Below are 57,671 nucleotides of genomic sequence, written 5' to 3' on the forward strand. Positions count from 1 at the left end.
TGTGTATTTCGGAAATACTATCCATCCCTGTACGTTCCAAACTGTTCAGTAGGCACTATGGATTTGTAGTCTGATGCTTACCGCACAGATCCTCTCAGAGAATACCAGATTCTTGTTGCCCCTCTATAGCCACCTTCATCAGTAATCCTGAAAGAAGGCTCCTTTTGCTTCGCAAAAGCCATTACGAGCTACCAAAAGTACCCAATTGATATCGGTCTTAAAATAGATAAGCTGTCCAAGTTTGATTTCCTTTTAAAGCGGTATTTACTCAACCAAGAATCGATTTCGCTCATTAAACAACACCTTGTTCCAGAACACATTTGGATAGTCTTAAATCTGCTTAAAATCAGCCGATTGAACACTTTTCGGCGAAAATCAGTGCCAGTTTGCGACGTTAGATGTGGCCAGTTTTGGAATAATCTACACCTTTCCTGACATTTTTCTTTGTCTTCAACGACTTAGCTATATTCGTAATTTGAGGCCCGCTGACGTGAGATTTTACTTGAATCTTTGAGCCAATTATCGGCTCAATTAATTCCAAAAACATGAGGAGGTGTTCAAAGTAACTCCCCTTCTCGCTAATTTTATTAGTATCAAAACGTTTAAAAGGCTGTAAATTTAAGATTTACGGCCTTTTTTGCTTTATGGGCACGATAAAAAGTTCACAAATTCTCCTAAAATCAGTGAGTCACCCCCTACCAAAAGCTGACTCACTGAAAAGGGGTTAAATAACTTATTTACAGAAAGTCCAATATTTGGACATTTTGATTAATCTTTCGATTTTAGACAAGTTTAAGAAACCCTAAAGCATGTAAAACATGGTGACTACGCATCAACCCAGAACAACAAATCCAATGCTTAAAACCCTTTAAAATTAGCCAAATGGTCACTTTTAAGCGAAATCAGGTGGCTACTTTAGAGCGTAATATGTAGCCACGCTGGAGAAAAAAGGCAACCACTTTTGGAATATCCTCCACCAAAAACTAAAGGATAGATCCGTCTATCCCAATGTTAACATAGGTAGCTGATAATTTATTTCGAATTTAGATTTAGGATAAAAACTTATGAAGCAACTCCATAAATAAAGGTGAGTTTCTCAACGTCCAACGGTCAATCAAACGCTAAGGAGAGCCTTAAAGAAGGACGGAGGAAATAGGGTTTCCTATTTCCCCGACCAAACCAAGCAAACAACCTATGTTTGATATTGATGTCCGATCGCCTTAAACAGTTCCGCTGTTCAGGCGGTTATGCCGCCTCCCGCGTACATAGCTTTCTTTAATTATCAATTGTAAATGAGAGCGTCATTTAAACAAATAATCTTGAGTTCGTCCATTCATTGCCTGATTTGAATATGCAATTATGATTGTATGGTATCCATAATTTTACACGAAACCCTTTAAATATTATACGATCCCTTTGAAATCTGCAACATTTTACCTTTATTTCATCCTTATTCTAAAATATATTCAGGTAATAATTAGGGCTATAGGGGTTGTGATATTTTTTATAGCTTAGGGAACACCTAATGAAAGCGTGCAAGATTATGGAGATTTGGAGTATAATCATAGATGATGAGCCACATGCTGTTTCGGAACTAGCGGATATCTTGGCCCGCGTACCGGGGATCTCTGTTAGCGGAGAATTTGGAAATGTTTCGGATGCACTTGCCTTCCTAAAGGAAATCGGACACATCGATGTGATTTTCTGCGATATCCAGATGCCAAGGCTTAACGGCATTGCAGCAGCTGAGTTACTTAAGACGTATTGCGATCACCTGATCTACGTGACGGCCTATCGCGAACACGCACTAGATGCCTTTAACGTACATGCCGCTGGCTACCTGCTCAAACCAGTTAGTACCGAAGCAGTTATCAAGATCATCACGAACGTAGTACAAAAGCAAAAAAGGCATATTGGGCAGCGCTCTGACGAAAGTGTGTTCATCAAGGGTGGCAACAAAAACCTGTTCACCAAAATAAATCTGAAGGAGGTTTATGCCATTGAGGCCATGGCCAACTACGTCACGATCCGTAGTATAGATAGGGAACTGGTGACCTACATGAGCCTTAAATCGGTTGCCGAGCAACTGCGCAAATACGAAAATTTTTACCGGATCAGCAAATCAGTATTAGTGAACATGGATCAAGTGAAAACGGTAGACGGCTATGTGATCCGGATGCGGAATGAACAAATTTATTCGGTAGGGGAAACACATAGAGCTGCGTTTTTGGACTTTGTCCGCAAACGCAGCCTGAGATCTTAGTGACCTAACTTTCTTCCGCCGACCAAGCTGGTTAACATATCGGTAATCGTCGTTATCGCAGTAGTCGTCACCGAAGTTGAAGAAGAAGTTGTAGGATCCGTGCTGAAACTGTCGTTGGTAATTGTTTTCCTAAATGCGAACCTAGTTCTCATTTTGATTTTTTTGTGAGTTAAATTCATGGCGTTGAGTTTTTACGCCAAGAATATTTTGAATAGTGAGTGTAAACATTTTTATTATAGCAACCCTTTTAGATATTATATGAACCCTCAAAATCGTTCTGATGGAACTTTAAAAGTACATTTAGTTTGCTGGGCGATCTTCATTGCCTACGAAATATTGGTGGCGGGAATGATTAGTGGGCAATATGCCCATCCTGTTTACTACGTGGCGTTTTATGCCCTGAATATTGTTCTTTTCTATGTTCATGCGCATTTTTTGATGCCAAGCGCCTTCGACCAAGGGAAAAAGACCATTTGGCGCCTGCCATTTTTATTGGCTGTGGAACTATCCCTGTATCTTGCCATAACAATTGCCCTCAGCTATGCGCTGGAGCTGCTGAATTTGCGCAATACACCACTGCAGCTTAACAGCAGATTTTTCCTCACCACAGTTTGGCGTAGTGCGCTGTTTATGATGTTCTCTTCAGGTTATTATTTCCTTCGTACCTACCTTAGGCGTGCTAAGGACGAGATGGCAAGGGCTGTGGCCATGGCAGAACTGAATAGCAAGCTCATACGTGCAGAACGAGATTTCCTGAAAGCCCAGATCAACCCACATTTACTTTTCAATACACTCAACTTTGTACGTTATGCCAGCAAGCGCAAACCAGAACAGGTGGACGAAGCGATTGTACGTTTATCGGAGCTAATGCATTTCGCAATGGAAAAAACCGCCGACGGGCTAATCCCCGTTCAACAGGAATTGGCTCAAATTGATAATATCATCCAACTGAACCAAATGCGTTTCGACGGTAAGCTAAATTTGATCTGCAACGTTGAGCTCGAGGACAAGGCCCTGCAATTGATACCCACCGTACTTTTAACTTTGGTAGAAAACATATTCAAGCATGGCGATCTTCTGGATCCTGCGGCACCCGCTGAAATCACCTTCCATGGAAACAGCGGGGAAATGCTTTTTTGTACACGAAACCGGAGCGAAAACAGTATGGATACCTACCCCAGCACCAAGCTCGGAATTGCCAACATCAAGACCAGACTAAACGACTACTATGGCTCTAATGCCATACTCGAACATGGCAACAATGATGGTTGGTTTTGGACAAAACTTACCGTAAAGTTCAGGCCCTAAGCAAAATTTCTTTTAAAGCAACACATCGCTCGTATCCTCTTAACACAAGGATATTCGTTGAAAGTGGAACCAATTGAATAGAATAAGGCCCATCATGTCATCAGCCTCTTCACAAGTCTTTTCCTCTCCCATTTTGATACGCTGACCGATGCAACAGCTACAATTGCCCGCAAAAACAGATCGTATTTTGTGCCGCTGTAACTTTTAAGACCCCTAAAAATGAGGGCTCATTTTTCATTCAATGGCAACTTGCGGCTGGAAACGGAACAACCAAAGGATATTTGAGATATTTAAACATGACCATCATGGGAAACGTTTTAATCATGAATTAAACCCGCTAATCAATGAAACCAATCCAAAAAACTAAACTTAGCCTTGCCCCCAAGGCCATTTGCAGAAGCCCGTTGTTTGGCGTTGATACCAGTTTCGAGCAGGCTTGGCCAACCTTAAAAAGATTGATCAGGGAAACTTCTGCTGATTTCTATCCTCACATTGAACACCTTACCGCCCAAGAATTGCTCAAACAGCCTGAAAAGATAAGGTTCACGATCTGGAAATATTTCAACCGCAGCCGATACCGTGCCACCCCCTTTGGAGAATTTGCGGCACTATCTGTGCTACCTTTACATACCTCAGGCAAAACTATCGTGATTTCCCAGGAAATGGATATCCTTTCCAGAGTAGATTGGAAAGAAGTACAGCCGCTCAACTATCAAAAGGAATCTCTGGAAGGGGCCGTTTTCAGGTCCAATCCACTAGGCTATGCCTATGGGGAAGAATACCATTACCTGTACCGTAGCGAAAAGGAGTTCAGGCTAAATGCCGTGCCACAGCGTCAGGATATCAGTTTGATCTTGGACTTTTGTAAAGAGCGACGTGCATTTCACGACATTGCCGAGGTAATGTTCAAAGAACTGGGGATGAAAAAGAAAAGTCTTTTGGCTTTGATCAGGCAGCTCTTGGAGCTACAGCTGATGGAGTGCGACTTACAGGCAAATGTTACCGGCGAAGATTATTTCCAACGCAGGAAACTTGACAAGGTGCGGGAGAAATTGCTTTATAAAATCGCTAGCCGAACCACGGTATCTGGTGGCCTAAGCAACGGTACGGCAATGGAAGTGGAAGACTACGCCAATTTCATCAGCAGGTGCTTACCCATTTACCAGAACCCCCAATTGGAACAGTTCAGGAAAACCTTTTTGCAACTTTGGGAACAGGGTAGTGTGGCATTAAGTTTGGCCCTGGATCCAATTTTGGGTATAGGTTACGGCAATGCTACCGAATTGCCACAGGATGGTTTGGTGGGCGAACTACAGCGGCGCCCCCCGTCCCGTACCGGCCAAATGATCACCTTCGATAGATTTGAGCAGTTTATCCTTTCCAGCATGATCAGCGGAGGAAATATTCAGCTCACTGATTTTGAACCAGAACAAACAGTTGCGATGTTGCCCAACACCAGCAGCATCCTCTTCCATCTCTACGAAGATCATCCCGTGGTTCAGCATGCGGGCGGCGCTACGGCGACAGCTCTGTTGGGGCGGTTTACCCCAATTGATCAGATTGGTGAAATTGCCCGACAGCTCAGCGGTATTGAACAGCGGGCAAATCCGCAAGCTATATTTTTCGATCTCGCCTATCAGTTCGAGGGCAGGACGGACAATGTCAATCGGAGGGAGCGGCTTTATGCCACTGAGTTGCCTATTGGCAGCTGGTCCACCTTGGATGCACCACTGCGTTTGGAGGACATCACGCTCAGTGTTATGGAAGGAAAACTGGTTTTACACCATGTGACTGGCCCCAGGCTCATACCACGCCTGGCCTCAGCTTACAATCACGGCCGCTCAGACCTGGATCTTTTCCGTTTTCTTTGTGATCTCCAGTACGAAGGCATCCAACCCAGATTGACTTTAGATCTTCAGACAATGTTCCCTAACTTGGACCATTATCCCAGGGTATATTACAAAAAAGTTATTGCCTGCCTTGCCAAGTGGAAATTACCTAAACATACTAATTTTGAACAACTTATAAAATGGTTTGCCGAGCGACCTCAGATACAGCTATGTAGCGTTGGGCAGGGAGACCAAACCTTGGTTATCAATCCCAAGGTGAGCCAAGACCTAAACTATCTGCAGTTGTACCAAAAGCAATATGAAGGCGATCTGTATTTGACCGAATTTTTGATTGATCAAGCAGCTGCCGTAACCAATGAACACGGCATGCGGTTCCATGCGCAGTTCCTCTCAGCGCTCACGCATACGGAGGAAATCTATCCTGGGCTTTTGCGCAATACTTGCAAAAGGTTAACCAGAGATCTGCGCCTGCCCGGCAGCGAGTGGTTTTACGTTGAGTTGTACATGCGGCCTGAGGTGATGGATGAATTTTTAAGGAACGAGATCAACACACTGATCATCCAACAAAAGGCACTGATCACCCAATGGTTTTTCATCCGCTATAACCAGCCCGAGCCCCATATCAGGCTACGGCTAAAAATGGTTGATCCAAAACAAATACCAACTATTTTAACGGCTATAAAGCAGCTGATGGACATTAGTACGCAATATAGTCATCTCAAACGAATGGAAATCAAGGGCTATGAACGGGAGATTATGCGTTATGGAAAAAACCAGCTAGACCAAGTGGAACATTTCTTCTACCTGGATAGTATTTGGGCGCTGACGCAACTGCATCTCTCGACTAAGGATCGCTATGCCCAGATCATCACTTTTGCCGAAAAACTTGCCGACCTGGTGTTTGATGACCCGGCTCAAAACGTTTCGTTTTTCCGTAGCCTAGCGGAAAGTTTTGCTATAGAAATGAGCTTTGGGCAGCCAGATTTCAAGAAAATCAACCGAGCGTACCAAATTCAGCACGTTTCCGAAAAGACGAATATGCGACTGGTTAAGCGCTTTCGAAACTTGTTAGCTGAATACGGAATAGAAAGAAGGGCAACCTTATTGGCAGATCTCATCCACATGCATATCAACCGTAGGTTTAGCGGTGCACCAAGGATGCACGAGGCTGTCATCTATCAATTCCTTCACAAAAGAAGCCTCCAAAAGAAGCACAGCAAATAAATGCAGCCAGCAATTTTTGCGATTTAAATCGTCAGGAAGAAAATCGACTACAGCATGCGATTTTCCTTTTCTATTTGTCGATATCATTTAATAGCAAGAAGCAGCCACAAAGATCTGGCTGCTTCCTACCGATAACACATTAAGGCTTGAGTACTTTTTTAATGGTGGATTTTCCCTTGCCTGTCAATTTCATAAGATATACACCGCTGGGATAATTGCTTATATCCACAATTTTTTCACTATCGGCAGCTGATATTTTTTGGCTTTGCAGTATTTGCCCACTAAGATTTAACAATTCCAATTTTTGGTAGGATTGGCCTGTTAAACTTACCGATACTTTGCCTGACACCGCTGGGTTTGGATAAATTTGGGCATCGCTTTGCGGTGCCACAGAAACGTTGACCACAATGGGCTCAAAAGAGACTAGGGTCCCGTCTTGGTCTACCTGGCTCAATTTATAATAATTTACGCCAGGTTTCGCACTTGCGTCTAAATAAGTATAGGAAGCGGCCGTATTACCTTTTGATAACTGTTTGCTGAGCAATACATAATCTAGTCCATTGCTACTTCGTTCCAAAAGGAAATAATCATTATGCTCTTCCATTGCTGTTTGCCAGCTTAGCTGAACGCCCTGTGTGCCCACTTTAGCGGAAAAGTTGGACAATTTAATTGGCAAGGTGCTAAAATTTTCATAGGCACCCATGTCCACAGCACCATTATTCACCCGGGCCTGCCCTGCCAAATCAAGTGTTAAATTAGCCAGTGCGTTATTGCCCTTATCTATTGTAAAACTACCTACAAGCGGTTTCAGGCGTAAAAACTGGGCATGGTTAGGGTCAACACTTAAAAATTGTGGGTCTGCACCCACCACTACGCCGTCTGTACCATGAGTACCAAATTGCTGTGTAAGCGAGTGCTTTAAAGTTACGCTGGCCAATGTGCCTTTCTCCACATCGGCACCGCTATTTGCCGAGGTATTTCCGTATAAAATAGTGTTATAGATATTGACCATGGAATTGGCTGAACTGCTCACGTTAATGCCCCCGCCCACGGCTGCAGCAGTAGCCTTGTTGGCATAAATAGTACTCCCAATAATATCAACCTGGGCGGCCGAAATGGAAATGGCACCTCCGCCCAAAACTGTTTTAGCTTCATTATTGTAAAACACGGCGTTTTCGATGACTCTACGGCCGCCTGTACTTTCGGTCGTAAATATGGCCCCTCCAGCACTGTTCGACACATTGTCCTGCGCATAAATATGGTTTAAGGTGGCTTCGGTTAAGGTATTGATATTGATAGCGCCACCATTACCTGTAGCGGTGTTGCCTTTAAAAGTACCGCCGTTGATGGTTAACTTGCTGAGGCTCGCACCTGTACCCGCAATGTACAAAGCACCACCGCTACCATTTAAAGCGGCATTGGCTTCGAAATTGACATTGCTCAGTATGGCTTCGGTATAAATGTTAAAATGCACTGCCCCGCCATTAACCGCCGAACCTGCGTTGATGGTATTTTGTGTAAAATTACATCCGGTAAACGATAAGCTGTTAACATTACCGGCTGCACCAATGGAAAAAACGGCGCCGCCATGCCCACCTGCAGTATTGGCTTCGAACAATAGGTTAGTTGCGGTTACATCAGTATAGTTAGAGGCGTAAACTGCCCCGCCCCTGTAGCCCACAGCTTCATTGCTTTTAAAGCTACCGCCACTTAAGGTTAGCAGACTTTGTCCGGCAGTATTTCCCAAACTGTAAATGGCACCGCCCGCATAATTAGCTTTGTTGCCCTCAAAAATAACGTTGGTAAAAGAAGGGCTTGCATAGCTGGCCATATAAATGCCCCCGCCATTGCCCGTAGTGGCACTTGTACCCGTAACCTCATTATTTTTAAAACTGCCTCCTATAAAAGAACTGGTATTTTTATTGGCGGCACTGGCACCCAAAATATATACTGCGCCTGCAGACGTTTGTGCGGTGTTTTGCTCAAAGTCTACATTTTCAAAGCTAGGGCTAAAGCCCGAAGCAATATATACCGCACCCGCTATCGATTTGGCACTATTGCCCTGAATTTTGGTGCTTTTAAGTGTTGTTGCTGCACCGCAATACAGGCCTCCGGCATAACCTGCGCCAGCTCCTGTATTAAAGCATTTGTTGTTAACGATTTCGCAGTTTTCGAGCGAAACGCTTTTGCTTCCAGCAATGAAAATGCCGCCCGCATAGGCTGCCGAAGAAGCGGTACTGGCATTCACGATATTGTTTTTTACCCACATGTTTTTAAAAGTCCCGCCAGCATCTCTCAAAAAAATACCTGCGCCATAAAAGCTGTAGTAATTAGTGGTGCCCAATTGGGTAAGATACCCGGCATTGGCATAACCATTTTGCACGGTAAATCCATCCATCACGAAGGTATCGGTAGCATGTCCAATGATGGTGACCACATGCAGTACGTTGTCTACTTTTTTACTAAGGTCGTCACCCTGATCATCTCCCGTTAAATCGCCGTCTAAAATACTGGGATTGAGCGTAAAATTACGGGTATTCACATCATCGCTGCCGTCACCTTTAAAACTGCCGTATAGTGCCACGCCTTCTGGAACCAAAAAGGTTTGATCCCTGGCGCCATTGTCGATGCTTAAACCGGCTGGCCTTGCAGATGGTTTATAGGTACCTGCAGCCACATATATTTTATCAGTGGCTATGGCATTGTCTATGGCTTCCTGTAAACTTACATAAGCGGTAGCCCAAGAGATCCCATCTTTAACGGGGGCCGCGGTATTACCAGCATTTACATAAATGGTTTTGTTTTGCGCTAAAGCACTGAGACTTAACACGCTTACCAAAACACCTGTTAATCGTAAAATTTTCTTCATATTGTTTAGTTTTAGTGGTTCGCAACAATAGGTTATCATGGTTTATTTGGCAGGATAATATCCCGCCTTACTGAGGGCGCCAACATCCTTAAAAGGGTGGTTTGGCTTTAGGTAGCTGGCCAAAAACTGGTACACTTTTAGCCTTGCTTCTTTAGATGCGTAGTTATCTATCCTATCAAAATGATGGCCGCCCGCAGCATTTTCATATATTTTATATTCAAATTTCTTTTGGTTGGCTTTAAGGGCGCTAATAAGGTGCTCTACTTCTTCGATCAGTACATCATCATCGTTGGTATTGGCGTGGATAAGCAGTGGGGTTTTCAATTTCTCTACATTCCAAACTGGCGATCGCTTTCTGTATTCCTTCACATTTTGGAATACCTCCTTGCCAATGTGGTAATCGGCAGAAAAAAGCTTCCGATATTCATCGTTCATATAACCAAGGCGCATGATCAGATCGCTCACGGGAACACCGGCATACCCCACGGCATAACTGTCGGGGAACTGGAACAAATTCATGAGTGTGTGCATCCCGCCATGGCTCCACCCCATTACCCCTACTCTGTTTTTATCTACAAAATCGTAGTTCTGCAGCATATAATCACGGGTATATTTGGTGTCGTCAATCTCACGGCCGCCGTAATCAATTTCCCGCTGAAATTTTTTGCCGTAACCCGTACTTCCACGATATTCGGGTGCGGCAACCACATAGCCTTGGGCCAATAATTCCCTCACAATATGAGCGTTTGACAATCCGAAATTTCCGTGCACACCGCCATGTACCAACACGATTAAAGGGTATTTTTTATTTAAATCGATGCCCTTTGGTACAAATACATAGGCGTAAATGGTAAGTGGATTGTTATAGCCTTTTCCAGTTTTACTGCGTACCTGCGCTGATGCCAAGCTCGAAAAACGAACCTTGTCTACAAAAGCGATATCGGCCATTTTATGTTCCCAGGAAACATCTTCGATGCCTTTGGAAAGCTCGTCGAAACTGAAGCTGAGGTTGTCTATTTGCTGTTTAAGCGCATTTATTTTAGTGTCGATATTTTCAGCTTGCTGTGCTTTAACTACAATAGCCGAAAGAGTTAACAGGAGGAATATTTTTAATTTCATGTGTGTGCGGGTGCTAATAGTTTTCAATGATGTTAACGAGGTATTTTTCAACGGCTCTGCGGATAGACACTTGATTTTGATGGTGGTTATTCACCAAGAACGAGAAGAAATATCGCTTGCCTTTTTTGGTTAGGAGGTAACCGCTCAAAGTGGTACTGTTACCACCCAGGGTACCGGTTTTGCTCCAAATATTATTTTCGTAGCCTTTATAATAATCAGTGGCGGTAGCTTGATCCTTTTGCAGGATTTGGCGAACGGTTTCCCAGCCGAAGCTTTGCCTCATTTTGTATAATAATGCGGTGAGTACCTGCGGCGAAAAATTATTGTTTCTGCTTAGTCCGCTGCCATCAACCCAAACAAATGATTGCGGGAAACTGGAGAAATCACTTTGCTGTAATGCGGCTATCGCTTGCCTATCGGCCAGTTTTCCTACCAATTTGCTACCGGCCATAAGCAAAAGTTGTTCGGCCATAAAGTTATCGCTTTGGTGCATCATCGGCGTAAGCACTTCACTTGTTTTATACGTATAATAGGGTTTCCAAAAGCCCTCGTTTCGGATTTGGCTTTCCGCAAAATGGATTTGTTTATGAAGCTTAGCTAAGGTATCGGCCAACAGGCGATAATTCAGGTCAGCATCTTCCTTTTGGGTAAAAGGCCTAATGCTTGCGCCCACAGCCGCAGGGTTGGCGGTAAAATCATTGCTATCCATTGCCCTGCTTACACTCATCTTTTTATCTTGTGGAATATTGTTCACTTTCAGCTTATTTTGGAAATAGCTGGGCGTAACTTTAACACCACCGCTTATCTGCTCAAATTTTACCACATTACCATAAATGGGCATTCCAGACCGCTCAGGCATATACCATTCCTGATAACTGTTCCACGACCAACCAAAGCCCAATCTGGTAAACGAAGCGGTTGATGTCTTTTCAATCACGACTACCTTTTTACTGTTAAGAATTTGCTGAAATACCTGTTGTTTCGAAAAAGCGGGATGCAGAAAAGTTGGATCACCATTGGGTTTAAGGTACAGGGTGTCTGTCCCATGATGGACAAACCATCCCGGCAGGCTATCAGGCCAAGTTCTTAGTACCGCATAAGTGGTAAACAACTTGGTGTTACTTGCGGGAATAAACAACTTGGAGGCATTATGCGCCACCAATGTTTTTCCGGCATCGTCTTGCAAAATGAACCCGATATGGGCGCTGTTAAACAGTGAATCGTTGTTGAGCTTTTGAATGTTTTTGCTTAACGTTCTATTGCTTGAACAACTTGCCAGCAAAATTGCCACAGTGCAAAGCAACAAGCTATAAATAGATTTCATTTTCATGATGTTTATGGCTTCATTAAATGTTTCATTAAAAATGTAGCGGTAGCTAGCTTTACCTGTAATAGGTTTTCAAATACCATCCAATGGTGGGTTTCATCGGGAATCACCAGATACTCCGCCTGCACATTTCTGGCCTTTAATCTATTCACCAAATCCAAGCTTTGCGTAAAGTTTACATTTTGGTCATCATCACCGTGGATAATGAGCACTGGGGAGGTCCATTTGTCGACATAGTTGGATGGCGACGAAACGGAGGCGAGTTTGGCGGCCAGGTCTGCATCTGGGGCCGTTGGTCCTTCTGCTGATTTTCGCTCACGGTTGTGCACGCCATGAATATCTACACCTGCTTTAAAAATATCCGAGTTTTTACCTAGGGCAAAGGCTGTTAAATAACCTCCGTACGAGCCCCCATAAACGCCTATCTTATTGGCGTCAATGTTTTTTTGGCTTGCGAGCCACTTTCCAGCAGCCAAAATATCCAAATATTCAGCAGCGCCCAGGTTTCCCGCATTGTCTGGGTTTTGGAAATGATAACCATAACCAGTGCCCATGCGATAGTTAACCGCCAGAACGGTAAAACCTTGACTTGCCAAATACTGATTGAAAGCATAGTCGTAAAAATAGTAGTCCATAAAATGCCAGCCCAAAAACATTTGCCTGCGTGGCCCGCCATGGATATATACCAGGGCGGGGCTTTTTCCACTGCTTTTTTGGGGTTTGAACAACTGGCCATAAACCAGCAAACCATCTTCAGCTTTGAAACTTACTTGTTCAGGTACGATCAATGCTTGTGCATCAAAATCTTGGAAAATGGTTTGGGCTAAACGTTTTGGAGCAGTGTTATTGGAGAGATTAATGATGGCGGGGCTTGGTGGCAATGTTGAACTGGCATGAATAATGGCCAATTGTTGATCTTGATTGATAAAGGCTGGTGCAGCAGCTATGGCATCGCCACTGGTGAGCATCCGAAATGAACTGCCATCTACGTTAACTACACCAATGTGTTTCCTGTCGAGGTCTTGTTTTTCTTTGCCATTATTGGCTGCAAAAGCGATTTTTTTACCATCGCTACTGAAACTAATTTGATCTACCGAGAAATTACCCTCCGTAATTTGTTTAAAACCAGTACCCGAAGGCGCAATGCTATAAAGGTGTGGCCAGCCATCGTGGTAGCTTAAAAAAACCAATTGCTGTGGCGTAGGCCAGTTGAGGTTAATGCCGCCTTGCCATGCAGGCACCGAGCCTTGCAAAGTTTTTGGGGCTTCCCAAACTTGCTGGGTTTGGCCGGTATTCAGGTTAGTTACCATAATGGCCCAGGGGCGATGCTTTTTAGCCGTGATCGAATCTGTTTCTCCGCCCGTAGCTGGCTGCCTTACAAAAGCCAAGCTCGTACCATCAGGTGACCAATTGGGAAAATCATCCTTAAAAAAAGATGGTGCTACCCAATGGATATTTTTTTTCCCTGGTTCAAATATGCCAATAAACGAATGTGTTGTTCTACGGGAAGCAAAGGCCAGTTTTTTCCCATCTGGCGACCACTGCAAGCCCCTAGTACTTCCTCTGGCATAAAACAATAATTTAGCAGGTGCGCTACCGTCAACGGCAACGCCCATGATTTGGTCTCGGCTGATAAAAGCAAGGGTTTTGGAATCAGGGTTAAGTGCTGGAAAATCGCCTTCGGCCAACAGCTTTACTTGGCCTGTTGGCAAAAAGATGCTATAGATTACTATTTTTGGTGCTACAATTCCCGATTTTGGATCTATAGGTTTGGCCATGCTATTGGCGCCATGATCGCCGCCACGCACAAAAACCGCCCATTGTCCATCCTTACTGATGTTAAGGTTTGATATTTCCTGTCCATCATCGTCATTAAACTGGGTAAGCTGTTGCAATTGCTCACTGGGAGTGGCCTTAAACACATTTCTACGTCCTTCTTTATTCAATACAAATAATATATCTGTGCTTTGTGGCGACACTGCCAAATTGGACACATACGGCGTTTTAAGGAGTTGTGAAAGGCTTAAGCTTTGTGCGCTGGCCACAGACACGGATAGGCCAATGAACGCAAAAACAATTAAACGGAGATTAAAATAAGGCATGGCGGTTGGTTGAAAATGAAAAAAATCTCCCAAGAAAAGCGAGAAGCACGATGGACAACTCGCTTAACGGGGCAACGGATTGGATTATTTATACTTACACACTATCATCAATCAGTTTTAGTCTACAAATACACCCGCTGGTGTACTTACCGTAACGGTCATGTAGTACTTGCTGTCTTTTCTGCTCACTATCCGGATGCGCTGTAGTGCTCCAGCCCTTCCAAAAGGCACAATGGTTACGCCTTCTGGTGGAAAAATGTAGGATAGAAACTGCGTAACCGCAGGCAAAAATGGTATTGCAACAGTATTGGTTGCCCCCGTTGGGGTAATGATCACATGGCTCTCGTCCATTTTTTGCAGGTTATAGTAATACACCATCCAACCTGAAGCGGTACCATCATGTGCGGTGGTTCCTGTTGGCATAATGTACCTGAACTGTAAGGAATTAGTAAGATTTGGCGCCGTACCATTTCTGTTGTACAACTGCGCATTAAAAGTTTCGGCACCTGTTAGCGCTTTGATCTTTAAAAACTCCGTTTCCAGGGCTGAGCTATAATAGTCGGCCGTAGTTGCCAGGGTATAGGCGTAAAATCTAACCGTACCGTTCTGTTGAATAAAGTAATCCGCGGTACCTCTGTACGGAAATGCCGGCACATGGTCTACAGCAATTTTACCAGCACCAGCTGTACCTGCTTCTGTTACCTGTAGTTCATTGGCTGATGCCTGACCAAATTTAATGCGCTCCACCGTGAAAGATGCCGGTTTCCAAGCTTTGTTAAGGGCAATGCCATTGGCGATATTGGTGTACACAAACTGCTCAGAGACAGGGTTTCCGTTGCCATCCAACCAGGTTAGTTTGATGGTTCTGGCTTGCGGATTTAACTCCCAAAAAGCTGATATACCACCCAATATTAAGTTTTTGAAATAACCCGAGGCATTTTTGGTAAAATTCTCTAAAAGCACTACGGTATTTGCTCTTCCAACCAAATCAGCCTTATCCGCAGCGCTGGCTTTTTTCAGGATTTGCTTAGTATTTTCGTTAATGCGCTTTAAACTGGCTGAGCCATCGCTGTTAAAGGCCAGTACAAACTCGAAAGCTCCGCCCATGTTTTCGGCAATGGCATGCCATGCACTATAGGTTTCGAAAATTAGTTCGGGAGCGTTTACACCGCCAATTCTATACCTTACATTGGCCTGCTCAGTGGTGTAACCATTGTAGTCAGAGAGGATGTTGGCGGTGCCATCGGCATTAAACTTTACCCAAATAGCTACCTTTCCCTGTCCGCTAGCGGGCTGATAATCGATGATCCAGCCATCGGCGGCGGCCACCAACTGTTGTTTATATTTTTCCTGTAATTGCGAGAGAGAGGCAATGTCCTCTGGAATGGTAGTTTTAGTTTCTTTTTTACAGGCAACTAAGATACCCGCTAAAAACAATATCGTTAAAAAATGCTTCATCTTGATCTTAATTAAAATAAATGCCTGTTGGTGTGCTCACCAATAATTCAACCCAAATGCGGCTATCCTTACGGCTTACCAATCTCAATAGCTGGTTAGATCCGCTTTTTCTTACCGGTACAACCGTTAAGCCTTCGGGCGGAAAAATTACCGCCATAAGTTCCTGGGCCGCATTCAAAAAGGGTGCGCTGGCCGTACTTGTACCTCCGTTGAAAGTAATGATTACGTGGTTGGCATCTTTCTTTTGTATATCGTAATAATAAGGCAGAAAAACAGAGCCATTGGAGGCATTACGGGTAAGTATCTGCAAAGAATTTAAACGATTAGCGGCCGTACTGCCTGCATCGCTATGGTTATAAAACTGAAAACGGAAAACCGAACCGGTAACATAAGTACCCGACATGGCTTGGCGTAATTGCTCACGATGAGCCTGTAAAGCTGGGCTGTAGTAGGCGTTTAAATCATCTAAGGTATAGCCAAAAAACCGGGGCAATTCTCCTCTGATAAACAGATCGGCGGTGGTATAGCCTGCTGGTGCTCCTGCTATGGCCGTTTGGTACGGGTAGGCTGGCACGTGTTTGTAGCCCCAGCTACCTGCGCCGGCGTTGCCGGCCGAGGCGATGGCAAGTTGGTGATCGCTATAGTCATCAAACTTGATGGTGTCAATCATTACCGTTCCAGATTGTAGCTTAGGGTTTAGGGCAATGCCATTAGGCACCAAGGTGTAGCTAAAAACCCCTTCTTTTTCGGTTACGCCTTCCTTCCATTTCAACGTAAACTTTTTGGCTACCGTGTCCAGCTCAGACCAATATGCACTAAAATCATCAACCGTTAGGTTTTGAAAATAAAAGCCAACATTATCTGCACCCAAGGTGGCCAGTTTACCCGCAGCTACCAACCGCAGTCGTTGCTGTTCGCGTTCGTAAGCTATTTTGCCCAGGATAACATCTATTTGCTGCTGCAATACCTGGAGATCCGGGGCGGTAGCTTTTTTAAGGATGAAAAATTTGTCGTCAAACCCGTCGGCACGCCTTAATTTAAAGGTACCATCGTTTTCTCGGGTAATTTTAAACTTATGGGAACCGTTCAAATCCTTCTCTAAAGTGGCCCACAAAGTATTTTTAGAAAACAGGATTTCTGTACTCACCTGTCCGCCGAAACCATAGGATCCAATATGCTGTTCTTCATGAAATTCGGAATACCCCGCTTTGAGGATCAGGGAATCATTTTCCAAAAACTTCATCCAAATGGCAATTTCTTCGCTTTGCGCCGTAGGTTGGTACGAAATAAACCACCCGTTGGTTTCGGCAACCAATGCCTTTTTATAACTGGCCTGTATTTCGTTTAAAGGGGTTGGCTTTTCCTTTTGGGGCAGTATGGTTTGCTCCTTTTTACAGGCCATGATGCTTACCAAGGCCATCAGCAATAATGTTCTGAGATATGTACTGTTAATTTTCATGGTTATTGCAGTATGGTTTGTAAGTACTCTTGTAATAAATGTAGGTCGATGCCTTTGCTGAGATAGAAATTGTAAACAAGGGTGTATTTTCTTTTCAGCAGATCATTTGCGGCAACAATGGTAAGCACTTCATCTTTGGGCGTGGTCACAATCCCGTTTACCCAAGTAGCAAAGTCTTCGGACTCATTGGTCATGCCGTAGTTTTTCCAAAAGCCCCTGGAACGGGCTTCGGCCTGTGTAAATACGGCAAAACTGGTTGAGCCTGCGTAAAGTCCCTTGGAAACGTCGTCGAACCCCATTGGCCGGCTATAAATTTTATCGAGCACGTGCGCAAACTCATGATGCAGGGTGGCATATTGGCCCCTCAACCATGATTTGTTGTTCAAATCGTAGGCATTAATTCCGGTGATAAGAATCCTGCTGAAAGATTGTGCCATGCCGCTGGCGCTGAAATTCCGCTCATCGCCCGCATCGTAGTTGATGCTACTGCCAATAAAAATCATTTCAATAGGCATGTGCTTTACCATGAAATCACTTTTTTGGCGGTCGTAGGCCGCAATGAACAATTTTCTTAAAATATTATCGATGTAAGGCTTGATCAGTTCAAACTGCGGTGGCGTTGCCGAGGCGTCGGCGCTGATATACCTCCTGTCCCACTTATATACAATTTTGGTTTGGTAGGTTTTTAAAATATCCTGTATGGCCAAATCAGTGGGATTGTTGGCCACTTCTTTCTCCACATGGGGTTCAAAAGGAATGGCTTTTTCCTTGGTACAACCTGCAAAACCAGCAAGTATGGCCAAGAGCAAAATCCTAAGGGTGTTTGTTTTGTTGAGCATCTTCATGTTGTTTGGTTTATCTTGGGTTGGGCTCCATTAGTGGGTTGGCAGTTAACTCGGGTACCGGAATTTGGAACACCCGCCTTAAATCATTTGCTGGCAGATGAATAGTTCCGTTCTCGGTCCAGTGGCTAACCGGAATGTTAAATCTCTTGATATCAAACCATCGATAGCCTTCGTAGCACAATTCCCGGTTTCTTTCATCGATAATTTTATCCAATAAAGCTTGTGTAGTGGGAAAATCAGAAAGTTGCAGGGCAGTGTACGGACGTAACCGTTTTACCAGGATGGCATTCAGCTTATCAATGGCGTACTGCATATTGGGACTGGTTTTTCTGATGGCGGCCTCGGCAGCGTTATACATCACCTCCTCTACCACAAAAAGGGCTATATCAGAGTATTGTTGGCCATCTGAAGGGCGCAATGAACGAAACTTGCGCACATTGTAGTTGGGTGTTTGGTTGCTATTGAAGGTGAATAGGCGCCCACGCAGGTCAGCACTGGCGAAAGTGGACCTATACTCATTGGCATATAAACCACTTCTAAAGAAAGAATTCCACTCCAATGTACGGTTCATCAACAGAATGTTACTTTGGTCTACAGAAACATATCGGTCTGCAAATTCATTGTACAAACCGGTAGCCATGTACGCATCGTAATCTTTAAACAAATCCCTGATGGCGGCATTTTGCGCCAAAACCTGTTCACTGTGCATCAAGCTTTTTTCAAAATCGCCTTTAAAAAGATAAAACCTACTTAAAAAGGCATGCGCCGATGCTTTAGAGAAATGGAACTTGGGCACGGCAATCAAGGCATCGTTAATTAGATTCAATCCTTCCAGGGCATCTTTTTCTGCGAGGTCATAAACCGTTTTCACGGCGTCTCGTTTATACTGCTTGTTATTTTCCTTTTCGGTTTCCAACGCGTATGGAATGCCCAAATCAGTAGCAGCGGTTGCCTCGTTATAGTGCTTGGCAAAAATATTAACCAACATAAAGTGGCAATAGGCCCGCACCAATAGAGCTTCTCCCCGCAACGATGCCTTATGGGCTTCATCGCCAGTGGCTTCTGGCAAACCTTCTAAAACCACATTGGCTACATAAATGGAATTATAATATTTACGCCAGCCCGCCTCGGGGGTAATGGCGTTGTTGGAGATATACTCATCAGACCATAGATAAATGGGCTTTAACCACGATTGGATGTTGGCGTTGTTATAGTCGGGATAATCGTAAAAACGGTAATTATCGGTGTACAGCTCTGTAAAAAGGTGAAAAGCCTGGGGCAGGCCACCATTCATGATTGCCTGATAATCTTCCACGGAAGTAGGCCTGATCCTGTTATCGGGATTAATTTCCAAAAACTTTTTGCAGCCGCCCAATGCTACTAATAAAAGACAGGCCAATATTAATTTAAGGATATTTTGTTTGATTGTTTTCATGTGTGCTCAGCTTAAAAATTAACACTTAAACCCAAGGTGTAGGTAGTAGCGGCAGGAATAGAAACACCAGACACCAGCGCTTCTGGATCCTGGCCATTCAGTTTCGGATCAGCCCAAAGAATCAGGTTTTGGGCCTGCCCGTTAATCTGCAGACTCTTCAGTCCAATTCTTTTACTCAAGCTATTGGGCACGTTGTAGCTGAGCATCACATTTTTTAAACGAACGAATGAACCGTTGGCCACCCTGATATTGCTACGGTTATAAAAGGTAAAGGGATCTGCATTTTCCTGTAGCAACCTGCTCCTGGTTTCGGCTTCGATAATTCGGGGCACATTGGTATAGGCTTCCTGTCCGGGTGCGGTCCAACGCTGGGCCAACGATGCATCAAGAGCTTCTACATCGCTATAGTAGCGTTGGAAAAATGGATTTAGCCTGATTTTGTTCCCGTATGCGTAGGTAAACAAAAACGAAAGGCTCAAATTTTTATACCTGAAACTGTTGGTTAAACCGCCCGAGCCCAAAGGATCTCTGCTACCTTCATAGTCCAAAATGCTCAGCGTGCGGTAATATTTGGTGATCCGATAGGTGGCTTCGTTCCTGACATTGTAAAATTGGGGAAGCCCTTCCTGATCTAATCCCGCAAAGCGGAAAGAATACAAACCATTTACCGGATATCCAACCGCTGGGCTGCCCTTATCAACGGTAGCCTGTAGCACGGTGGTATTGGAATTGGACATACGGGTTACCGTGTTTTTGTTATAGCCAAAGGTGAAGATGGTATTCCAGTCGAAATTCTTTTGCTTAATGTTATGGGTATTTAGCGTAACTTCAAAACCTTGGTTCTTCATGTCGGCCCAGTTCATCGTTTTACGTTGGAAACCGCTCACTCTTGATACTTCGAGGTTGCCAATTAAATCGTAGTTTTTGCGGAAATAGTATTCCAAAGTGGCGCTGAAACGTTCAAACACGCCCAGTTCCACGGCCACATTGCCCATTTTTTCCTTTTCCCATTGCATGGTTGGGTTATCTGGCGCAGATATAACAATAGAGTTTTCTACCGTGTTTGGATCAAAACGTACAGTGGTACCATAATAGGCCAACAGCTCAGGGCTGCCCAGGCCGCTGATGTTACCACGCATGCCATAAGAAGCTCTTAGCTTTAGGTTGTTCAGCCATTTAATGTCTTTCAAAAAATTCTCGTCCACGGCATTCCAACTGGCGCCAGCCACCCATATAGGCAAAAACCTGAACCGCTCCGAGGCACCCAAACGGTTGGAACCGTCGGCCCTGAGAGACAGGGTGAGGTTATACTTGTGGTTGTAGGTATAGGCCAGGTTGGCAAAAAAAGAAGCTTCGTGCGATACGCTTTGCCCCTTTCCATAATATGGTGAGCCTCCGGTGGATAATAGATCTCTCTGGATAGCACGATAATCGGGGCTTGCAGTCATGCCTCGGTTATAATCAAAACCATAGCCCTTATAATAATCTGTGTAGTATTTGCGGTGTCTTAGCTCGGTACCGCCCAAGAGGTCAAAACTATGTTTTTGGGCAATGATTGGTTTCCAGTTTAACGAGTTCCTCACGGTATAAAAATCCGCCAGTGTATTATCGGTAATTACGATACCTCCTCGGGGCAAAACCGAGATCGGATATTGGCTATCGTCATAGGGATCATTATAAAGCCAAGGATTAAGGGAGCGGATGGACAGGCTGCCCATGGCCCTGTAGCTTTCGGCAACGTTAGATTTTTCGGTGGCAATATGCTCACTGTAGGCCGAGGTCATCCGCCCGGAAACAATTCCCAAATAGGTCAGCCTTTTGGCAATATCCCACTTACCATCCAACTGAAATTTGATTTCCCTTGCCTTGATATCGATAAAGTTGTTTTCCAGCTCGTGGATAATGTTAAAGGGAGCGAAGTTGGTTTGATAAAATTCCAGCGAACCATCTTCAGCATAGGGACGCATGGCCCTGCTGGTGGTACGGGCATAAGTGTAGGGATTGATATCAAAATCGCGTTCCACAATACCGGCCACACTTTCGGTAGAGTTGTAGGCGCCAAACATGCGCTGGTTTCGGGCGGAGGCATAAAGTGAAGCCGTTAAGGTAAATTTGTCCGACAAGTTGTAATTGGCCCTAAGGTTGGCGGTATATCTATCGGTATATTGCCCCTTGGTTTGCCCGCCATCTCTAAAGTAGCTGGCCGAGGTATAATATTGTGCTTTTTCGGTTCCAGAGCTTATCCCCAAGCTGTGTTCCTGCGTAAGTGAGTTGCGAAACAGCACATCAAACCAATCGGTATTATAGGTTTTTGCCCTTTGGATGCCATCGTAAAAGCCGCTCCAATCAATTTCCTTTTTTGAAAGCTGGTTCAGCAATTTTCCGTAAGCGCCATAGGTTTGGTTCATGTTGGTGAAATCAATCAGGTTTTTGGCATACATTTCCTCGGAAAACTCCATACGCTCTTTGGAGTTCATCACATTGAACTGTGTAATGCTGGGCTTAATCCCTATCGAAAAAGTGTTCTTGTAGCTCACCACGGGGCTGCCTATTTTGCCCCTTTTGGTGGTAACTACAATTACGCCGTTAACTGCCTGCGTACCATACATTGCCGTAGCTGAGGCATCTTTAAGGATTTGTATGTCTTCAATATCATCAGGGTTGATGCCACTAATGGCCGAGCTTAACATGGTGGCGGCATCGCCAGAATAAAGTTGATTGGGATTAACGTTAACGGGATCGTCAAGCACAATCCCATCTACCACCCACAGCGGTTCTTGGTTACCACTGATGGAGGAGTTCCCTCTGATCCTGATCTTGGATTTGGTTCCAAAAGTACCGCTGGAGTTTTCAACCGCAACGCCTGCTACCGCTCCCTGTAGTGCCTTTCCAACATCTGAAGTGGCGGCGGTGGCTAAAAGTTTGGTATCCACCTTCCCTACCGAGCCCGTAAAGGTGCGTTTATCTACCACTTGGTAACCGGTAATAACCACTTCCTTCATTTCTTCCACTTTACTGGAAAGCAGCACCATCTGTAATTCTTCTTTTTGAAAGGGCTGTTTTACGGGCAGCATACCAATAAAGTTAAAACGTACCGAATCGCCTTCTTTTCCCTTGATCCTAAACATTCCCACGCCATCACTGACAACGGTAATATTTCTATGGATGTTGGTCACCGAAACTCCTGCAATCCCCATCATGGTGGCGTTGTTCATGACCTTTCCAGTGAGGGTGGCCAAGGTATCCTGTGCGGCAGGGTTTTGTGGCTTTACCACACCCGCTTTTTGGTTTGGTGCTGTAATCGGTTTCTTTTTAATCAGGATATAGTCATCTGAAAACTGGTAAATCAACGGTTTGTTCTTGAGCAGCTCGGTCATCACGCTGCCCAAGGAGGCGTTCTTGAAATCAACGGTTACTTTTTCCTTGTCGTTTAAAAGTTCGTTACTGTAAAAAACGATGGTTCCAGTTTGTTTTTTTATCTCCTCAAAAACATTAAGCAAAGACACCTCTTTACCAGAAAAAGTAAGTGTTTTACTTTGAAAAGCCATCACTTTTGAACTGAAAAGCAAAAAGAGCAAGCTCAGGACACAAAAGTGCCCGATATCCACATTAAAGGCACGGGTTTTCCCGCCCCTTAACGTGTCAAATTCAGAATTGCACATATTTAGGTTGTTGGTTGTTTACATAGAGACGAAACAAACCCAAAACAGGGTGACATTTTTTTTATTTTTCTAAAAAACACCCCTAAAACACAAAAAAACAATAGAAAAAATGAAAATCAGCGCAAAAAAGTATGCTTTTTAAACACTTAGTATAGTTCTATTTTACCATCCTTGATTTGATATTGGACCACAGAGGAGGATGATTTGATATTTTCCAGCAATACCTTAATTGGTTTGCCGGTTTGCAGTGCTCCAGAAAATCGATAATTGGCAATTTTAGAATCCGTGATGTACAGATCTTCGCCCGTTGCCCTATTGGTAATATTAACGATGTCACGCAAGGTCATGTTGTTAAAGTAGTACGTTCCGTGCAGCCATGACAATATTTGGTCGGCCGAAAAGGCCTCTACCCTAATGATATTTGAGCTACCTTTAATGGCCGCCTGTCCTGGCTTTATGAGCAGTTCTTTGGTGGTGTGGTCACTTACCGCCACGCTACCCTCCACCAAAGATGCTTGTGCATCATTGCCTGGGTAAGTGTTTACGTTAAATTTGGTTCCCAGCACTTTCACGTCCATTTCATGGGTTTTTACCACAAAAGGCTGATGATTTCGTTTGGTTACCTCAAAATAGGCTTCGCCATCCAATTGAACTTCTCTGCTATGGCCTTCAAAAAACATGGGGAATTTGAAGGTTGAGGCACTGTTGATTTTAACGGAGGTGCCATCATCCAACACCAAGGCATAGGTTTTCCCCTCAGGAATCGCTAAAGTGATGATCTGGTTCTTTCGTTGGGTGCCGTTTTGGCCCGTACGCTGTGCCGATTGTGCGCCAAACTTGAGCTCTCCGGCAGTAACATCTTTATTTCCATCCAGGATATAGGTGGTACCATCAGCCAAAATAACTTTAATGCGCTCAGCATTTTTGGCATGCCGCTCGTTAAATTTTACGTTACTGCGCAACAGGCCAAACCATAACGCAGTAAGCAGCAGCGGAATCAGTATAGCCGCCGCTGCGAACCATTTATAGTTTGATGGTTTAAGTTTCTTGACAGGGGTTTCTTCGTTCAACGGCATTTTTGCCCTAAGCTTATCCCAGGCCCGCTGCTCGTTGATATGTTCCGCTTTTTTTGATGCACGATAAAGGGAAAGCAGTGCTACCGATGCCTCCCATTGCTGCCGAACAGATTCGTCTGTACGAATCAACTGCGCTAGCAATTCATCGTTCTCAGGTGCTATCTGACCACTGAGTTTATCAGCTATCAGCTCTTCGATCTGTTCGTTTAACGGTTCCAATAATTTTTCTTTTAATCAGTAAGACGTTAGGGTTTGCTTTTCGGGTGACAAGTTATCGATATTTTTCCATCACGTGCCTCATTTTAGCCAGGGCACGTTTTAATTGGGTTTTAACGGTATTTATACTTACGCCAAGTTCATCAGCAACTTCTTGATATTTTTTCCCTTCGAGGTAAACACGTTCAAAAATTTCCCGGCATTGTGCGGGCAAGCCTTGTGAAGCAAATTGCAGCTGTTGGTTGAGTTCTTTCAGCCTCACCGAGTGGAAAGGATCTGCAGCATCGTCGCTAATTTCCAGCTCAACAATATCATCGGTAAACTTCAACTTTCTCAGCTCGTCAAGGCAGGCATTTTTTACCGAAGTGTACAGATAACCGGAAATATTGGTAATATTCCCTAGTTCTTCTCTTTTGGCCCACACTTTCAAAAAAACATCCTGCACCACATCTTCTGCCCGTTCCTGATCTTTTAGTAATACTAGCGCACCAATACATAATGATTTATACTGAGCCCTAAAAAGTGTATTAAAGGCCTCTACATCTCCTTTACACACTTTTTGCCATAAATCAACTTCATGATGCATTGTTGTCATCTACTCGCCACTGGGGAATTTGCTAATATTGTTTGATGGATTGCGCTACTCTAGAAGTTGAATTTAGAAAAAAAATCAGAAAGCGATCCTGGTTTTTGTAAAAACACTGTCTATCAAGGCAAAAATAGTGCTCCAAAATCTCTACAAAACCCCGTCGATACTCCGCAAATACCTACCTTTGTAACCCTGGCGATCTAATCAAGGCAACATGTATCTACACTTGTATCCCATTCATGCAAACCTGCAGCCCTATGTAAAGCTTATTTGCACAATGGACTGCAACGAGGCAACCGATACCCGCCAGGTGCACGTACTGCCCGATGCTTGCGTAGAACTATTTATCAGCTATACAGAAGTACCCGTTGCCATTATTGACCAACAGCTGCACCAAAAAAGCATGGTCAGTTCACGTATGAGCACACCCACAGCCGTACAAATGCGCAAGGGTTCGGGCTGCATTGCTGTTTGCTTTAAAGCCGGGCTAGCCTATCCATTTTTTAAGCATTCCATGGATATACTGAGCAACGCTTCTTTAGCTTTAGATGAAGTTTGGGGCTACCCTATTGCGGAGTTAGAGGAGCAACTGGCCAAATTAAACGACAACTTCGCTCGGGTAGCCATTGTCCAACAATATCTGCTCCAACAGTTGCACCACTGCAGACAAGATTTGGCTTTAACACGTTGCCTCGAAATTATAGCGCAAAGTCCTACCGAAATCAGCCTGGCCAAACTTTACCAAATAACGGGTTATGGCCAGCGGCATCTGGCCAGAAAATTTAACCAATATATTGGCCTATCTCCAAAGGAGTATTTAAAAGTTAACCGATTTATCGCCTCGTTAAAACAGTTAATAAACTATCCACAAATACCCTTAACGCAAATTGCCTACAAAAGCGGCTATTTCGATCAGGCCCATTTTATACGAGATTATCAAACATACGCAGGCTATACACCCCGAGAAATTGTCCGTTCCCAGCATATTTTATATTGATGTCCGTTTTGTACAATGGATTATTCCTAAACCTGTCCATTTTTGTGCCTTAAATTTTAAGATATGCGAAAACTAATTTTGGGCCTGGCCATTACCTTAGATGGCTACATTGAAGGCCCCAACGGCGAATATGATTGGTGTTTTACCGATCAAGATTATGGTTTAAATACGTTTTTTGAACGAATAGACGCCATGTTCATTGGACGTAAAAGCTATGAGATAGCCGAACAATACGCCCAACAAAACCAGGGCGAAACCATTCCCGGCATGCCAATGTTAACGGAATATGTATTCTCTTCGACGCTCAAAGCAGTTAAAGAAAATGCGGTACTCCTCTCCACAAACACCCTTGAACAGGCCCGCAAGCTAAAAGAGTTACCAGGCAAGGATATTTGGCTTTATGGGGGCGCGGCCCTTACCCAATCTTTCATGAAAGCAGGATTGGTGGACGAGCTATGGCTATCTGTACATCCCATTTTACTGGGCGGTGGCAAATTACTTTTTCAGGAGCAAGAGCACCGCACTCAACTCACCTTGCTGGAAAGCAAAACCTATGAAACCGGGCTGGTATCGCTTCGCTATGCGATAAAAAACAACCCCTTTTAGCTTTGTTACCTGCCCTTGCGCATGGCCCAATCTTGTTTGAAAGGACGTTTTTAGCGGCTTGCTTTTTGCTAAAGGCCTTACACCTCATTTGGTTTAGCAGTTTTCATCTTTTTTAAGGCCTGTAGTGGTTTTGAGAAAGTAGGTTTCTCGGCTTTTGAAGTATTTTGGTGGATATTTGGACTTAAAGCAACCAAATATAATCGTGAATCCTTCTGGGATATTTTCGTGCATTTTTTAGGCTTGCATATCATCAACACACCAATTAAAACCACTCATCCACGTAGGAATTAGAAATGAAAAAAAGACTCCTTACCATTCCATTGCTTGCGCTGTCGCTATTTTCGGCAGCCCAAAAACAAACCGATGCAACCATTGACCAAAAAGTAAAAACCCTTCTGTCCAAAATGACCTTGGAGGAAAAAGTAGGTCAAATGGCGCAAATTACCATGGACGTTATTACCAATGGCAAGGACAGGTACAGCAGTTTTGAGCCTGTTACGCTCAATGAGCAACAGCTGGAACATGCCCTGGTAAAATACAAAGTTGGCTCGGTACTGAACACGGCCAACAATAGAGCCCGTACCCGCGAAGTTTGGCATCAAATCATCAATAAAATACAGGAAACGGGCAAAGGCCGCCTAAACATTCCGGTATTATACGGTATCGATGCGGTACATGGCACTACCTACACGGCCGATGCGACCATGTTTCCGCAACAGATTGGCCAGGCTGCCACCCGTAACCGGGCGCTGGTTTACAAAGGTGCGGAAATTACCGCCTACGAAACCAGGGCAAGTGCCATTCCATGGAACTTCTCGCCGGTTTTAGATTTGGCACCAGACCCACGCTTTCCCCGCCAATGGGAAACTTTTGGGGAAGACCCCTATCTCATTACCGAACTTGGGCTGCAAATGGTGAAAGGTTTTGAAGGCAGCAATGTTGCCGATCCGTACCGAGTGGCCTCATGCTTAAAACATTTTGTAGGGTATCAGGTATCCGTATCGGGGAAAGATAGAACCCCTGCCTACATTCCTGACCATGTGCTGAGAGATTACCACCTACCGCCCTTTAAAGCAGCTATCGAAGCTGGAGCACATAGCATTATGATCAATTCGGGCATCATTAATGGCGTGCCTGTCCATGCCAATTACCAGCTTTTAACCAAACTTTTAAGGGAAGAACTGGGCTTTAAAGGCTTAATTGTTACGGATTGGGGAGATATCGAAAACCTACATACCAGAGATCGTGTAGCTAAAGACCATAAGGAAGCCATTATGCTGGCCATCAACGCAGGCATCGACATGTCGATGATTGCCTACGACTATGAGAGGTTTTGCGACAACCTTGTTGCGCTTGTTAAGGAGGGTAAAGTAAAAGAAACCAGGATTAACGACGCCGTTACCCATATCCTCACCTTGAAATACAAACTGGGTTTGTTTGAAAAAGCTGTTTACGACCTAAAGCAATACCCCAAATTTGGAAGCAAGGAATTTGAGCAAGCCGCCTACCAAACAGCTGCCGAATCTATTACACTATTAAAAAACACCAACGCATTACTACCGCTTAAAAAAGGCACCAAGTTATTGGTTGCCGGCCCCAATGCCAATTCAATGCGCACGTTAAATGGCGGCTGGACTTACTCTTGGCAGGGTGAAAAAGTAGCAGAGTTTGCAGGCAAGTATCATACTATTTTGGAGGCACTTACCCAAAAAGCGGGTTCAGCGCAGGTGTCCTTTGTAGAAGGCGTAACTTACAAAATGGATGGCAAATATTATGAAGAGTTTGAAAACGGCATCGAAAAGGCGGTAAAAGCTGCGCAAGATGCCGATGCCATAGTGCTTTGCCTGGGCGAAAACTCCTACACCGAAAGTCCTGGAAACTTGAGCGATCTATACATTTCGGAGCTACAAACGGAATTGGCCCTGAAATTAGGCGCCACGGGCAAACCGGTTATTTTGGTACTTAACGAGGGCAGGCCAAGGTTAATCAGCAAATTTGAACCGCAAATGGCCGCTATTTTACAAACCTATTTGCCCGGCAACTTTGGCGGCGATGCCTTAGCTGATATCCTATTTGGCGACGTTAACCCTTCAGGAAAATTGCCCTACAATTATCCCAAATATCCAAATTCATTGGTAGGCTATAACCATAAGCCCGCCGAAAACCGGACAGTGATGGAAGGCGTTTACAACTACGATGCCGAGTATAACCCACAATACGAATTTGGTTTTGGCCTGAGCTATACCACGTTCAAATTTGAGAACCTAAAATTGAGCGCCGAAAAAATTAGGGCCAACCAAGAGTTAACCATATCGGTAGAGGTAAGCAATACAGGCAACAGAGAAGGAAAAGAAGTGGTAGAACTTTACTTAAGCGATTTATATGCTACGCTAACGCCCGATTCGAAAAGGCTGAGAGGTTTTGAGAAAATTAGCCTCAAACCCGGGGAGAAAAAAACGGTAACCTTTAAACTTGACCAAAAAGATTTTTCGTTTACCCACCTGAACAATCGCTCAGTAATAGAGCCTGGCGAGTTTAAAATCAAAATTGGGCCGCTCAGCAAAAATTTCTTCATCGAATAAAAACCGTTGATAAGCCATGTGCTTATTGCTACCGGCAGAGTTTAGACCCAATGCCATGCGACTTATTTAGCGGCAAAGAGCGGCATGCGATCCATTTGGTGCTTCTTTAAATGAAATTTAAACCGCCTACAAGCGTTAATTCAAAAGTTAATTACAATATCGATACCATTCTAATCAAATAGAATGGTATTTTTGTTTTCAAATAGTTCAAATGAGTAGCAACAAGGCCAAAGATTTAATCGATTCGATAAAGAATAAAGGGAAGAACCTAGAGGCAGAAATGTCTTTTTTTGATCATTTAGATGTATTGCGCAAACATTTATTAAGGGCCTTGGCGGTCATTACAGTTTTTGTTTGTTTGGCATTTTACTTTACAGATTTTATTTGGCACAGTGTAATTATGGCACCAAAAAACGCCGATTTTTGGACCTACCGCATGATGTGCAAACTGGTGGAGGCATTTCCTTCCATAGGGCAGGAGTTCTGTATCCGGGAAATCCATGCCAAAATCATCAATACCGAAATGTCAGGGCAGTTTACCCTGCAAATGAACTCCTGTATCATGGCTGGGGTAATTTTGGGAGTTCCCTATCTGCTGTTCGAAATTTGGCTGTTCATTAAACCCGCCCTGTTGGAAAACGAGCGCAAATCGGCAAGTGGTTTTGTGGCTTTTGCCTCATTTCTTTTTGCCATAGGTTTATTGTTCGGCTATTACATTATCTGTCCTTTATCTATCAACTTTTTAATCAACTACACGGTAGATTCCAGCATCGAAAACACTTTTACCATTTCGTCGTACCTATCTACGGTTTTAACATTAACCCTGGGCTCGGGCATTATCTTCCAATTACCGGTAATCATTTATATCCTATCTAAACTAGGTATAATGACCCCTAAGTTTATGCGTTCAACCAGAAGGTACGCTGCCGTATTAATTTTGGTAGTGGCCGCTGTGGTAACGCCAACTGCGGATCCTTATACCATGTTAATTGTCGCTTTCCCACTTTTCTTATTGTACGAGTTGAGTATTTTAATCTCGGCTAATATTGAGAAGAAAAAGAAAAAGGCAGAGTTGGCGTTTTATAGCAACAAATAACCAACGCAAAAAAAAGGAGCAGGAAAAAAGAATAGGCCTGGTGCCCATTAAGTTGTACAACAAAATATTTACCTGCCATATTTATAATTCTATATACATTTGGATATGTCTGCAACAAATTCAATTAAAATAGCCATCGGGGCGGACCACGCTGGCTTTGAGTACAAGGAAATTTTAAAAGCTTTTTTGGCTGATTACCAGGTGACAGATTTTGGCACCCACTCACTAGACTCGGTGGATTACCCGGATTTTGCTCATCCAGTGGCAAGCAGCGTTGAAAAAGGCGAGGCTGATTTCGGGATTTTGGTATGTGGAAGCGCCCAGGGCGTAGCCATTACGGCCAATAAACACCAAGGGATTAGAGCCGCTGTAGCTTGGCTAACAGATATTGCTAAACTTTCCAGACAGCACAACAATGCCAATGTCATCTGCATTCCAGCACGTTTTGTTTCCTCTGAATTAGCTAAAGAAATGGTTACTGCATTTCTACAAACACCGTTTGAAGGCGGCAGGCATGCCAACAGAGTGAACAAAATATCGTGCTAACAATTAAAAAACAACCTTAACTAACAAAAATGAATAAAAAGTTTGTATACACCTCGCTGGCGCTGGCGCTCAGTTTTGGTGCAATGGCGCAAGATAAAAATGCCATCAAATTTAGTGCGCCGGTAAACAAGGATAGAGCCTACCAGCATTTATCTATCTTAGCTTCTGATGAATACGAAGGCCGTGAAACTGGTAAAAAAGGCGCTTGGATGGCCGCAGATTATATCAAAAAGCAATTCCAAAGCTTTGGATTAACGGGCCCGGTTAAAGGCAGCGCCGATCCATATTTCCAAAAAGTAGGCTTAGTAACTTATGATATCACCCAAAGTGCGCTAAGCATTAACGGAAAACCACAAGCCGCAAAAGACTTTATTATTGCCAACAGCAGCGTAGGCATGAACGGACTTAACCTAAGTGCAAACGAGATTGTTTTTGCGGGCTATGGCTTAACCAAAGAAGGCTACAACGATTTAGAAGGCGTTAATGTAGAAGGCAAAGTGGTGATGGTTTTCTCCGCTGGAGATCCAACGGCCAAAGCCCCTGAAGGACAGGCCCAAAACCCTCGAGCTGCCATGCAAGCCAGGGCAAAAATGATAGGAAACCTAGTTAAAAATAAGGCAAAGGCAATTCTATTAATCAACGTAAACTTTGATAACGTTCCTGACTACGAAAAAGCTGCTGCCGCTAATGGCCGCATCATGCTAAAAAACGAGGCTACAGCAAAAGCCTTGCAAAAGCCAATAACTTACACCTCCATCACCATTTCACCAGCGGTGGCTAACGAAATTTTCAAAGCTGCAAATACCACCGTAGAAGCTGTGGCCAAAAAAATTAGCGAAACCGGCAAACCAGCATCGCAAGCAATCAATGTTTCCATAGTGGCAAATGCCCAAAAGAAAGAAGTAGAGCACCGTGGTGAAAACGTATTAGGCTTTTTAGAAGGTTCTGACGCCAAGTTAAAACACGAAGTGCTCGTAGTAACCGGCCATTATGACCACATCGGTTTAGAACTCAACCCCAATGCTCCAGACAAGGTAAACAATGGCGCTGATGATGACGGTTCTGGAACAACGGGCGTTTTAATGCTTGCAGAGGCATTTGCCAAAGCCAAAAAAGCAGGAAAAGGCCCTAAACGCAGCATCTTATTCATGACAGTAGTAGGCGAAGAAAAAGGCCTATTAGGCTCAGAATGGTACTCGGAAAACCCTGTTTTCCCGATAGCCAATACCATCACCAACCTAAACATTGATATGATTGGCCGCGGCGACGATGGTCGTCCGGGCGACAACAACTTTGTTTATATCATTGGCTCCAACATGCTGAGCGACGATTTGGACAGGATTGGCAAAAAGGCAAATGCTGATTATGTAAACATTGTTTTGGATGAAAAGTACAATAACCGTACAGACCCCAACCAATTCTACTACCGCTCAGACCATTACAACTTTGCCAAGTTCGGCATTCCGGTTATTTTCTATTTCAACGGCGTACACAAAGATTACCACCAACCGGGCGACGAGGTGAGCAAAATTGATTTCCCAATGTTGGCTAAAAGAGCACAATTGGTTTACTACACTGCCTGGGAGCTGGCCAATGCCGAAAAACGCCCGGTAGTAAATAAAAACGAAGACGGAACACCGAAAACAAATTAAGGTAAATTTCCAAAATATCATCCCGTTAGGTTGCCTAGCGGGATTTTTTTGTTTTAGTAGAGCAGTTACAAAGCTACTATGCCCCACCTGCCCCGCTGTTCATTTCAACTCCTCGCCTGCGCTTCGCTTGCCTGCGGGGTTTCCACTACCATCGGGTCTATTCAACACCCGGCATCACTCCGTTGGTAAGCCAACCTACAAAGGTCAAATATCTATGGCCTATACAATATATACCGGTTCAACACAAATAACCCAAAACCAGCGCCAAATTAACCACATAAAACACGCACAATAGCCGCCAGACTTTGCGAAGTTTTAAAAACTTCGCAAAGTCTGGCCAGCAAAACCCTACCTTTGCTTTAATGAAAAACAAAAAAACCTACCATTTATGGGCCTCCTTTTTAATGCTATTGCTGAGCCTTAGCTCCTATGCGCAAGAAAAACCCGCCAATCAGCCGCTGCTTTCCAAAGCGCCCAACTTTCTGAAAAGCCGCTTAAAACATACCGATTCACTTTTTCTGGAAGACATCAACTTGATCAAAAGATATGTACAGCTAGACAGCATTGACCTGGAAATCTTAAAACCGCAAATTTTATATGCGGTGCTCATCGAAACCAAAGTTGACTCGGCGGTAACATATAAAACATTAATTAATGCCATCCAAACTTTTAAAGGCGGCATAGGATATACCGAGTTTAGAAAGGGCATAATACTTTATAAGCAAATGGCCCTGGTAAAGGTTAACCCCCAAAACTGGGCCAATGACCAAGTTCTTTTCAGGAAACTAGGCTTTACCGAGGCCGACCTGGATGATTTCCTGCTATTTATTTCCAAAACAGAAAACAAGGAACTGAACTATAAGCAAGCTTATTTGGCCTACATGCAGGAAATTGACAACCTGAAGTAGCCCTACGAGCACCAACAGCGCCCCCGCAGGTTTTAAAACCTGCGGGGGTGGCCAAAATAAACCTGAACGTAGCGGAAAGCCCGCATCCCAAGCTTGGCTTGGGGAGGACTTGCAGCGGAGTGCAGGACTGCCGTTACCGATGCAGCAGGGCCACTGCTTTTCAAAAAATCAAAAACAAATTGGCATGAACGCTGGTTAGTTGGCATAATTATATCAACATCCGCTCGTTAAATTTTAAAGCCCTAGCCTATTTGCCTATATTTGAGCACTGATGAATACTGCCGAAGAATTTTTATTAAAAGCCGATGAAAAGGCCTTCGATGTTCCGCACCGTAACACCATTAACTATAATATTGGGAAGTATAACGTGGCGGTGGCTCGTGGCTTGTCGAAATTTGAAAATTTAGAGGTATCAAAACGTAGGGCGCACGTTACCAAATGGCGGGTGATGGAAAATTTGGACAAACTTTTACCTGAGTTTGAATCGAATTTCCAGAAACGTGGCGGCAAGGTGATTTGGGCCAATGATGCTGCCGAGGCGCAAAGGGAAATTTTACAGATTATCCAACGTGCGGGAGGTAAAAGTGTCATCAAATCCAAATCGATGACGACCGAGGAGATTCATTTGAACGAGTTTCTGGAAAAGCACGACATCGAATCGTTGGAAAGCGATTTGGGCGAATATATTGTGCAGTTACTGGGGCAGGCACCGTACCACATTGTAACACCTGCCATGCACCTGAGCAAGGAAGATATTGCCAAGCTATTTCACGAGAAATTTGGAACACCCCTGGATGCTACGCCCGAGCAGCTTACCCAAAAAGCCCGTGAACTGCTTAGGGAGAAATATTTAACGGCAGATATTGGCATTACCGGAGGCAATTTCCTGATTGCCGACACGGGAAGCATTGCTCTTACCGAAAATGAAGGCAACGCCAGACTGACAACCACCTTTCCCAAGGTACATATTGCCATTGTTGGTATCGAAAAATTGGTGCCCTCCATTACCGACCTGGATTTATTTTGGCCCCTGCTTGCCAGCCATGGCACTGGACAAAACCTTACCGTTTACAATACCATTTTAAGCGGCCCAAGGCAGGCCAACGAAACTGACGGCCCCGAAGAAATGTATGTGATTTTGTTGGACAACGGCCGCACCAACCTGTTGGCGCAAAAGGAACAGCGCCAAGCTTTGTACTGTATCCGTTGCGGGGCTTGTTTAAATGCCTGTCCTGTTTACAAAAATATTGGCGGCCATACTTATAATACCACTTATAGCGGCCCCATTGGCGCTATCATTACCCCACATTTTAAGGGCATGAAAGAGTTTAAGCACCTAAGCTATGCTTCGAGCCTGTGCGGAAAATGTTCTGAAGTTTGCCCGGCAAAAATTGATATCCATAAAATGTTGCTGCTTAACCGCAGAGATGCGGCAGCGGCCAACGAAAACACCACCACCGAAAACATGGGCTGGGATATTTGGAAAAAGGGCATGAAGAAGCGCTCATTTATGGATTTTTTCAGTGGTAAGATGAAGAACTTTTTTCTCAAAACCTTTTTCAGGAAAGGTTGGGGAAAATATCGGGAAATGCCCGAAATAGCGCCCAAATCTTTTGCCAAACGCTGGGAAGAACATCAGAAAAAGCAGGAAAAAGAACTGGGTTCCCTTTAGTTTCCTTTGCTTTCTTAGCCTCACCGTTCCTTTATTAGCGGCAAGTTTTTAACCACAAAATCCCAAACTTAAAAACTAAGATTTGCATTCCATCGCTGGCAACTTAATTGCTATATTTACTGCAAACCAATATCAACCTTATGCAGTTCGACAGAAAGCAAAAAACCGATTCGGAGCTCCTATCCATCTACAGGCATTTACTTTTCCCACGCTTAATTGAAGAGAAAATGCTGATTTTGCTTAGACAAGGCCGAATAGGTAAATGGTTTTCGGGCATTGGACAGGAGGCCATTGCGGTGGGCAGTACTTTGGCCATGCAAAACAACGAATATATTTTGCCCATGCACCGCAACCTTGGTGTTTTCACTACCAGGGGCATCAGCTTAAAAAAGCTAATGGCCCAGTGGCAGGGCAAACTTAATGGCTTTACCAAAGGCCGGGACCGGTCGTTCCATTTTGGCACACAGGAATACAAAATTATAGGTATGATTTCCCATTTAGGGCCTCAAATGGCCTTGGCCGATGGCATTGCCCTAGCTGATTTAATAGGTAACCAGCCCAAGGCTACACTGGTTTTTACTGGCGAAGGCGCTACCAGCGAAGGCGATTTCCATGAGGCCATCAACGTGGCCGCTGTTTGGAACCTTCCGGTTATTTTCCTGATCGAAAACAACGGCTATGGCCTTTCAACCCCTATTAACGAGCAATATCGATGCAAGCATTTGGTAGATAGGGCTGTAGGCTACGGCATTGAAGGCGTGCAGTTGGATGGCAACAATATTTTAGAGGTTTATGATAGGCTATCTGAGCTGGCTCGGGATATCAGGGAAAATCCCCGGCCGGTACTGGTGGAGTGTTTAACGTTCAGGATGCGTGGCCACGAAGAAGCATCGGGCACCAAATACGTGCCACAAGAGCTTTTTGATGAGTGGTCGAAAAAAGATCCGCTCCGCAATTTTGAGGAATATCTTTTGGAGCAGTATATCCTCACTGAAAATACCATCAGCGAAATTAGAAAGGAGTTGAAGAAGCAGATAGATCGTGAAGTTGAAGAAGCCTTTGCCGCGGAAGAACCTCAGGCCAATGCCGCACATGAATTAGATGACATGTATGCTCCTTATGATACACCGGCATTTCCTCCAGCTGCCGCCGCCTCAGAAAAAAGGTACTTAGATTCCATTACCGATGCACTAAGGATAGCCATGCAACGGCACCATAATTTGGTGCTGATGGGCCAAGACATTGCCGAGTATGGTGGTGCATTTAAAATTACCGAAGGTTTTGTAGCTGAATTTGGCAAAGCAAGGGTGCGTAATACACCTATTTGCGAATCGGCCATTGTTGGTGCCGGCTTGGGACTTTCTATTAATGGCTACAAAGCAATGGTAGAAATGCAATTTGCCGATTTTGTGAGCGTGGGCTTCAACCAAATTGTAAACAATCTTGCCAAAACACATTATCGCTGGGGAGAAAAAGCCGACGTGGTGGTGAGAATGCCTACGGGTGCCGGTACCGGTGCCGGCCCTTTCCATTCGCAAAGCAATGAGGCTTGGTTTACCAAAACTCCAGGTTTAAAGGTTGTTTATCCGGCATTTCCTCATGATGCCAAGGGATTACTACTGGCAGCCATTGAAGATCCCAATCCGGTGATTTATTTTGAACATAAGTATTTATACAGGAGCTTAAGCGGCCTGGTTCCAGAAGGTTTTTACACGATGGAAATAGGAAAAGCAAATCTGTTGACGGAAGGGCAACAGCTTTCTATCATTACCTATGGTCTTGGTGTGCACTGGGCTTTGGATTACCTGAAGGAAAATCCCCAGATTTCGGCAACGTTGGTGGATTTAGTGAGCTTACAGCCTTGGGACAAAGCAACGGTGGCCGCAGCAGTGAAAGCTACCGGGAAAGTACTGATTTTACACGAGGACACCCTTATTGGTGGCTTTGGAGCCGAAATTTCAGCCTGGATCAGTGAGCATTGCTTTGAATACTTGGATGCTCCAGTAATGCGGTGCGCAAGTTTGGACACCGCTATTCCAATGTGCAAGGTTTTGGAGGATGATTTTTTGGCAAAGGCCCGATTAGCACAAACAATTGTAAAATTATTGTCTTATTAAGCTAGATTTTCCGATATCATTTTTACCACCTTAATATCTTAAATAGAAAGGACCCGTAACATTTACCTAAAGAGAGCGTTAAGTTAAATGATGAGGGCCTGTAATGAGCGTTATTAGATGATGGTCTACGGCATAAAATTATCCATTTATAGCACTTAACGAGAAAATGTGACTTTTTTTCACATTTTGTGTATCGATGAAGTTGTATATTTAGTTGATTTACTACAAAGACGCTTTTATGAATGTTGGTAAAATCTTAAGGAAGCTAAGACAATACAAAGGAGTAACACAAGAAAACATTGCCACATTTTTGAATCTGGAAAGGTCTGCGTATTCCAAATTGGAGCAAGACAAAACCATGTTAAGGCTTGATACCGCTAAACTAATTGCTGTTTTTTATGGTTTTGAACTGCACTACCTCATTTTGTGCATGGAATACGACCACTACCTGAACAATCCTACCACGCTTAGGCTAATTAAAGCACAAAAAGACAAAGAAGCCAATTTTGCCAGACAGGTAGCTTATTCAGCATAAACTTCTGCCAAGGGATTAAAAAGATAAACCCTCCCATTATCCAAACAAGTGCACCGATATCGTTTTCTGATCTGATCTCCCTTTTGGAATTTACGACCGTCTTTTAACGTGAAGGTACTATGGATGGGCAGCTGCTCCACATGCAGGGTTTCTTCCTGTACGTCATATTTTTTCAGGGCACGGGCCAATGTTAGATCGGTACAGCTGGAGGCCGCCGGATTATTCAGATAGGCCACAATCCCTTGGTTTACATCAGCCGGAAAAATCTCCAAATCAAAAAAAGGCTTCATCATCCTTTTGAAATTGCTCTTCCACTCTGCGCCGTGCGGCTTCACCTTATTTTTATGGTCGTTCCAAGTAAGAAGGTGTGCAAACTCGTGCACCGTGGTAACCAAAAAGGCGTAGGGGTTTAAATTGTTGTTAACGGATATTTTATGGCCACTCCCCTTAAACGGATGACGATAATCGCCTAGTTTACTCCTCCGGTTTTTGGATATCTTAAATTCGCATTGAAAGTAATCAATCCATTTAGCAATAATAGGTGCGGCGGCAGGTGGCATATATTGCGCTAACACTTCTTTTTTATCCATGGAAGAAATCGGTTGTATGATACAGCCCTAACAGATATTTGATGATACTCGTTAAGCTAATGCGTTTACATTGGCCAATATAGCAATTTACTTTAAAAGCTGGTAGGCCATAAGTGCGGCCACATAGGCCATCGCCGTCATATAAACCAGCTGGATGACCGGCCACTTCCACGACTTTGTTTCGCGATAAACGACAGCCACGGTGCTCATACACTGCATAGCAAAGGCATAAAACAGCATCAGCGAAAAGGCGGTGGCAAAAGTGAATATCGGCAAACCTGTTTGAGGATCTTTAGCTGCGCCAATTTTGTCCCGCAAGCGCATTTCTCCGCCGTCATCATCAGCGCCCTCAACACTATAAATGGTTGCCATAGTGCCTACAAAAGCTTCTCGGGCCGCAAAAGACGTGATTAAAGCAATACCAATTTTCCAATCATAACCTAATGGCTTAATCATTGGCTCAATGGTTTGCCCCAATAAACCGGCGTAAGAGTTTTCTAGCTTTTCAGCGGCTCTATCGCGCTCCAGGGAAGCCAGTTGCACTGTATCGGCAGAGGTTGCTTCGATACGGTCATATTTGGCATCAATGGCTTCAAAACGTTTGGCCGGCCCGTAGGTAGACATTACCCACAGAATGATGGAAATAGCGATGATGACCTTACCTGCTTCCAGCACAAATGTTTTTGATTTCTCGTACATCGTAAATAATACGTTTTTCCAACGAGGCATACGGTATACCGGCAGTTCCATAATGAAATAGGAACGCTCTTTAGCCTTAATGATGAACTTAAAAACCGCCGCAACCAAAACAGCCGCAACGATGCTGATGAAGTACATCGCCATCAGGGTTAATCCCTGTAGGTTAAACAGGCCCCACACTTTTTCATCGGGCACCACCAAAGAAATCAACAGGGTATAAACCGGCAATCTGGCTGAACAGCTTACCAGGGGCGTAACCATAATGGTAATGATCCTATCTTTCCAGCTTTCGATATTACGGGCACTCATGATAGAAGGCACCGCACAGGCTATGCCACCAATCATGGGCACTACGGATTTACCACTTAAACCAAACTTGCGCATGACCTTATCCATCATAAAGGTTACCCTGGCCATATAACCAGTATCTTCCAAAATGGATATCAGTGCAAAAAGGATGGCAATTTGCGGGATAAAGATCACGATACCTCCTAAACCAGCTACCACCCCATCCATCAGCAGGTCGGTTAACACGCCTGGCGGCAAATGTTCATGCCCTTTTTCTGTAAGCCAGGCAAAGCCGCCTTCAATTAAATCCATGGGTACCGAAGACCATGAAAAAATGGCATTGAAAATGAAAAAAAGGATAAGAAAGAAGATCACGAAGCCCCAAATCTTGTGCGTAAGTACGGCGTCGATTTGATCGGTAAACGTAAACTTCCTTTTAGCACCGGTATCTACAACAACATCACTTAAAATTTTGCCCAAATGCCGGTATCTGGCCACGGTTTCGTCGCCTTGTAGCTTTACCGTGTCAAAACCATTACCTATTTCAATGGCTTCAATTTCCTCCTGTTCCTTGTCTGTAAAAAATGCCAGGTGCTCATGTTGGTGCAGCACTTGCAGGGCATAGTAATCGTTATTGGTGCCTATTTTTTGTTTAATGGCCTCTACGGCTTCGGGGGCAAAGCTTTTGGCTTCGATACTACTGGTTTGTGTAGCCAAGGAAGTGGTTTGCGCAATCGCCTGCTTTAAGGTATCCAAACCTTCAGCCTTTCGGGCTGAAATGTTGACCACTTGTACTCCAAGTCGCTCCGACAGCTTATCAATGTCAATGCTGATCCCCTCTTTTCGGGCCATATCAGCCATGTTAAGTACCAGTAACATTGGGATGCCCAAATCGGCTACCTGCGAAAACAACAACAGGTTGCGGCGTAAATTGGTAGAATCGGCCACCAGTACAATTACATCGGGGTGGCTACTGTTATTTTTGTCGGCTAGTACCTGGAAAACAATACTTTCATCCTTACTTTTGGGGTATAGCGAATAAGTTCCCGGCAAGTCAATGATCTCGGCAATTTTACCCGAAGGCAATTTGCAAAAACCGGTCTTTTTATCAACGGTAATTCCAGGGAAATTTCCAATTTTTTGATTTAATCCTGTTAGAAGGTTAAATAAGGTAGACTTTCCGGTATTCGGATTTCCAACTAGCGCAACTTTTAAATCAGCCAAAATACTATTGAATTATAATTACGGCAGCTTCGGTTTTACGTAAACAAAGTTGATATCCAGCTACACGGATAGCGATAGGGTCGCCTAGCGGTGCACATCGCTCCACTTCAACCTCTTCGCCTGGAAGGCAGCCCATCTCCATCAACTTCACCGCCATTTCTGCATCGGTAAATGAAACTATGGTACCTTTTTGTCCTGGATTTAATTGCGAAAGTTTCATACAAAATCTTTATTTACGAGCATAAAAAACCGTATTCGGTGCCCAAAAAAACTGCCGCAAGTTAGTCCTTATTTATATCAAATCCAAATAAGCGAGTGTAACAAAAAGGTAAAAGCTTGCCAGAGTGCCCAGTTGGTTCATTTCAAGCAAAAAAGAGCTCCAAATGGAGCTCTTTTCATGATGATTTATATCAAGTTTACATCCTACCTGGGCCACCCATCCTGAAATTTCCCTGTCCTCTTCCCTGTTGTTGCGGGTTCATACCTGCAATGGTACTCAACGAATAAGTGAACGAGAACATGAAATAACGTTTCAACACATTAAAGTTCTCATCAACGATAGAGTTGGCAGTTGCAGTACGTAAAATCCCGGTATTTTCATTAAACAGGTCGTTTACAGCCAACTTAAATGTTCCTTTATTTTTAAAGAACTGACGGCTGATATAGGCGTTAACTTGCGTGTAGCTGGTATTGTATTCGCCCCTCCCAGTCAGCCTATTGTAGGTAGCATCTGTTTGCAAACGGATGTTGCCTGGGAACATGTAGCTAATGTCGATATTAGGTGCCAGCGTGTAGTAGTTAGTTGTTTGTCCTACGGTGTAGGTGCTATGGTCCCATCTGCCAGAAACTCCTGCAATCAGGTCAAACTTATCCATGTTGGACACCAACTTGTATCCATTTCTAATTCCAAAATTTTTGGTCACGTTTGCTCCACCATCGGCGGTTAAGTTAGTTCCTTTACTAGCAGATACGCCGCCATCAATTTGTAAGTTCAGCTTATTCCCTTTAATAATGGGTAAGCCTAGCGTTCCGAAAACATTAGCGTTGTAATTACCGTCAACGTTTACCACACGGTTTTCAATTTTACCGATATCCTCTCCACTGGTAATTTGTCTTTGGGAATTACCAAAATCATTAAACGTTTGCGTAATGAAGGCTCCTAAAAACAAGGTACGATAACTTGCGAAATCAAAGTTATTATAAAAAATCCTCAAGTTATTGGAGAAAGACGGCTTAAGATCTGGGTTACCTACGGGGCTGGTTAACGTATTGGTACGGTCTTTTACGGGTTGGATTTGATCAATGCTCGGCTGATTGGTTCTACCATCGTACCTGATATTCAAACGTTTTGAGTTACTGAAGTTATATCTAAATTGTGCCGTAGGTGTAACGTTAAAGAAATCGCGTTTTAAGGTTTGTCCCGTAGTTAGGTTATCGTTGATACGATTAGTTAACTGCCCTGCAACCCCAATGTTCCAGTTGTACTTTTTCTCGTTTTTGTTTAAGCTAAACCCTAGGGCATTTGTCCAGGTTGTATTTTCAAATTCGTTGCTGTAATCTGGGTTGTTAACCAAAACGTCGTACTGTTGGGTGGCGTTGTTGAACTCATAGAGGTAACGCTTCCTATTGTCGTGCATGTAGCCATTCTGTAGGTTAAACTCTAAACTTAAAGTTTTAGACAATGGTTCTGTATAAACCAACCTGGCCGTATTGCTAAATGAATTTACTTTATTGTCATTTAATTCATCTAGGTTACTGACAGAAACGCCTCCGCCCGTTGCGGTTAAGGTTTGAGGGTTTTTATTATAGATATCCGAATCGCTATCATTAATATTGGTATTGATGTTTAACGACAAGGTACGCCCACGACGAAGGAATTTTCTCCTGAGCAACAAGTTGTTACTGATGGTTGGCGATGTAGAGTTGGTGATTAGATTTTGGTAGCCTACAGCTGTACCTGCCAGGTTGTTTCTGGTATAACTTGTTAGGCTACTGTTTGCGTTATCTGTATAAGAAATATTAGGTTGTAGCCTAATGGAAGTAGCCGAATCCAACTTGGTGTCAATCATGAAGTTTAAACGATGGTTTAAACGCTCGGTTGTGCTTTCGGTGTTATTGTTGCTGGTAACGGTATTATTTCCGATAAAGTTCTGCGAGTTGTTGAAGCCCGTATTAAACAAGGAAGTTTTATTGAAGAAATAGCTCCCGTTAAACTGGGTACCGTCATCGTAGGTATCGGCAAAGTCAATACCTGCCGCATTGGTCGTAGTAATCCCTTTCTGTTGCTGGCCTCCGGCTGCACCGCCAAACATCATTCCCCGGCCGCCGCCGCCGCCAACACCGCCGCCAAAGTTCTGCTTGTTTACGTTGTTAAACTGGCCTATTAATGAAATGCGCTGTGCATTATCAAAACGGTTTACGTTAATGTTTACGTCATAACGATCATCGGTACCATACCCTGCGGTACTGTTGCCCATGTAGCCTTTGTTTTTGATGCCGTTTTTGGTCACAATGTTCAAAATCTTTTCACGGTTGCCATCATCAACTCCAGAGAATTTAGATTGTTCCGACATATCGTCGATGATCTGGATCTTATCTACCATGTCGGCAGGCAAGTTTCTGGTAGCCAGCAACGGGTCATTGCCCATGAAATCTTTCCCGTCTACACGTACCCTTTTAATGGTTTCGCCCTGGGTGGTTACGGTACCATCTTTGGCCACATCAACACCGGGCACCTTTTTCAACAGGTCCTCAACCACCGAGTTTTCTTTAACTTTTAGGGTTGAGGCGCTAATCTCCAAAGTATCTTTTTTAACCACTACCGGAGGGGTTTCTCCTTTGATTTCGACACCCTTTAGGGTTACGCCGGTATTTTCCATCAGCAATTCACCAAAATTGATGCTGGGCTTTGCTGTGGTTAGTTCAAAATCCCTGTTAATGGTTTTAAGGCCCAAAAACACCACATACAACCTATATTTACCAGCAGCAATGTTGCTTATGGAAAAAGATCCGTTAGGATTGGTAGAAGTAGTGCCTACAACGGTTGAATCGCTGCTCAATTTCTTGATGGCTACTGAAGCGTAATCAATAGGTTTTTTATCATTTTGATTTAAAACTTTTCCACTCACCGTACCTTGTGCCTGTGCAAAAGCAATATTGCCCAACCAGAGAAGGGCCATCCATAAAACGCTTTGTAAATGTTTATTCATTTGTATGTTCTAAAAAATATTTTTAAATTATCTAATCAGACTTTCCAAAGCCACAAAGGTTTGTTAAGAAATGTTAAAAGCGCAGTAACATTTTAAATACAACTAACTTTATCGTTACAAAGGAAAAAATAAAGGTTTTGACAGCGGCTAAAACAGTGGCATTTATAGGCTTGTATGACGTGAATGGGGTATTTTTGGGCACTTGCAGCTGGGTTTAAAGATGCTACAGGATTGTAGCAAAAAAAATATCAAAAAAATTAAGATCAGTTTAAACCTTCTTCCCATTGTAATTTGACAAGTGCAAAAGCACGTAACTAAAAACTCCCATTAAACAGCCAATCATGTCACAGGCAAAGTCCCACCACTCTGCCGAGCGATAAGTAAAAACTTTCCATTGGAGCAGCTCTATCCCTCCGCCGATGACTACCGAGATCAAGATAATTTTAAAGATGGTTAGCGAGCGAAAACTATAGTTATGCTGGTATTTGATCTTTCCGTAAAAAAGCAAGATGGTAAGCACATAGAAGAAACCCAGGTGTGCCAGCTTATCAAAGCCTATGAAAAAAAAGCTAGATTCTGCGCCGTTACCAGAAAGATCAACGTTACAAAGCACCAAGGTAATAATGGTCCAGAGTATAGCCCAGCGCTGATACCTTAGTGCTTTGAATTTAGTCATTTTTTAGGCGCCAATTAATGCTTTATAGTCGTCTGCACTTAGCAGTCCGTCTACTTCACCAGCATCAGCCAAGGTAACTTTAACCATCCAGCCCTCACCATACGGATCAGAGTTTACCAGCTCAGGATTGTCGTTTAATGCCGAGTTGAATTCGCTCACGGTACCGCTTACAGGCATAAAAAGATCAGAAACAGTTTTAACCGCTTCTACCGTACCGAACACTTCTTCTTTTGCTACTTCAGCGCCCAGTGTATTGATGTCGATGTAGACGATGTCACCTAGCTCACGTTGAGCAAAATCAGTAATGCCAATGGTAGCCTCGTTTCCTGATACGGACACCCACTCGTGATCTTTTGTGTACTTTAGTTCTGATGGAAAGTTCATTTTTATGTTTTTATTAAGTTTGTTTTTTGATTAAATATCTATCTGGCAAAGGTAATGAAATTATGGCATTGCCCATCCACTAATTTAAGGTAACTCTTAGGCTAAAGCCGAAGTTGCTAAACGAGGTATTGAACGATTGCGAAGTATAGGGTTTGGTAATATTCGAATCATAGAATACCCTTACATTAAAACGCTGGTTGAGCACATAATCCACGCTTGGGCGCAGGGTAATGTTTTTAGCTCCCGATGATACTTCGGCCTCGGTAATATCCGCACGATAAATCACCGTTTTATTATCCCTTACCGAAACATCCAGTTTAAAGTCCATGTTGTTGTCCATTTTCATTTGTTTAAACAACCCGAACGGGAACCTGAACTTGGTGGTTCTGTAGCCCAAACCAAAAACGATGTTATTTTCTGAAAGGTGCGCCAATTGGCTGTTGGCCAAACTTAATCCCAGCAACCGTGTTTTGTTGATCTCGAAATTAAGGGTCATGTTATTTTTCAGGCGGGTATCAAAACCTATCAATGGTGCAAACTGTTCGGAAATTGTGACCTGCGAAAACTGGTAGAAAGGCAGGAAATTATTATTGATATCCGTACTGCTTACTGCGCCGTTAGCCTCTTCATATTTTAACAAGCTGTTGAAACCGTTGATGGCGTAGGTAGAACGATAGCCGTGCCGTAAGCTCAGCTCCGAGAAACGATCAGCGATGAATGGATATTTGGTGAGCCCGCCATAAGTTAACCGCCAGTTAGGCAAAGGTATTTTAGGCATGCTGTTTAAACTCGATGAGTTGGGATCTTTACCTCTGTAAGCAGCAAGAAATGCCAATACCACTACATCTTGAGAACGTTTGTCATACCCGGCCGCATAGTTGTTGACAACACCGTTTGAGTTAGGATTTAAAGCTCCCAAGCGACGGGAGATAATAGGCCTGTAGCTCATGAAATCATTAAACACGCTGGATAAAACCGCTCCGCTTTTGTCTTTAAATGCCGTACCTATGGAGATGGTGGATATGCTAAAATCGCCAGTGGTATTGGGGCTTTGGTTGGTAAATGTTCCGCTATTGTTATCGTACTTGAAATTAGTAGAGTAATTTAACGTTCTGTTTTTATTGGCCAGGAGCGTAATCTTCAAATCGCGGATGGGTTCAATGGTACTGGTTAGCTGGAAATCCTCGCGAAGCGTATTTACATATAACTGCATCTGGGTTTCGTCTGTAGTGATCCAGCCATTGCTCACGGCCTGGAGCCTGATATCTCTTTGGCTACCAAATACAAATCCCAAACCGGGTGCCCCGGTTACGTCGTCTATCCCAAAAAATCTCGTTTTTGGCAGGTATCCCGGCAAAAATATCCCCTGAGTTTTGGTATAGGCTACGTTAACGTTTTTGATACTTGTGAGTAGCCCAATCATTACATTCGACAGCTTGAAAGTGGTGTCCCTCTGGTTTAGGCTTCGTCTCACGAAACCAAATTTATTGTACAGGGAAATCATGTTCAAGGTTGGATTTACCTGTATGGTTCGTGAGTTTTGAATGGTATTCCCCAAGTTAATCGTTGGATCATTGAGGGTAGCCAATGGCTCGGTTTGCCAGGTAAACGTAGTTCCGTAGGTAGTAGCCAAGCTAATCCAATCTAAGCCCGGTATTTTGGCTATTGGCCAGTTGTACCTTACGTTAAGGCTGTGGTTATAGTCGGTATTGCGCCCCAGGCCTTTGATATTGTTCCAAAGAAGTTCTCTCTTATAACCTTCGATACGCCCCTCTGGTTCATCAATGATAGAATAATTGGTTGCATCAAAATCTAAGCTCAGTGATTTTGTCAAATCCCATGCAATGCCGTATACCCTTGTTACCAAAAAGTTTTTATTAAAGGTGGTATTAATAGGGATGGCATTATTAGGATCGTTGTTCCTTAAAGTATTCTCTGAATAGAAGCGATCAAAATCTATCCTAAAATTGATGGCGTTTGGCAATAGGGAGAAGTTGAAATCCTTCAGTAGCTTAAGGGTGTTGGATTTGATCAGCTTATCAAATGGCTGATAGCTTTTTGAGTTATAGCTATAATTATAGGCAAGTGAAGCTTTGTAGGTATTCTGAATAGTGGATTCGTTAATAAAATCACGATGCGACATTTTGGTTTGCGCATAGGAGATGTTAAAGTTTTCGATATCCCAAAGTCTCACCTTGGCATCTTCCTTAACACGTTCCTTGCGCACATTGGTAAAGGCCAAACTGCTTCTGGTGGTATAGTCCTGCGCAAAGTTTAAAATCGAATCTTTTTGGGCCTTATTGGCATTGTCCAAGGCTTTTGAAAGCTCAATATCCGGAGTACGTGGATCAAACTGAGGGGTGGCTACCTGTTTAGAGTAACTCACAAACATTGGAATTTTCACACCACTTTTTTGCGGCAAAAATTTACCCAGTTCCATGTTCGAGGAGATATCGAAAGCCATATTGTCTGATCTGCTACGCTGGCTCACCTTACTATCAATAGAGCCAAAACCAACCGTTGATTTGGTACCCGAAATATTCACATCTGCAAAGTCGGCAAGCTTGGCGCTCATCCTTGCCGTGGCCGCCCAGCCACCACGTTCATCAAACTCTGTTAGCCTCAATTCATTGAACCAAGCCTGAGCATATTTAGGCAAACCATCATCATTGGGTGAAGCATCAGGTCCGGTCCGCCAAGGATTTTTTAGTCCCAGCATGTACACCCGCACCTTACTCATGTCTGGCTGTCCCTTTACAATAATGGTATTTTTACCGTCCGTATATCTAAATGGAATATTAACAGGCCATGGCGCGTTTCCTAAACGGGCGTTGTTACGTGCAATTTTTGCTTTTTGGAACAGCTCCAGTTCAATAACCATTTTATTTTCTTCTGGCCAAATGGCATAGGCATCGCTTGTTCCGGGCTGAGTTACTTTTAAGGGCTTATTATACTCGTAATAGTTCTCATCATTGTCTGTTCCTATCCTTAAGAAGGCGTTCAGGTCATTATCCTGTAAACTGTTTACGTCGTCTCCTTCTAAGTGGATATACATTTCCAGTTTCTTGTACGACCTGAAGTCATTGATCGCTGTTTTAAATGCCGCCCTGCCATAACCGTCCCTTAAATCCTTAACGATCATGGAAAGCGACTGCTCGTTTTGACGGGTATCGCCTCTGTAGTTGCTAAAATCTCTTTCCCTTTCAATGCCCGGCGGAACAACATAAGGGATTGGTGACCTACGTCCGTTTTCTTCGATATTTACCGTTCCCAGCTCCAGGATAGAGTTATCTGGAGATGGGTTTGTTCCCAATCCTGGATCGGCAATTACTTTGCCGCTTTCGTTCTTGGCATTGTATTGTCTCCACTCTCCGCGAACGAACTGGATTTTTGCGAATCTCAATACTGCGGTATCTGCAAAGTTTGTCATGAACATTCTTACAAAACGTACCGATTTGAAATCTTGAATATTTGGTGATTTCCATTCGTATTGAGCCAAAGGAATACGAAGTTGGTACCAAGTGGCATTTTGGGTTTGTCCGTTAGCCAATTTAACCGAAGAGGTTACCTTATCAGTTACAAAACCTTGGCCCACCTGCAAATCTCCGGGACGCATAGATATCTTATATTGATAATATTCGTCAGACTGGGTCATGTTGTTATCACGGTTGATATCTTCCCCATCAGGCAAATAGGTAGCGGCCGAATTTTCCAATCCCAACTCCTGCTGTGATTGCTGGGAGGTTTTAGAGTTGCCTTCCAAGCCGTTAAAGTTCATATAGCGTCTTAAAATACCGGCATTTTCCTGGTCTAATTGCCCGCCCCTAAAGTAAGCGTAGTCGTCAGAAGATGGATCGTTCTCTAAAGCTAACGCCGCATCAGGATTCAACTGGGCTTTAATTTGTTGGATTTGAGCGGCAAATTTTGTCCGTTCGTTGGCGTTAGACAAGCCGTCTAAACCAACATCCTGTGCACGTCTCACGTTGGGATCGTTATCAAACACCTGTACCACTGGTTGTAGTTTAGCAACACGCCCCCAAATGGTCTCGTCGTACTTACTTGGATCGTCATTAGCTGGCAAAGCATTTTCCAATGATTTACGACCATCTCTTAAAATATCCTCGGAAATATTTCCCAAGTTAAAATACAGGTCTCCACCTTGCGAGCCCGGCTTATACATGAACGGATCCATTACCCAAAGCTCAATAAACTCAATGTTCTGTGCTTCGAAATCATTCACGTCAACCCTCCGCATAATTCCGCCCCATCTGTTTCTGGGGTTTTGTAAAGTGCCATTTGGGTTGAAACCGTTTGGCGCAAAATTGTAAGGCCCCCTCAGCATGGGGTAGTAGGCCAAATCCAAGGTTTGCAAGGTAATGGGCTGGCCCGTACTGATTTGCTTGAAAGGAAAAACTTCCGTTTCCAATACCTCTCTTACATAGTGGTTGGAAAGTTCATTTTTGTTGTTTCTGATGTTATCGGGAATTTGGCCTGCACCGCCACGGTTATAAAAAACAGGGTCGATATTATAGAAAGCGATTTTAGCACGGTTGTAACCGTATTCTAAACTTGGCGGCAAACCGGGCGCCCCTTCCGGAAACATTTGGGGTGTACCCGAAATTTGCCAAGCAATGGCACTCTTTAGGTCAATTACCGACCGTGAGGCTTCAAAATCATCAATAAAACTGGTACCGCCTTTGCTGCCACCCATATTCAGCGCTGACGGATGGCCCGGAATAAGTTGGGCAAACTCTCCGTAAAAGGAGATATTGGATTTTTCCTTGGTAGAAATTAGCGGCAGTTTATCAATCATCTTGGTTAAAAACCTCGATGATGAAGTATAGTTCACATCCATTCCCCAAATGGAGTTAGAGATAGGCTCTTCTCCAAAATTAACTTTTGGGGTAATTGGCCGTTCGGTGAGGTTCATAAAGGTACCGCCAATATTCAACTTGTTATTCACCCGGTAATCGCCCCTTACCCCAAACAACGAGCGTTGCTGCAGGCCAAACAATTCATTGTTTTCCGTAGAGATACGGATGGACTGCCCGGAGCTTAACAGTGCAGTGTTTAAGATCTTCACCCTACCGCTCATATAATCTACGGTATAGTCGTTCCCTTCAATCAAAGGGATACTTCCCATAAACACTTTTACAGATCCTTCGGGAACATTAATGGCATTTAAGCTAAATTCCGAAGAAATTTCAGATTGGTAGTGCCCTTTAATGATGTACCGATCTTTATCTGGAGATAATTGCTGGGCATCTACTTTGGTGGCACTATACAGCTGCGGGAAAGTATATTTGTCCCTTAGGTTCTGTTCGGTGGAAAGGAACTGATTGGCTAAATCTTTGCCAAAAGGTTCAATTACCGGAAAAACAATTCGGCCATTTTGCGGGTCAATTGTTACGTAGCCACTAATGGTATTCAACAATGAAGTAGCAGAACTTCCCGTCCCGAAATTTGGGTTGTTAGTGGTGCCGAAATTATTTTGGGAAGAAGCAAAAGGATTGCTTTGTGATTCGAAATCAAAAACACCATCTGGCTTGGCTTCCTTTTGCGGGTTCAACCGGTCTAAACCAACCGCTTGTAGCCAAATTTTATTGGTAGTATTTGCTCCTTCTGTAATCAAGGCTCGCTCCACGCCAGAAGTTTCATCTAACCTAAAAAGATCTAATTTAAAGTTTTGACTGCTGATTTGATATCCACCAATGTTATAGATGTTCTTCATCATCAAATTCCAGATCGGAAGGTTAGGCTTGGTGGTTTCGTTTTTAAGCAACTTCGCAAAAAGCACATTAGGTGTAGCTTGGTCAAAGGGCACATCGGCCGCAAATTCACCTACCTGATATTCTCTGCCGTCTTTCGTGTATCGATAGGCTACCGCTAAAAGCTCATCGGTATTAAGTTGAGTGTTAAGCGATATATACCCTAATTGCGGGTGCAGCGTAAACTCCCTGTCGGTAAGCTTGCGGGCGTAAGTAATTTTAGCGTAGTTATCTGTAGCCCCACTGCTGGCAAAGAAAGTACTTAAACTTGCGCTGCTGGAAGATCTCGCATCCGTTGGTATGGTGGTTAAGAGGTTGTTTGAATGTGTTTCGAAAGGCGGAGCGGTAGCAAAAGCAACGGGAAGGCTATCTGTTGTTGGGCGGGTGCGGGTAAAGGCGGGGTTGTATGGGGCATACTCGCCTAAGTCCATAAAACCAATTACATCCCTTGAATCGGTCGTATTACCTGTTTTATTGGTTACCCAAACTTCAATTCTGGTAATATTTACCCCCGATCGTACGATTGGAGCCGTTTTTAAGGAATTGTTATATTGATCACGGAAGTATTGGGCCAAAAAGTAGTGTTTATTGGCTTCGTAGTCGCTTCCACTTATCCTAAAATCGCTTTGCTGCGCACCATTGCTAATTTCGATTTGTTTTGATTGTGATTTCTGCTGCGTAAAAACGGTGGTTAAGGCCAACTTGCCAAACTGCAATTGCGTTTTGATCCCAAACAGTGCCTGTGTACCCGTTATAAGCGAGGTATTAAGCGGCAAGCTTACGTTACCCGCCTCTATCTTTCTGATAATGTCATCTGGGCCACCGGTATAGTCCAATTTGATCTGGTTCTCAAAATCAAACTGCGCTTCGGTGTTGTAGTTCATCTTGATCTTCATTTTGGTACCAATGTTACCCACTACGTCCATTTGGATCCGCTGGGTGAAATCAAAATTACTTTGTACTCTTTGCCGTTCGTTAAAAAGTGGGTTTTCGTTTTTATTGACACGCCCCAGGAAAGTAAGCTCTGCTTCCCCGCTGGGCTGGATATCAATGGTGGTTCCGCCGAAGATCTTTTCGAACACGCGGCTATTGATCTTTACCTCGGGAATGATCCCTGTTTTGCGGATATCGTCTATTTCCTGGTTGGAGAACAAGCGCCAATTCTCACGCTTGATCTCACTATTGACCAAACGGAGGTACTGCTCAACCGTTAAATATTGAGGGGGCGTATATAGCTTATCGCCAATACGCTCAGAAATGATATACCTGTTGCTGGCAGCGTCGTAAGTTACTTCCCTTTTTACGTTCTCCGGAAGCTTGTAAAATGGATTGGAATAATTGCGCAGCCCCATCCATTGTTTTTCTTTTGGGTTAAATGTGTTTTTTGCAGAGTCCACCCTTGACCCGCCATTATTTACCTGTGAGAACGCTGTTTTGCCAATGCAAAGGCCTACCAGTAAAACAAAATAGGCTAGTTTGTTTTTCAATTTGGTTTATTTATAAATTCTTCAAAGCTTGTTTGATCATTTGCTCAACCGTTAGCTCGCCATCGGACTTCTTCATTACATTATCCAATGCCTTTTCTGCAACCTGTTTGCTAAAGCCAAGCATGATCAAAGCAGATAACGCTTCATCTTTAATTGTATTGTGGTTAGGCATAGAAATTAGTGATTCTATGCCTTCTTTTTTTAATTTGTCTTGAAGTTCGAGCACTATGCGTTGTGCAGACTTGGCCCCTATACCTTTGATTTTTTGGATCAGGGCTACGTCGGCGCCAACTATGGCCTGCTGTATTTCGTTTGGTGTTATGGAAGAGAGCATCATACGACAAGTGGTTGGGCCTATGCCCGATACTGAAATTAAATGAAGGAACAACCTGCGTTCCCCCTCATCTGCAAAGCCATACAGGGTATGCGCATCTTCTTTCACGTGTAGCCAGGTGTAAATCTTGCACCGTTCTGCGCTGCCTAGTGCGGCATAAGTGTTAAGCGATATATTGATGTGATAGCCAACCCCGCCTGTTTCTACAACAATATACGTTGGACATTTAAACGTCAGTCTTCCATCAATATAAGCGTACATAGTTCTAAGATAAATTAAAAAGCTAAAAATAGAACAAACAATTAGCTTTTTAATTTTTTACAACTTTTTTTTGGTTAATCAAAACCTCTTTAAAAATAGCAGGCATTTCGAAAATGACCTTAAACTCATATCAACAAATACCCAAAGGTTCTTCATATGAACCACATAGAAACATAGTCATGCAACGCTACAACAATGTTTCTATGTGGTTAAACAAAAGCAGTTTCTCAACAAAAGCAATTATTTCTTTTTGAACAAGCCTTTTTTCTTAGGCTCTGCCTCCTCTTTGGCTTGCACATCAAGCACGGCAATGGTTACCATGTTCACAATTTCCCTAACCGAGCTACCTAACTGCACAATGTGAACTGGCTTTTTAAGCCCCAACAAAATTGGTCCAACAGCCTCGGCCCCGCCAAGCTCCTGCAACAATTTATAAGCAATATTGCCCGATTCTAAGTTAGGGAATACCAAGGTGTTTGCCGGAGCATCTGCCAATCTGCTAAAAGGGAAATTATCTTTCATCATGGCGCTGTTAATGGCAAAATTCCCCTGCATTTCACCATCTACAATAATCTCCGGATATTTCTCGTGCAGGATTTTAACCGCTTTTCTGGTCTTCTCGGGAATATCTCCCTCATTGGAACCAAAGTTAGAGTAAGAAAGCATCGCAATACGAGGCGTAATGTTGAATTTCCTTACCGATTTTTCCAACAATAAGGTCAAATCCACCAATTCTTCTGCCGTTGGATCTACGTTAACCGTGGTATCGCCAAAGAAAACCGGCCCCTTTTCAGTCATCATCATGTACATCCCCGCCACACGTTTCACGCCTTCTTCAGTACCGATAATTTGCAGGGCAGGCTTAATGGTTGTTGCGTAGTTTTTGGTTAAACCAGAAATCATCGCATCAGCCTCTCCAAACTCCACCATCGATGAGCCGAAGTAGTTCCTGTCACGCATCATTTTTACCGCCTCCGTTAAGGTTACCCCTCTCCGCTGTCTTTTTTCGTATAACGATTTTGCGTATTTCTGGGTTCTTTCTGGCTCTAGGGCAGGATCAATGATTTGAACGCCTTCCAATTCCAAAGCATTTTCTTCAATAATGGCCTGGATTCTTTCTTTGTTACCCAATAAAATTGGAATAGCAATGTTGTCATCTTTTACAATCTGAGCCGCTTTTAAAATTTTATAGTTATCCGCTTCTGCAAAAACTACTCGTTTAGGATCTGATTTGGCCTTGTTGGTGATGGCACGCATAATGGCATCATCAGTACCTAAACGTTGTTTCAATTCCTCTGCATAAGCATCCCAATCGGTAATCACCTTGCGGGCAACACCGCTTTCAATAGCCGCTTTTGCCACCGCCATCGAAACATTGGTCATTAAACGGAAGTCCATTGGCTTAGGAATGATATAATCTTTCCCGAATTTCAGGTTTTTGGCATTGTAGGCCATATTCACCGCCTCCGGAACAGATTTTTTGGCCAGTTCGGCAATTGCACGAACCGCAGCAATCTTCATTTCTTCGTTAATAGCAGTTGCCCTAACATCTAAGGCACCTCTAAAAATATATGGGAAACCCAATACGTTGTTCACTTGGTTAGGATAATCGGAACGGCCCGTTGCCATAATGATATCCTTGCGTGAACTGATGGCCAAATCATAGGCAATTTCCGGATTAGGATTGGCCATGGCCATTACAATAGGGTTTTTGGACATCGATTTCAGCATATCAACCGAAACGCAATCGGCCGATGAAAGGCCGATGAATACATCCGAATCCTTCATAGCCTCTTCCAAAGTATGGAGGTCTCTCTTGGTGGCAAACTCAGCCTTAATCGGATCTAATTTTTCACGATCAGCACGGATCACCCCATTTCTGTCGCACATTACAATGTTCTCCTTTTTGGCGCCAATGGCCACATAAAGTCTCGAACATGAAATAGCCGCAGCACCGGCGCCGTTTACCACAATTTTGATCTTATCCAGTTTCTTTTTCTGCAGTTCGCAGGCATTAATCAATGCCGCTGCCGAGATAATTGCCGTACCATGTTGGTCATCGTGCATTACCGGGATGTTCATTTCTTCCTTAAGCCTGCGCTCAATTTCAAAACACTCCGGCGCCTTAATGTCCTCCAGGTTTACCCCGCCAAAAGTTGGCTCCAAAGCTTTCACAATATTTACAAACTCATCTACGTTTTTGGCATCCAATTCAAGGTCAAAAACATCAATGTCAGCAAAAATCTTAAACAGCAAACCCTTACCTTCCATTACAGGTTTACCTGCCTCGGCACCAATATCACCCAGGCCCAGCACAGCCGTACCATTACTAATTACGGCAACTAAGTTTCCCTTTGCGGTGTATTTATATACGTCTTCTTTGTTTTCTGCAATTTTTAAACAAGGTTCTGCTACACCTGGCGAATAGGCCAACGTTAAATCTCTCTGTGAAGAGTAGGGTTTGGTTGGTATTACCTCAATTTTCCCAGGCCTTCCTTGCGAGTGATAGTCTAAAGCGTCTTGTTTTCTGTTAATCTTGCTCATTTTTAAATCATTTGTAGCGGCCAAAGTTACAATCTTTTTTTAGGATACAATCAGTTTTTTGTCATCCCCCCTTAGCGGCATAAGTTGTGGCGGCCTTTAAAATTAGTCCCTATAAACACACACAAGGACCGCCCAAACTGGTTTAATTACAACCGTTGGGTTATTTTATGAAAAGCTACCTACCGCTACTATTTACGCAAGGCCCCTCTTTCAGCTATAGTCCTCGTTCGCTAAAGCTCACTGCGGGCTGCCGCTTCAATAGGGTTTATAATACGCGGGCCTTTACCAAACACCCCGTTTCAACGGGCCACCAACTAAGCCCTTTTGGGCTGCTTGGGGTTTAACTGCACCAATCTTCGGTTTTTTTCTTGGCCGCTTTGCATCCGCCCTAAAATGCTTCCCGCCATGGGCAGCAGTCTCTCATCAGGGTCGTGAAACCTTCCCGCCACCGGCAGCGGCCAATCATGGCGGTCATGAAAGCTTCCCGCTGGCGGCAGCAAGCCATTATGAGGGTCATGAGCTGTTCCTGCCCATGGCGGCACCAAATCATCGTCCATTGACTGGCGTTTTCTCCCTACCATGCAAAAGCCATTTCAAAGGGTGGGCAACCACGCCAAAAGAAGCAGTAGCCATACCTGTTCCGGCTTAGAGAAAAACGTTGTAACAAACAGATAATCAGAAAATTAAATTTCAAATATCAAATCTATTTCGTTACATTGGTACTAAAGCTTCTACCCCGTTTAATATGAAAAACCTAACGCTTAAGTGCCATGGGCCCTACCCTATTGGCCAAAAATCCATTTTAAAACCTACAGGGGCCAATTCCAGCTCCCTTCCTGTATGTCCGCTTAAAGGGGCACTTTTTAAGCATGGCCATTACCGCCGCCTAGGCACCACATAGCTGCTGCGGATAATTTATGGCACATATGCCCCACCAATTTTACTAACCAAAATTTTAAACCATCGGATATGAAAACCAAGCAATATCACAAAGCAACGGGCCTTATATTATTGGGCCTGCTGTTGCTGTTTGGCTGCAAGCGGGACCAGCTGCAGCCCGCTCCACCCAGTTTGCTCAGCACCTACCACGGTACCGATAAAATGGTACTACAGGTTATTGACCAACTGCAACAGCCCGCCAACCGGGCCATATTGGCCGAGCTCGAAAAACAGGGCAGCATCAACTGGGGCTACAAAACCCTAATTACCTCCCGCTTTATCAAAGGCTACACCCTGCGCTTTGCATTGGGCAGCAGCGGCAACTATCTGGACGCCGAAATAGATGCCAAAACAGGAGAAATTAAGCTGTTCACCAAGGAAATGCAGCTGAGCAAAGACCAACAGGTAAGGCAGCACCTTCAAAACACCCGGCTCAAACAGGGCAATGGCACCTTAAATGACGAATGCGTGTTTTTTGTGTTTTTTGAAATACATAACATTGATAATTTTAGCCCTGATCTCTGGGAATCTATCATCAAAATCCTTTTGTGTGATTATTTAGCAGTAGTGGGCGGGAACCTATATGTACAGGAGGTGTATGTAGAATCTTCTAATTACCTAATTATTGTGGCACCCAGTGGCACTACTGCGGAACAGGTTGAAATGGACCTTAGACCTGATAACCATCCCCTCGGGGTGTATATGGATGTTGAGTCGATAAGTGTTATCGGTGGTTGTGGGGATGAAAATGGTACGGTTATACAGGATATCCCGCCGATTACCTGGAGGCCAACAACCGTAATAAGTACCGAAACAGGCAAAAGTCAAACCCTTCCATCTGATCCCATTATTAATGCAACGCCTTTTAAAACGGGTGGTTTTTGGAAGATTAAGATAAACTTCATTACGGTTGCCGTCAGAATGATTATCCGTACGGGCAGTTTTAGGGACCCCTATTATAACCCTCCCCAGTCAGCTTATGAGGCCAATGAAGCCATTAACGAAATGAGCGATTATTTCAGTCGTGGAGGTATTTATGAAAATGGCTGGAGCACTGTTGACGCCACAAAGGCACATGAAAACTATCATTTTACCGAAATAAAGGCTATTTACGAGCATTATTGGCCCCAAATGGCGGCCTGCCTTAACAGCGTTCAGTTGCCCGTAAGCGGCAATGATGAGGCCGATAAGGCCTTGGCAGAAACAAGAGTTAGGCAGATAGCGGGCAGCTTAAAGGGATTTTATAATGGTTATCAGGCATTGCTTAGCGATGGTGCGGGCGGCAGGCCCTATGCCGCAGGGCAGCTAGAGCTGAACAAAGCCATTACCATGGTAAAACAATTGGCAGACTCCAGGGGATGGTGGACCACTGGCGGGCCCACCATTCCCAATGTGGACATTTCTAACCCTACCTATCAGCCCTTTATCCCTTTTAATTGTCCATTTTAAAACCTTAAATATTTTAATGATGAAAACCCCAAAATTATTATTGATCATAATGCTGGCCGTATCGGCCGCATTTGCGCAACAAAGGCCCAAAGAGCTGAGCCTTAGCATCAGTGCTAAGAAAAACGTCATGCCGTACAACAAAATAATGGTAAATGTAGAAATTAAGAACATCAGCAACAGGAACATTGAACTGTTGGATTATTTTAACGACAAGGAGAATGGAAAAATGTTCCTTTTTAGTAATTTTTTCCGTCCTGGAATTGATTTAAAAACCAGCAGCGAAACTTATTCTGGCGGTATAAATGT

At 43.7% G+C, this 57,671-nt stretch carries 37 protein-coding genes (1 of these 37 running past the window's edge); 15 read left to right on the plus strand and 22 right to left on the minus strand.

Features of this window, described 5'->3' with window-relative positions:
- Nucleotides 1–1,525 precede the first annotated feature (1,525 nt).
- Nucleotides 1,526–2,263: a LytR/AlgR family response regulator transcription factor gene (locus tag DUT71_RS18365; RefSeq protein WP_113664011.1), complete on the plus strand. Its 738-nt coding sequence runs from the start codon at nt 1,526–1,528 to the stop codon at nt 2,261–2,263.
- Here DUT71_RS18365 and DUT71_RS20295 read toward each other — a convergent pair.
- The gene (locus DUT71_RS20295; RefSeq protein ID WP_162796113.1) at nt 2,260–2,415 is read right to left on the minus strand and encodes a hypothetical protein; all 156 of its coding nucleotides are present in this window, start codon (nt 2,413–2,415) and stop codon (nt 2,260–2,262) included. The two genes, DUT71_RS18365 and DUT71_RS20295, sit on opposite strands and share 4 nt — an antisense overlap.
- Nucleotides 2,416–2,521: 106 nt before the next feature.
- Here DUT71_RS20295 and DUT71_RS18370 point away from each other — a divergent pair, with 106 nt between their 5' ends.
- Complete coding sequence (locus DUT71_RS18370) at nt 2,522–3,571, plus strand: sensor histidine kinase (RefSeq protein ID WP_162796114.1); 1,050 nt, start codon at nt 2,522–2,524, stop codon at nt 3,569–3,571.
- Nucleotides 3,572–3,915: 344 nt separating this feature from the next.
- Entirely contained in the window at nt 3,916–6,645 is a 2,730-nt protein-coding gene (locus tag DUT71_RS18375) for a lantibiotic dehydratase (RefSeq protein WP_113664013.1), read from the plus strand.
- A gap of 139 nt (nt 6,646–6,784) precedes the next feature.
- Here the strand turns inward: DUT71_RS18375 and DUT71_RS18380 are convergent, their stop codons facing one another.
- From DUT71_RS18380 to DUT71_RS18430, 11 genes are all read right to left on the minus strand, one after another.
- Nucleotides 6,785–9,514: a T9SS type A sorting domain-containing protein gene (locus tag DUT71_RS18380; protein ID WP_162796115.1), complete on the minus strand. Its 2,730-nt coding sequence runs from the start codon at nt 9,512–9,514 to the stop codon at nt 6,785–6,787.
- A gap of 42 nt (nt 9,515–9,556) precedes the next feature.
- Nucleotides 9,557–10,633 carry an alpha/beta hydrolase family protein gene (locus DUT71_RS18385; protein WP_113664015.1) on the minus strand — a complete coding sequence of 359 codons (1,077 nt, stop codon included), beginning with the start codon at nt 10,631–10,633 and terminating at the stop codon, nt 9,557–9,559.
- A 13-nt stretch (nt 10,634–10,646) separates the two neighbouring features.
- The gene (locus tag DUT71_RS18390) at nt 10,647–11,957 is read right to left on the minus strand and encodes a D-alanyl-D-alanine carboxypeptidase/D-alanyl-D-alanine-endopeptidase (protein WP_162796116.1); all 1,311 of its coding nucleotides are present in this window, start codon (nt 11,955–11,957) and stop codon (nt 10,647–10,649) included.
- Nucleotides 11,958–11,968: 11 nt separating this feature from the next.
- A complete protein-coding gene (locus tag DUT71_RS18395; RefSeq protein ID WP_113664017.1) occupies nt 11,969–14,062 on the minus strand; it encodes a S9 family peptidase in 2,094 nt (697 codons plus the stop codon).
- 117 nt (nt 14,063–14,179) lie between these two features.
- A complete protein-coding gene (locus tag DUT71_RS18400) occupies nt 14,180–15,520 on the minus strand; it encodes a DUF4302 domain-containing protein (protein WP_113664018.1) in 1,341 nt (446 codons plus the stop codon).
- A gap of 7 nt (nt 15,521–15,527) precedes the next feature.
- On the minus strand, nt 15,528–16,979 hold the full coding sequence (locus tag DUT71_RS18405) for a DUF4302 domain-containing protein (RefSeq protein WP_113664019.1): 1,452 nt from the start codon (nt 16,977–16,979) through the stop codon (nt 15,528–15,530).
- 2 nt (nt 16,980–16,981) lie between these two features.
- Entirely contained in the window at nt 16,982–17,824 is an 843-nt protein-coding gene (locus tag DUT71_RS18410; RefSeq protein WP_113664020.1) for a substrate import-associated zinc metallohydrolase lipoprotein, read from the minus strand.
- 10 nt (nt 17,825–17,834) lie between these two features.
- Nucleotides 17,835–19,259 carry a RagB/SusD family nutrient uptake outer membrane protein gene (locus DUT71_RS18415; RefSeq protein ID WP_113664021.1) on the minus strand — a complete coding sequence of 475 codons (1,425 nt, stop codon included), beginning with the start codon at nt 19,257–19,259 and terminating at the stop codon, nt 17,835–17,837.
- 11 nt (nt 19,260–19,270) lie between these two features.
- Nucleotides 19,271–22,921: a SusC/RagA family TonB-linked outer membrane protein gene (locus DUT71_RS18420; RefSeq protein WP_113664022.1), complete on the minus strand. Its 3,651-nt coding sequence runs from the start codon at nt 22,919–22,921 to the stop codon at nt 19,271–19,273.
- A gap of 146 nt (nt 22,922–23,067) precedes the next feature.
- Nucleotides 23,068–24,216: a FecR domain-containing protein gene (locus DUT71_RS18425; protein ID WP_113664023.1), complete on the minus strand. Its 1,149-nt coding sequence runs from the start codon at nt 24,214–24,216 to the stop codon at nt 23,068–23,070.
- 52 nt (nt 24,217–24,268) lie between these two features.
- Nucleotides 24,269–24,808, minus strand: a complete 540-nt coding sequence (locus tag DUT71_RS18430; RefSeq protein ID WP_113664024.1) for an RNA polymerase sigma-70 factor — start codon at nt 24,806–24,808, stop codon at nt 24,269–24,271.
- 208 nt (nt 24,809–25,016) lie between these two features.
- Here DUT71_RS18430 and DUT71_RS18435 point away from each other — a divergent pair, with 208 nt between their 5' ends.
- From DUT71_RS18435 to DUT71_RS18480, 10 genes are all read left to right on the plus strand, one after another.
- Entirely contained in the window at nt 25,017–25,799 is a 783-nt protein-coding gene (locus DUT71_RS18435; protein WP_113664025.1) for a helix-turn-helix domain-containing protein, read from the plus strand.
- Nucleotides 25,800–25,862: 63 nt separating this feature from the next.
- Entirely contained in the window at nt 25,863–26,405 is a 543-nt protein-coding gene (locus DUT71_RS18440; RefSeq protein WP_113664026.1) for a dihydrofolate reductase family protein, read from the plus strand.
- Between the two features lie 293 nt (nt 26,406–26,698).
- A complete protein-coding gene (locus DUT71_RS18445; protein WP_113664027.1) occupies nt 26,699–28,987 on the plus strand; it encodes a glycoside hydrolase family 3 N-terminal domain-containing protein in 2,289 nt (762 codons plus the stop codon).
- Nucleotides 28,988–29,198: 211 nt separating this feature from the next.
- Nucleotides 29,199–30,083 carry a twin-arginine translocase subunit TatC gene (gene tatC, locus DUT71_RS18450; RefSeq protein WP_113664028.1) on the plus strand — a complete coding sequence of 295 codons (885 nt, stop codon included), beginning with the start codon at nt 29,199–29,201 and terminating at the stop codon, nt 30,081–30,083.
- Nucleotides 30,084–30,188: 105 nt separating this feature from the next.
- Entirely contained in the window at nt 30,189–30,629 is a 441-nt protein-coding gene (rpiB, locus tag DUT71_RS18455) for a ribose 5-phosphate isomerase B (protein ID WP_113664029.1), read from the plus strand.
- A gap of 29 nt (nt 30,630–30,658) precedes the next feature.
- Nucleotides 30,659–32,281 (plus strand): M28 family peptidase, encoded by a 1,623-nt coding sequence (locus DUT71_RS18460; RefSeq protein ID WP_113664030.1) that lies wholly within the window; start codon nt 30,659–30,661, stop codon nt 32,279–32,281.
- A gap of 362 nt (nt 32,282–32,643) precedes the next feature.
- Nucleotides 32,644–33,189, plus strand: coding sequence for a hypothetical protein (locus DUT71_RS18465; RefSeq protein WP_113664031.1), 546 nt, complete (start codon nt 32,644–32,646; stop codon nt 33,187–33,189).
- Between the two features lie 268 nt (nt 33,190–33,457).
- Nucleotides 33,458–34,861 carry a LutB/LldF family L-lactate oxidation iron-sulfur protein gene (locus DUT71_RS18470; protein ID WP_113664032.1) on the plus strand — a complete coding sequence of 468 codons (1,404 nt, stop codon included), beginning with the start codon at nt 33,458–33,460 and terminating at the stop codon, nt 34,859–34,861.
- 140 nt (nt 34,862–35,001) lie between these two features.
- Nucleotides 35,002–36,978, plus strand: coding sequence for an alpha-ketoacid dehydrogenase subunit alpha/beta (locus DUT71_RS18475; protein WP_113664064.1), 1,977 nt, complete (start codon nt 35,002–35,004; stop codon nt 36,976–36,978).
- A 238-nt stretch (nt 36,979–37,216) separates the two neighbouring features.
- A complete protein-coding gene (locus tag DUT71_RS18480) occupies nt 37,217–37,513 on the plus strand; it encodes a helix-turn-helix domain-containing protein (RefSeq protein WP_162796117.1) in 297 nt (98 codons plus the stop codon).
- Here DUT71_RS18480 and DUT71_RS18485 read toward each other — a convergent pair.
- The 10 genes from DUT71_RS18485 to DUT71_RS18530 form a co-directional block, all read right to left on the minus strand.
- Nucleotides 37,501–38,103 (minus strand): SprT-like domain-containing protein, encoded by a 603-nt coding sequence (locus tag DUT71_RS18485; RefSeq protein WP_113664034.1) that lies wholly within the window; start codon nt 38,101–38,103, stop codon nt 37,501–37,503. The genes DUT71_RS18480 and DUT71_RS18485 overlap by 13 nt on opposite strands.
- A gap of 87 nt (nt 38,104–38,190) precedes the next feature.
- Nucleotides 38,191–40,317 carry a ferrous iron transport protein B gene (feoB, locus tag DUT71_RS18490; RefSeq protein WP_113664035.1) on the minus strand — a complete coding sequence of 709 codons (2,127 nt, stop codon included), beginning with the start codon at nt 40,315–40,317 and terminating at the stop codon, nt 38,191–38,193.
- A gap of 1 nt (nt 40,318) precedes the next feature.
- Nucleotides 40,319–40,534, minus strand: coding sequence for a FeoA family protein (locus DUT71_RS18495; RefSeq protein ID WP_113664036.1), 216 nt, complete (start codon nt 40,532–40,534; stop codon nt 40,319–40,321).
- A gap of 196 nt (nt 40,535–40,730) precedes the next feature.
- Nucleotides 40,731–43,523, minus strand: a complete 2,793-nt coding sequence (locus DUT71_RS18500) for an outer membrane beta-barrel family protein (RefSeq protein ID WP_113664037.1) — start codon at nt 43,521–43,523, stop codon at nt 40,731–40,733.
- Between the two features lie 268 nt (nt 43,524–43,791).
- Nucleotides 43,792–44,199 carry a VanZ family protein gene (locus DUT71_RS18505; RefSeq protein WP_113664038.1) on the minus strand — a complete coding sequence of 136 codons (408 nt, stop codon included), beginning with the start codon at nt 44,197–44,199 and terminating at the stop codon, nt 43,792–43,794.
- 3 nt (nt 44,200–44,202) lie between these two features.
- The gene (gene gcvH / locus DUT71_RS18510) at nt 44,203–44,583 is read right to left on the minus strand and encodes a glycine cleavage system protein GcvH (RefSeq protein ID WP_113664039.1); all 381 of its coding nucleotides are present in this window, start codon (nt 44,581–44,583) and stop codon (nt 44,203–44,205) included.
- Between the two features lie 79 nt (nt 44,584–44,662).
- Nucleotides 44,663–51,838, minus strand: a complete 7,176-nt coding sequence (gene sov, locus DUT71_RS18515; RefSeq protein ID WP_113664040.1) for a T9SS outer membrane translocon Sov/SprA — start codon at nt 51,836–51,838, stop codon at nt 44,663–44,665.
- 10 nt (nt 51,839–51,848) lie between these two features.
- Complete coding sequence (gene ruvA / locus DUT71_RS18520; protein WP_113664041.1) at nt 51,849–52,433, minus strand: Holliday junction branch migration protein RuvA; 585 nt, start codon at nt 52,431–52,433, stop codon at nt 51,849–51,851.
- Nucleotides 52,434–52,673: 240 nt separating this feature from the next.
- Nucleotides 52,674–54,977, minus strand: coding sequence for an NADP-dependent malic enzyme (locus DUT71_RS18525; RefSeq protein ID WP_113664042.1), 2,304 nt, complete (start codon nt 54,975–54,977; stop codon nt 52,674–52,676).
- Between the two features lie 314 nt (nt 54,978–55,291).
- Nucleotides 55,292–55,558, minus strand: coding sequence for a hypothetical protein (locus DUT71_RS18530; RefSeq protein ID WP_162796118.1), 267 nt, complete (start codon nt 55,556–55,558; stop codon nt 55,292–55,294).
- Nucleotides 55,559–55,946: 388 nt separating this feature from the next.
- Between DUT71_RS18530 and DUT71_RS18535 the strand changes: the two genes are divergently transcribed.
- Together DUT71_RS18535 and DUT71_RS18540 are read left to right on the plus strand one after the other, a co-directional pair.
- Nucleotides 55,947–57,365 carry a hypothetical protein gene (locus DUT71_RS18535; protein ID WP_113664044.1) on the plus strand — a complete coding sequence of 473 codons (1,419 nt, stop codon included), beginning with the start codon at nt 55,947–55,949 and terminating at the stop codon, nt 57,363–57,365.
- A gap of 16 nt (nt 57,366–57,381) precedes the next feature.
- Nucleotides 57,382–57,671: the 5' portion of a hypothetical protein gene (locus tag DUT71_RS18540; protein ID WP_162796119.1), read on the plus strand. 244 nt of this gene lie beyond the right edge of the window; only the first 290 of its 534 coding nucleotides appear in the window; its start codon is at nt 57,382–57,384; its stop codon lies beyond the right edge, outside the window.

This window comes from Pedobacter nanyangensis, from assembly GCF_003313505.1.
GTDB lineage: Bacteria > Bacteroidota > Bacteroidia > Sphingobacteriales > Sphingobacteriaceae > Pedobacter > Pedobacter nanyangensis.

Coding starts and splice junctions, on each gene's coding strand:
- DUT71_RS18365 (WP_113664011.1), top strand. CDS start 1,526: ATGAAAGCGTGCAAGATTATGGAGATTTGGAGTATAATCATAGATGAT.
- DUT71_RS20295 (WP_162796113.1), bottom strand. CDS start 2,415: ATGAGAACTAGGTTCGCATTTAGGAAAACAATTACCAACGACAGTTTC.
- DUT71_RS18370 (WP_162796114.1), top strand. CDS start 2,522: ATGAACCCTCAAAATCGTTCTGATGGAACTTTAAAAGTACATTTAGTT.
- DUT71_RS18375 (WP_113664013.1), top strand. CDS start 3,916: ATGAAACCAATCCAAAAAACTAAACTTAGCCTTGCCCCCAAGGCCATT.
- DUT71_RS18380 (WP_162796115.1), bottom strand. CDS start 9,514: ATGAAGAAAATTTTACGATTAACAGGTGTTTTGGTAAGCGTGTTAAGT.
- DUT71_RS18385 (WP_113664015.1), bottom strand. CDS start 10,633: ATGAAATTAAAAATATTCCTCCTGTTAACTCTTTCGGCTATTGTAGTT.
- DUT71_RS18390 (WP_162796116.1), bottom strand. CDS start 11,957: ATGAAATCTATTTATAGCTTGTTGCTTTGCACTGTGGCAATTTTGCTG.
- DUT71_RS18395 (WP_113664017.1), bottom strand. CDS start 14,062: ATGCCTTATTTTAATCTCCGTTTAATTGTTTTTGCGTTCATTGGCCTA.
- DUT71_RS18400 (WP_113664018.1), bottom strand. CDS start 15,520: ATGAAGCATTTTTTAACGATATTGTTTTTAGCGGGTATCTTAGTTGCC.
- DUT71_RS18405 (WP_113664019.1), bottom strand. CDS start 16,979: ATGAAAATTAACAGTACATATCTCAGAACATTATTGCTGATGGCCTTG.
- DUT71_RS18410 (WP_113664020.1), bottom strand. CDS start 17,824: ATGAAGATGCTCAACAAAACAAACACCCTTAGGATTTTGCTCTTGGCC.
- DUT71_RS18415 (WP_113664021.1), bottom strand. CDS start 19,259: ATGAAAACAATCAAACAAAATATCCTTAAATTAATATTGGCCTGTCTT.
- DUT71_RS18420 (WP_113664022.1), bottom strand. CDS start 22,921: ATGTGCAATTCTGAATTTGACACGTTAAGGGGCGGGAAAACCCGTGCC.
- DUT71_RS18430 (WP_113664024.1), bottom strand. CDS start 24,808: ATGACAACAATGCATCATGAAGTTGATTTATGGCAAAAAGTGTGTAAA.
- DUT71_RS18435 (WP_113664025.1), top strand. CDS start 25,017: ATGTATCTACACTTGTATCCCATTCATGCAAACCTGCAGCCCTATGTA.
- DUT71_RS18440 (WP_113664026.1), top strand. CDS start 25,863: ATGCGAAAACTAATTTTGGGCCTGGCCATTACCTTAGATGGCTACATT.
- DUT71_RS18445 (WP_113664027.1), top strand. CDS start 26,699: ATGAAAAAAAGACTCCTTACCATTCCATTGCTTGCGCTGTCGCTATTT.
- tatC (WP_113664028.1), top strand. CDS start 29,199: ATGAGTAGCAACAAGGCCAAAGATTTAATCGATTCGATAAAGAATAAA.
- rpiB (WP_113664029.1), top strand. CDS start 30,189: ATGTCTGCAACAAATTCAATTAAAATAGCCATCGGGGCGGACCACGCT.
- DUT71_RS18460 (WP_113664030.1), top strand. CDS start 30,659: ATGAATAAAAAGTTTGTATACACCTCGCTGGCGCTGGCGCTCAGTTTT.
- DUT71_RS18465 (WP_113664031.1), top strand. CDS start 32,644: ATGAAAAACAAAAAAACCTACCATTTATGGGCCTCCTTTTTAATGCTA.
- DUT71_RS18475 (WP_113664064.1), top strand. CDS start 35,002: ATGCAGTTCGACAGAAAGCAAAAAACCGATTCGGAGCTCCTATCCATC.
- DUT71_RS18480 (WP_162796117.1), top strand. CDS start 37,217: ATGAATGTTGGTAAAATCTTAAGGAAGCTAAGACAATACAAAGGAGTA.
- DUT71_RS18485 (WP_113664034.1), bottom strand. CDS start 38,103: ATGGATAAAAAAGAAGTGTTAGCGCAATATATGCCACCTGCCGCCGCA.
- DUT71_RS18495 (WP_113664036.1), bottom strand. CDS start 40,534: ATGAAACTTTCGCAATTAAATCCAGGACAAAAAGGTACCATAGTTTCA.
- DUT71_RS18500 (WP_113664037.1), bottom strand. CDS start 43,523: ATGAATAAACATTTACAAAGCGTTTTATGGATGGCCCTTCTCTGGTTG.
- DUT71_RS18505 (WP_113664038.1), bottom strand. CDS start 44,199: ATGACTAAATTCAAAGCACTAAGGTATCAGCGCTGGGCTATACTCTGG.
- gcvH (WP_113664039.1), bottom strand. CDS start 44,583: ATGAACTTTCCATCAGAACTAAAGTACACAAAAGATCACGAGTGGGTG.
- ruvA (WP_113664041.1), bottom strand. CDS start 52,433: ATGTACGCTTATATTGATGGAAGACTGACGTTTAAATGTCCAACGTAT.
- DUT71_RS18525 (WP_113664042.1), bottom strand. CDS start 54,977: ATGAGCAAGATTAACAGAAAACAAGACGCTTTAGACTATCACTCGCAA.
- DUT71_RS18530 (WP_162796118.1), bottom strand. CDS start 55,558: ATGGTAGGGAGAAAACGCCAGTCAATGGACGATGATTTGGTGCCGCCA.
- DUT71_RS18535 (WP_113664044.1), top strand. CDS start 55,947: ATGAAAACCAAGCAATATCACAAAGCAACGGGCCTTATATTATTGGGC.